We start from the raw sequence: 47231 nt of genomic DNA on the forward strand, positions 1-47231 counted from the left end.
TGGAAAAATAGTCAACTGGACCAACTGCTGCCCCTGCCCGGTAACACCTTCTCCTCATCCACCTAATCTGCCGCTCACCTTAACCACTTAATATAAACTCGCAAGGTGAGATCGCCGGATGTTTACATTGGAAACAGCAATGCAACCTGAAATATCGCGAGTATGCGCAAAGCGTAGTGAAAACGGCTATCAACATACGTGTTTTGTATTTACCTTCCCCCATGCCTAGTTAGCTTCAACTCATTGAGGTATCAATACCTTCAACCCAAGGAATGAAGTTTCCCTCGCTGAGGGAAAAACCTGGAGTGAACCTATGTCCGACAAGAAATCAACTGCATCATCATCGATAGGTATCAGTCGTCGTACGTTAGTCAAATCAACCACCGCAACTGGATTGGCATTGGCAGCCAGTGGGCTGGTGCTACCCTTCAGCCAGGCGACACCACGAGCACCATTGGGGGGAACGGAGACAGGCAATAGCACCACAACGGATAAGGTGGTATGGGGGGCCTGCTCAGTCAATTGTGGTAGTCGATGTGCATTGCGGCTACATGTGCGTGATGATGAAGTTTATTGGGTTGAGACAGATAACACCGGTGTAGATGCTTATGGTGATCATCAGGTGAGAGCCTGTTTACGAGGTCGTTCGATTCGCCGTCGTATCAACCACCCAGAGCGATTGAACTACCCGATGAAACGGGTTGGCAAACGGGGTGAGGGCAAATTTAAGCGCATCAGTTGGCAGGAAGCCTACGATGAGATTGCGAACAACCTAAAGCGCATTGTTGAAAAATATGGTAATGAGGCGGTTTATATCAACTACGCCACTGGCATTGTTGGCGGCAATATCACCCGCTCATCACCGTTTGCTTCATTGGTTGCAAGATTGATGAACTGCTATGGCGGCTTTTTAAGTTTCTATGGCTCATACAGCACCGCACAGATCTCCTGTGCGATGCCATACACCTACGGCAGCAACGATGGCAATAGCACCTCTGATATTGAAAACAGCAAACTGGTGGTGTTATTTGGCAATAATCCAGCGGAAACACGCATGAGTGGCGGAGGCATCACCTATTTCCTGGAACAGGCACGTGAACGCTCAAATGCACGCCTCGTGGTGATCGACCCACGTTATAGCGATACCGCTGCCGGACGAGAAGATCAGTGGCTGCCGATCCGGCCGGGTACAGATGCTGCGTTAGTCGCTGGCTTAGCGCATGTATTAATCAGCGAGAATTTAGTCGACCAACCCTTTCTAGATAAATATTGCGTGGGCTACGACGAAAAGACGCTACCTGCGGGTGCCCCTGCTAACGGCCACTATAAAGCCTATATTCTCGGCAATGGTGAAGATGGCATTGAAAAAACGCCAGCATGGGCTGCCAAGATCACCGGTATTCCTGCTGATCAGATCATTAAACTGGCACGTGAGATTGGCAGCACCAAACCGGTTTATATTGCTCAGGGCTGGGGGCCACAGCGCCACGCGAACGGTGAATTAACGTCGCGTGCGATTGCCATGTTACCGATCCTGACCGGCAATGTTGGCATTCATGGTGGCAACAGTGGCGCGCGTGAATCGACCTACACAATCACCATCGAACGAATGCCAGTATTAAAGAATCCGGTCACCGCACAGATTTCTTGCTTTAGTTGGACGGATGCCATTGCACGCGGAGCTGAAATGACGGCGACCCGTGACGGTGTTCGCGGTGTGGAACAGTTACCGGTACCGATTAAATTTCTCTGGAACTACGCGGGTAACACCCTTATTAACCAGCACTCCGATATCAATAAAACCCATGAAATTTTGCAGGATGATGCGTTATGCGAAATGATTGTGGTAGTGGAAAACTTTATGACCTCATCGGCGAAGTATGCCGACATCTTGTTACCCGATTTAATGACGGTGGAACAGCAGGACATTATTCCGAACGATTTTGCTGGCAATATGGGTTACTTGATCTTTAGTCAGCCAGCCACCTCAGCCAAATTTGAACGCAAGCCGATTTATGAAATATTGAGCGAGGTTGCACGCAGGCTAGGAGAGGATGTCTATCAAAAATTCACCGAAGGGCGCACCCAAGAGCAGTGGCTGCAATACCTGTATGCCAAAATGCGCGCACGGGATGCTGATCTTCCCAGTTACGAAGCACTGCGCGCCATCGGTATCTATAAACGCAAAGATCCGCAACAACATTTTGTCGCCTATAAAAAATTCCGTGAAGATCCAGAGGCAAACCCACTAAAAACACCGTCGGGTAAAATTGAGATCTACTCCAGCAGATTGGCGCAGATAGCCAGTAGTTGGCAACTGGCTGCTGATGAAACAATCAGCCCGTTACCGATCTATGCCTCAACCTTTGAAGGTTGGGATGATCCACTACGTAGTCGATATCCGTTACAGATGTTCGGTTTTCATTATAAATCAAGAACACACTCCAGCTACGGCAACATTGATCTGCTAGAGAGGTCTTGCCAGCAAGAGGTGTGGATCAATCCGGTCGATGCACAACAGCGCGGTATTCTCAGTGGTGATTTGGTCAGAGTATTTAATCAGCGCGGTGAAGTCAGGGTTGCCGCTAAGGTGACGCCACGGATTATGCCAGGTGTGGTGGCGATGGGACAGGGTGCTTGGCACCAGGCCAATATGAGTGGTGATCGTATCGATCATGGTGCCTGCATGAATACCTTAACCACCCATCGTCCTTCACCATTAGCAAAAGGAAATCCGCAACATACCAACTTGATTGAGATTGAAAAGGTGTGAGATGGGTTCTAACTGCGGTGGTGCCATTGGCTTAATGAATCAGAGCGAAAACATATGAGCGAATCTGAAAAAAAATCACTCTCTGACCTGGCGTGTTCCAGAAGAGCCTTAGTGAAAACTAGCGCAATAGGGGGATTGGCCTTGGCTGTCGGTGGTGTAGCGCTACCGTTTAGCCGTCAATCAGATGCCAAAATACCCACCACAGCTATGCCAGAACGGCAGCAGAACGAAAAGGTAGTTTGGAGTGCCTGTACCGTGAACTGTGGCAGCCGTTGCCCATTACGTATGCATGTGGTTGATGGCGAAATTAAATACGTTGAAACGGATAATACCGGTATTGATCGGTATGGTGACCGGCATCAGGTCCGAGCCTGCCTGCGAGGGCGCTCAATGCGCCGCCGTATCTATCATCCTGATCGCTTGAAATACCCGATGCTACGGGTAGGCAAACGGGGAGAGGGTAAATTTAAACGTATCAGTTGGCAGGAAGCATTTGATCTGATCGCGATGAATTTACAGCGAATTATCAAGCAGTATGGTAATGAAGCCATCTACTTGAATTATGGCACCGGTACGTTGGGTGGAACGGTTGCACGCTCTTGGCCTCCGGCTAATTCGCCGATTGCGCGGTTGATGAATTGCGTAGGGGGATATCTCAACCATTATGGTACCTACAGCACCGCACAAATCAGTTGTGCCATGCCTTATACCTACGGCGGCAGTGACGGTAACAGCATCTCCGACATCGAAAACAGCCGGCTGGTGGTGATGTTTGGTAACAATCCGGCAGAAACACGCATGAGTGGCGGCGGCATTGTCTACCAACTGGAAAAGGCGCGTGAGCGCTCGCAAGCAAAAATGATTGTGATCGACCCGCGCTACACCGATACCGCCGCCGGTCGAGAGGATGAGTGGATACCGATCCGCCCTGGAACTGACGCTGCATTGGTGGCTGGGTTGGCACATGTGCTGATCAGTGAGAACTTGGTTGACCAGCCATTTCTGGACAAATACTGCATCGGCTACGATGAAAAAACGCTACCTGCGGACGCACCGGCAAATGGGCATTACAAAGCCTACATCCTTGGTCTGGGGCGTGATGGTATTGAAAAAACACCGCAGTGGGCAGCGGAGATCACCGGTATTCCGGCAGCGCGGATTATTAAGTTGGCCCGTGAAATTGGCAGCATTAAGCCAGCCTATATCTGCCAAGGGTGGGGGCCGCAACGCCATGCCAATGGTGAGTTAACGGCACGCGCGATCGCTATGTTAGCGATTTTAACCGGCAATGTTGGCATTGCGGGTGGCAATACCGGCTCACGAGAGAGCAACTACGCACTGCCATTTGAACGAATGCCAACACTGGAAAATCCAGTGAAGAGCAGTATCTCGGTCTTTTTATGGACCGATGCGATTGAGCGAGGTGCGGAGATGACCGCAATCGCAGACGGTGTACGCGGCAAGGAGAAGTTGGACGTGCCGATTAAGTTCATCTGGAATTATGCCGGTAATGCATTGATCAACCAACATTCTGATATTAATAGAACGCACACTATTTTGCAGGATGAGGGCAAATGCGAAATGATCGTGGTGATTGATAATCATATGACTTCATCGGCAAAGTACGCTGATCTGCTGTTGCCGGATTGCACCGCCGCTGAGCAGATGGATTTCTGCCTAGATGGCTACGCCAGTAATCTTGGCTATGCCATTTTTGCCAGCCAAGTGATTGAACCACGCTTTGAGTGCAAAACAGTGTATGAGATGTGTCGTGAAATTGCCTGTCGTCTGGGGGTGGAACAGCGCTTTACCGAAGGGAGAACACAGCAGCAGTGGTTGCGTCATCTTTATGACAAATCAAGAGAAAAATTACCGGATTTACCCTCCTATGAGCAGTTTCAGCAGCAAGGGATTTTCAAGAAAATGGATCCGCGTGGACACTTTATCGCCTATCAGGCTTTTCGTGCTGATCCGGTAAAAAATCCGCTGAAGACCCCGTCAGGGAAAATTGAGATCTACTCGTCACGGTTGGCAGAGATTGCGCAAAGCTGGCAACTGGATGAGCAAGATATCATTGATCCACTTCCAATTTATGCTGATGGGTTTGAAAGTTATGATGATCTGCAATGCAATAAATATCCATTACAGATGACCGGGTTTCACTATAAATCGCGTGTTCACTCCACCTATGGCAACGTTGATGTGCTGAAAGCTGCCTGTCCGCAGGAGGTATGGATTAATCCAGTTGATGCCCAGAAACGTCAAATCAATCATGGTGATCTGGTGCGTATTTTTAATGATCGCGGCGAAGTGCGTATTAGCGCCAAAGTCACGCCGCGCATTATGCCAGGCGTGATTGCTGTTGGCGAAGGGGCTTGGTACGCCCCTGATGAAAACAAAATTGATCATGGGGGCAGCATGAACGTCCTCACGACCCAACGCCCTTCACCATTGGCGAAAGGGAATCCTCAACACAGCAATTTGGTTGAAGTCACTAAGGCCAAAGGGAACCGCTAATGACAAAACAGTATGGTTTTTACATTAATTCAGCGCGTTGTACCGGTTGTAAAACCTGTGAGCTTGCTTGTAAAGATTACAAAAACCTCACCCCGGAGGTCAGTTTCCGACGTATTTATGAGTATGCCGGTGGTGAGTGGCAGCAGGAAGGGGATGTCTGGCATCAGAACGTCTTTGCCTACTACCTGTCGATTGCCTGTAACCACTGTGCTGATCCGGCCTGTAGCAAAGTCTGTCCAACCGGGGCAATGCACAAACGGGAGGATGGCTTCGTGGTGGTGAACGAAGAGGTTTGCATCGGTTGCCGTAACTGTCACTTGGCTTGCCCGTATGGTGCACCACAGTATGATTCGGTGAAGCGTCATATGACCAAGTGCGACGGTTGCTATAGCCGAGTTGCAGAGGGTAAAAAACCGATCTGTGTTGAATCCTGTCCACTGCGTGCACTTGATTTTGGCCCGATCGACGAGCTACGTATCAAACATGGCACGCTGGCGGCAGTGGCACCGCTGCCTGCAGCACGCTTTACTCAGCCGAGCATTGTGATCAAACCCAATGCCAATAGCCGCCCTAGCGGCGACAGAACTGGCCATTTGGCCAATCCGAAGGAGGTTTAACATGGGTGCAGGATGGCATGAGTGGCCGTTGATGCTGTTCACGGTGACGGGGCAGTTTGTTGTGGGTGGCATGATCGTGATCGGGCTGGCATTGATCAGCGGTAAATTGACTGAGCGCGAGGCGAGAGCAGTACATGGCAGTATGTTGTTTTTATGGCTGCTGATCGGAGCTGCATTTGCTGCTTCTCTGATGCACTTAGGAACACCATTAAGAGCGTTTAACTCCTTAAATCGTATTGGGGAATCTGCACTGAGTAATGAAGTTGCGGCTGGGCTGTTGTTCTCTATTGTCGGTGGGCTTTACTGGCTGTTAGCGATGGTAAAAAAAATGCCACAGGCACTGGGGCGGGTGTGGCTGGTGGTGACCATGCTACTGGGGCTGCTATTTGTCTATGCGATGACGCGTGTTTACCAAGTTGAAACCGTGCCGACTTGGCACAGTGGCTATACCACGATCAATTTCTTGTTATCGATGTTGATTGGTGGCCCACTGTTGGGGGCATTACTGCTGCGTGCAGCGGGATTGGAGGTTGGAGCTCGTAACCAGCTTATTCTAGTGAGTGTTTTTGCTGTGTTACTCAGCCTCGCTGTTGCTTTGTTGCAAACGAGCGAATTGGCGATGATCAGTAGCTCTGTGCAACAGGCATCGGCGTTGATCCCGGCCTATGGACAACTGATGGTGTGGCGGCTGGTGCTGCTGGTGCTGGGGCTCAGTTGCTGGATTTTCCCACAGCTTCACTACGGTAATGTCAGCGTATTGGGGCTGTTGCTGGGGCTGATACTGCTCTTTGCCGGTGAATTGCTAGGACGTGCGCTGTTTTATGGCTTGCACATGACGGTCGGTGTCAGTGTCGGCAGTTAACTGGTTGCTGCTTACCCCTGCTGGAAATAGCGATACCAATCGACTATCTCGCTCAATACAGTAGGGATAGCGGGCAACCTGGGTACAAATGCGCTTTTCATTGGGCGATTGGGAATACTAAATTATGCGAGTGGATAACATTGCGTTACCGGGACGTGTACTGGGAATGTTACTCGCCCATGCACCTGAGAGTGAAGCCATCCAGCCGCTGTTGGTTTCGCTGGCTGATCCACACTGGGTCAGCCAGTGGCCCTATCCGGTGATGCCAGCAACCAGCACGCTGATTGCTAGCGGGTTGGTCTATCAGGCAGAACCGTTAGCGGCGGCGTATCAGCGGCTGTTTATCGGCCCCGATGCACTGGTCGCTCCGCCTTGGGGATCGGTCTATCTGGATCGTGAGAGTGTGCTGTTTGGTGACTCAACACTCCGATTGCGCCAGTGGCTACGCCAACATCACCTGCAGATACAGCAGGCAACAGGTGAACCGGAAGATCACATTGGAACTTTGTTGATGCTGGCCGCTTGGCTAGCCGAACAGCAGCAACAGCAGTTAGTCACGCAGTTATTCAGTGATCATCTGTTGCCGTGGGCGGCGCGTTACTTCCAGTTGCTAGCACAAGGCGCATATCACCCTTTTTACCAAGGTGTTGCACAATTGGCACAACGCACCTTTGCTGGCTGGAAAACTGATGGAGTTTTTGGTACCGATAACCAACCAGTGGTACGGCTCTATTTCTGATTAAGCGCTGGTATCAATGACAATCACCGAGAGCGGTATCAAGCAGAACCACAGCCGTTCTCGGTTGCCGATTGGCTGTTGTCTTTTGATCGTGAACGATACGGCAGGGTGAAAATATTGACAGCGCCGCAAACGGGGAGCACGGTAGAAACGAAAAAGCCCACACAGAGGCGGGCTTTTTGTTACAGCTAATACTAATTAGATAGCTGTAACATTAACTGCTGATGGGCCTTTTTGGCCATCTTGGATTTCGAATTCAACGTTCTGGCCTTCGGCGAGGGTTTTGAAACCATTACCCTGAATGGCAGAGAAGTGTACAAACACATCTTTGCTACCGTCAGCCGGGGTGATGAAACCGAAACCTTTAGACTCGTTGAACCACTTAACTTGACCTTTGATCTTCGCCATCTTGAGTATTTCCTTTGGATTGTTTAAACCGCCCGTAGGCGTCACACAGACAAACTAGAGTCGTTACTGATTGAGGCACTAAGATAAGGATCGGCAGAGAAGCGGTATACAACGTTAACGTCTTTACTCTGAACTTCTTTACTGAAAATGCCACACATATACAGAACTGTACCTCGTTTTACCCAAGTGCGTTATCACATACTCTGTAAATTATCGCAAGCCATTTTTAATCAGTGATAGAGGTGTCGCACATATTTGGAATTGTCTGGCAAAAAAATAGTGCAAATAGTCTCAAATAGGTTGAACTCAGCGTTGTTTTCTGCTTGGCAATGTGAGTATCTACTATGGGATGCTGTTTCAATTTGCAACAAAGTTTTCCTGGTTAACCGGGTTGGTTTGACAATAAATAATTGATGCTATCCGGTGATACGACAAAAAAAATATCGACGCTCAGATCGGTTTGAACGGCATGTTGCATACTACTGAATGATGGAAAAGTGAACGGTTAACCGGCTTTATCAGCTACAAGCTACGTCATTAGAGGAAAAGCTGGTTGTGATAGGCTAAATGTCGGCAGGTTAACATAGCGTTTTCAGTGATGGGTTTTGCATAAATATGCAATAAGGAAAATGCTGTAAATTGAGTTGGTTATTATGATAAATAGTTAAAAAATTAATGCTGCCATTATGGATAATAAGGCTGAAAATATTCCTCACACTGTAATCAGCCATTTTTATCGAATAAAGCCGGAGAGCAAGGTATTTGTTCCGGCTTGTATTCAAAGGCATATGCTGCGCCCAGAAAAGCAATAGATGACAATTTAACATCAGCAGTTAAAATGGCATAAAGTGTGCTTGTTAAATATTGACATGAGAGCCGATTTTGATCGGTTGAAATTGATGTTGCAACAAGCCCGCATCATTTAACGCGCGTGCCAATTCTTGTGGCGGCTCGTCCAGCGCTTCGTCAGCCAATTCAAACACTCCCCAATGAATAGGGATCACTTTGGGTTGATTTAATTGCTGATACAATCGCACCGCTTGTTGAGGATCCATATGTTGTTCACGCATAAACCATCTTGGGGCATAGGCACCGATCGGCAGAGCTGCGAAATCAAAAGGCCCAAGGCGTGAACCTACCTCGGCTAAACGTTCGCTGTAACTGCTATCACCAGTGAAATAGAAACGCAGCGCAGGATGGTGGATCACCCAACCACACCAGAGTGATTGATTGCGATCCCACGGGGTACGCATCGACCAGTGTTTGGCCGTGGTAGCATGGATCGTCATTGCATCGATCTGGTAGCTTTGCCACCAGTCAAGTTCGATCACACGTTTGGCTGGATAGCCACGGAACCAGCGTTTTAATCCCAGGGGCACGATAAATATCACTTCACGCTGCTGGTGGGTCAGTTCACGAATGGTGTCCCGATCAAGGTGATCATAGTGATTGTGCGAGATTAACACCAGGTCGATAGGCGGCAGTTGTTTTACCTTGATCGGTGGTGGTGTTTTACGTATCGGGCCATAAAAGTTGACCGGAGAGGCGCGCGGTGACAGTACGGGATCGATCAGAATATATTTACCGGCAAGGCGGAGCAGCAGCGAAGCATGACCGAGCCACCAGATTGCATCTTGATTTCCACTTAAATCAACAGGTTGCCACCAGTCCTGAATGAATTGTGCATAGCCATTTTGCGGCGGTGGCGGCAATGCCAATTTTTTGCGCTCTGCGCGCCAGCGTTGCAGATCCTGAAGTTGGTGCGCGACGGCTTCCGGATCACGGAAGCCAAATCGGGTATGGTGCGCTTTAGTGGCATCATAATATTTATTGACCATAACTATTCATCTCTTTAGGTTGTTCCCTGTGCCAAGCTATCCGCTAATGATAATACCTGAATGTTGATGACGCCCAGTGATAGTGGGATAAGTGGGGTCCTGCTCACGGCGTTGGCTGGTGCGGCGATAGCTGGTGTAGTTAAACTTGTCTAACGCGTTAGGGTCTGGATCCAGGCTACAAATGGTGCAACCACCAGCACGATCAACCGCATGGAAACCTAATGCACGCAGTTTGTGTTCAGCAATCGCGGCCAAATCGAGCTGACGGTAGCTGGGGCTAATTACCGTAGCAGGGAAAGGTAGTGCCTGGGTAAAATCTGCGATCAGCGCTTCTGTAACCTGGTAGCAACAGGCGCGCGCCGCTGGGCCAATAGCAGCGATCCAGTTTTCAGTCTGATCCTGTTGGCAGATCTGTTCGGCCATTTGCTCCAGAATCCCAGCCAGTAAACCACGCCAGCCAGCATGAACCACACCGACCGCCTGACCATCTAGGCGACTGAACATCACGGGCAGGCAGTCAGCAGTTAATACACTAATTAAAATACCAGGGGTGCGGGTAAAGAAGCCATCAGCTTCACCACACTGTTGCATGGGCTGACGCACTTCAACAATCCGGGTGCCATGCACCTGTTTTTTTTCAGGCGAAGTATCGGAATAAGGTGCCAATAGCGGTGGTAACAGCGCACTTTTATCGCCAAAGCCATGGATAATTCCAGGGATGCGAGCAAGCAGTGAAGAGTGGTCGGGCATAACAGTCTCCATTCTGTAGTATTAAGAGCAATCGCATAGCTCAGTTAACTCAGTATGCGGGAGTTTTACCGCTATGATTTTATCATAGCGGTGTTGCTTGCATTCTTAGATTTGGCTTGATTGTTAAATCAGGTCAGCCATTCTCTGTGGAGAACGGATTTAAGCTAACAGCCCTAGATGGTCGAATAAAATATTTATCCCGATGCCGATCAACACCACGCCACCTAACAGTTCAGCGCGTTTGCCAAGCAGTGGGCCAATATAGCGCCCTAACATAATGCCCAAGGTGGTCATTATCATCGTTGCCAGACCGATCGCCATTGCAGTATGCATAATATTGACTTGAAGGAATGCTAAACCGACACCGACCGCCATGGCATCAAGACTGGTGGCAATCGCAGTGGTCACCAGCAGCCAGAAACCGTGACGACGGATTTTCTGTTCTTCTTCTGCTTCCGGTTTATTTTTCAGTCCTTCGCTAATCATGCGTGCACCGAGGATAAACAGTAAGGTAAAAGCGATCCAGTGATCCCAATCCATAATATATTGGCTGGCCAGTAATCCAGCGCTCCAACCAATCAGCGGTGTGATCGCTTCAATAACACCAAAAATAACACCGGTACGCAGTGCTTCACGCAAGCGAGGTTGATGTAATGCGGCACCTTTACCAATTGAGGCAGCGAAGGCGTCCATGGACATGCCAAAAGCCAGGATAACAGTAGCAGAAAGGTTCATTTAGTGAATAGCCTCGGTTGGGTAGTTTCCATATACACGCAACCCACCCCCAACCATGCGATGAGATTACGTGCCTATGGTCTCGCCAAGCTATCGGCCGCCCGCACCACGTTCAGTAGATAAACGAGTATGTTGATACGGGCGTTTCTTGCTTACGAACAGGCAAGAAACCGGCTACTCCCCAAATGACGGCGCAACAATACCATATTGTTATTAGGGTAACCAAATGAAAAATCATCACCGCCGCTAAACAAAAGCGTGCTGGCTGATGGCAATTGAGAGGCGCTACATCGGTTGCACGAGATCTTAAGTTGTTGTGCTAATCGATAGATGATGGCAGCAGTGAGTCCCCAAATTAACTGTTGTTGTTGCCAGAAAAAGTAGATACGTCGTTGCTGATTGCCTGCCGGGATATCTAACCGATGATAACGCGATAGCATCAGTGCTTGCTGTAGCGGAATTTCAAATATTGTCGCCACTTCCTGTTGATTAGCGATCGGTTGAATATTGCTCGGTAATAAACCGACTATCGGTATGACGTGAATACCGCTATGGCTAGTGATAGACGGCAATTGCCCAAGTATACGTACCTGTTCAGATGGAATGGCTACTTCTTCTGCTGCTTCACGCAATGCGGTGATAATTGGCGAACCATCCTGTGGATCCGCTTTTCCACCGGGAAAGGCGACCTGTCCAGCATGCTGGCGTAGAAAATCAGCGCGGCGGGTAAGCAATAGCGTCGGTGTAGGGCGGCAGATAATTGGGATCAGCACCGCTGCGTGATGAGTCTGTACTGCAGGCGTCGCTTCCAGCGGTTGTAACAACTGAAAGCGGTGAATAAATGTGGCTAATGAGGATATTGACGGTTGCTGGTTGATCAATGGGTTAACTCCTGGAGTTGTGCCAAGATACGACCGACCTTATCAAAAGTCTCCTGATATTCGGCCTGCTCCTCGCTGTCGGCGACAATCCCTCCGCCAGCGGCGCAGTAGAGTGTGTGCTGATCAGTAAATAGGGTGCGGATAGTGATGCTGCTGTCCATGGTACCGCAAAAGCTCAGATAACCGATACTGCCACAGTAAGCACTGCGACGTTGTGGTTCTAGCTGTTCAATAATCTCCATTGCGCGTACTTTGGGTGCTCCAGTAATAGAGCCGCCAGGGAAACAGGCGCGTAACAGTTCACATGCACTGCGGTTGGCAGGTAATAGCGCGCTGACGGTGCTGACCAAGTGATGTACCGCTGCGAAAGGCTCGACGACAAACAGTTCCGGCACTCGGACACTGCCGGGTTCTGCGACGCGACCAATGTCATTACGGAGTAGATCGACGATCATTAAATTCTCGGCGCGATTCTTTACTGAGCTGATCAACTTCTCTGCTTGTAGCGCATCTTGTTGTGGATCGGCTAAGCGTGGCAGGGTGCCTTTGATCGGTCGAGTCTGGATCCGTTGTTCGGCCAAGTGGAGAAAGCGTTCAGGTGAGAAGCTTAATACTGAATGTTCAGGCAGACGCAGAAAAGCAGAAAAAGGGGCGCGATTAGCTTGGCTGAGTTGGCAAAATGCCTGCCACTCATCGCCTTGGTAACGGCAGGAAAAACGTTGAGCAAGATTAATTTGGTAGCAGTCACCAGCACGTAAGTAACGTTGGATTTGACGAAATTTTTCTCCATACTCTGCGCGAGTCATGTTGGCCTGCCAATCGCTGGTTAAACGAAATGGTGTGCTTGGCTGTGGTTGTTGCTGTGTCAGCCATCGCCAACGCTGCTCAAGATCACCGTGGCTGAGCAGCGTCAGTTTCTGTTGCTGATGATCGGCAATCAATGCCCAGTCATAAATGCCGATCGCCATTTCAGGCAGTGTGACATCCGCTTGTGCCAAGTTAGGCAGTGATTCGACTTGGCGTGCCAGATCATAGCCAAACAGTCCCAGCGCACCACCTTGAAATGGCAAATCAGGCTCTGGGCTTGCCTGTAGTCCAATCGCATCAAGTTGCTGTTGCAACAAAAGGAAGGCATCGGCAGTTGAGAGATGGCATTTTTGCTGTTGTCGGATCTCGGTACAACCAGCGGTGGTCGTTAAAGTCACTCGTGGATCAGCAACCAGAATATCAAAGCGATTGTGTGTATGTTCAGCAAATCCGGAGTGTAACAGCATCGCCCAAGGTTGTTGTGCTAATGGAGCAAACAGTGTGAGCAGTGTGTGGCGATCATAAGGCAGAGATTTTAGCTTGGGTTTAGCACTCATGGATTTTGATTAACCTGATTGATATCTAACGATACTGAAGATAAATAATTGTCGTTGATTATAACCCGCTTAGGCTGGATGAGGGAAAACAGTTGAGCGGTACTACCGTTTATGACGACAACGGTTATACTGGGCGACCCCATTTAATTAACGAGTCATTTATGTTTTCCAGGATGCCATCATTAACCCATCAGCAGCAACAGGAAGCGGTGGAACAGATCCAGCAACTGATGCAGCAGGGATGGAGCAGTGCCGAAGCGATTGCCCATGTAGCAGAAGAGCTGCGAAAAAAACGCCGTATTGAATCGTTAAATCTGCCAGCGAGTGATGATTACAGCAATGATAGTGATGGCGGAGATGCTGGCGGCGGTGGTGATTAACGATAGGTAACGGCAAAGTAGCAGATCAGCATCTCTGCCGTATTGTCTGACGATCAGGCTAACACATCAACGGCCAGCGCGGCCTGTTTAGCGCTGGCGATCGCATGTTCAATCTGTGTGGCATAGGCGAGCGCTACCCCAAGTCGGCGTTTGCCATCAATATCTGGTTTGGCAAATAACCGCACTTGTGTCTGTGCAGTCAGTGCGTTTTCCAGGCCAGTGAAACGCAGATCGTTGCTGTGTAGTTCGGGCAAGATCACCGCTGAGGCCGCAGGGCCGAACTGACGAATTGTGTTAATCGGTAAACCAAGAAAGGCACGGACGTGCAGAGCAAATTCAGAGAGATCTTGTGAGATAAGCGTCACTAGCCCAGTGTCATGCGGACGAGGTGAGACTTCACTGAAAATCACTTCGTCACCACAGATGAACAGTTCGACGCCAAACAGCCCATAACCACCTAATGCCGTCACTACTTTTTCAGCGATCGATTGTGCACGTTGTAGCGCCAGTGCAGACATTTGCTGCGGCTGCCAGGACTCACGGTAATCCCCGTCCTCCTGACGGTGGCCAATCGGCGCACAGAAGTGTACGCCATCGATGGCATGGATAGTCAGTAGCGTGATCTCGAAATCGAATGCCACTACGCCTTCAACAATCACCTTGCCTCCCCCTGCACGTCCCCCCTGCTGAGCATACAGCCAGGCATCCTTTAATTGTTGTGGTGTGCGAATAAAGCTCTGACCTTTACCGGACGAGCTCATCACCGGTTTGACAATACAGGGGTAACCTATTTCTGCCACAGCCTGTTGAAAACTCTCTTCACTGGTAGCGAAACGGTAGCGTGACGTGGGCAGTTGCAAAGTTTCAGCGGCAAGACGGCGGATACCTTCGCGATCCATCGTTAACTTTGTTGCTTTGGCACAAGGCACAACACGTTGCCCCTGTTGCTCTAGCGTAACTAGCATATCGGTGGCGATCGCTTCAATTTCCGGCACAATATAATCGGGTTGCTCTTGTTTCACTAACTGCTGCAACGCATCACCATCCAGCATATTGATCACATAACTGCGATGGGCAACATGCATCGCTGGCGCATCGGCATAACGATCTACTGCAATGACCTCTAGCCCCAAACGCTGGCATTCAATGGCAACTTCTTTACCTAACTCGCCGGAGCCGAGCAGCATGATACGGGTGGCGGATGGGCGTAGGGCTGTGCCGATAGTTAACATAGTCTGGTACCTGAAATGGATCGAAGTGGAAGAGTGGAAATAATCGAGCGGCAGTATATACGAAAACGATTGCTTTCTTGTAGTCACTCAACATAACCAGCAAATACCATGCGTCAGAACACCGTGGATGAGAGTGGTTTAACACAGCTTAAAGCATCTGTTATGTGCTTGCTTAAACACATGCTGGCTGCCTGGCACAGTCGCAGTTGCTTAAGATAGTTAACTGGCTTTGCGTTGCTTATCACAGCGTGATTGCAACATAAGTTGTTTAGCCCAGTCAGATTGCACACTGCTTTGCGATGAACAAATTTACTGCTGGTGATGTTGTACCTGTACTTTAACATCGGTTGAAAATGGATCGCGCGGCAGGAGAACGAAAATCAGGATCTCAATCGACAGTCTAGCGCTCGCCTGGTTGTTGGGAATGTTACCACTGCTTTGGTTACCTCGATTACCGACACTGTCGTTATGGTTACTTGGTGGACTATTGCTGGTCGTATTGTGTTGGCGAGGGTCTCGCTATGGTTGCCAGCTCAGCCAACTATTGGCAGCGCTACTGTTCGGATTTATTTTTGCCACTGGCAGTGCCCAGTGGTTAATGCACCAAATTGCTAGCTTGGTGGAAGGGGGCGATAAACAGGTTATTGCTTCGGTAGAAAGCGTCAGATTTGTGGCACAACAGCAGACACTGGTGAAATTTCGTATTGAGCAGGTGGATCAGCGTTGGCTAATGCCGGCATTCAGTTTCAGTGCGGTGGCACCGGTGGTGGAAGTGTGTGCTGGCCAGCGCTGGCGAATGAAAGTCAACTTCCGTCGCCTGCACAGTAGCCTAAATGAAGGAGGATTTGATAGCGAGCGTTGGGCGATGGCTAATCGACAGCCATTGCGTGGCAGTATTCGTTCTGCTGAACTACTGGATACCAGTTGTGATTTACGTCAGCAGTTTATTCGCCATATTGATGCTCAAATCGAGAAATTAGCACAGCGACCCCTGTTGTTGGCACTGGCGTTTGGTGAACGGGGATTGATTGACAAATCGCTTCGCGAGCAGCTAGTAAAAACCGGGATCGCGCACCTGGTTGCGATCTCAGGCTTGCACATTGCACTGGCTGCAGCTTTTGCCTGGTGGTTGGCTCGCGCGGTACAGTTTTTTCTCCCAGCACACTATATTGGTTATCGAATGCCATTGTTAATGGGTTGGTGCGTCGCATTGTGTTACGTCTGGTTAGCAGGTGAACAGCTACCAGCGATGCGAGCGATGATTTCATTGTCGCTCTGGCTGTTGTTGCGGTTAAAAGGTCTCTGTTGTTCTGCTTGGCAGATTTGGCTGTGGTGTGTCTGTTTATTGTTACTGTTTGAACCGATGTCACTGCTTTCTGACAGTTTTTGGCTTTCGGTATTGGCTGTGGCGGCACTGATTTTCTGGTTTGAGTGGGCTCCACTACCGCGCCGTTTGCGTGCATCGTGGATTTGGGCACCGTTAGGTTGGCTACACATGCAGTTAGGGATGACGTTGTTGTTGTTGCCGCTACAGTTTACTCTCTTTCACGGTGTGAGTTGGAGTTCACTGTTAGCGAATCTGTGGGCAGTGCCGATTGTTTCGTTATTGACAGTACCATTGATTTTATCCTCACTGCTACTCAGTTTTGTACCGTGGCTCAGTGGGTTCGGTTGGCAGTTGGCTGATGTTAGTATTAGCTTGGCATTATGGCCACTGGATTGGCTACAGCAGGGGTGGTTACCGCTAGGTCGAGTAGCTTGGTTGTGGAGTCTTGTTGGCTGGTTGTTGGTACTTTGTTTGCGTTTACGCTGGTGGTATTCACATCCGATCGGTTGTTTCACGTTGTTACTCTGTTGCTGGTTCTGGCGCGAACCGCCGGTCGAGTATCGCTGGCGGGTAGATATGCTGGATGTCGGTCATGGCTTGGCAGTGCTTATTGAGCGCGATGGTAAAGGCGTTATCTATGACACCGGCGATCGCTGGCAAAATGGCAGTGCAGCAGAGCGCTTTATTTTGCCATTTTTACATTGGCGACAAATTTCATTGCAACATATCTTCATTAGCCATAGTCATCAAGATCACATCGGGGGACTGCAACTATTATCACGGGCATTTCCACTGGCTCAGATACACAGTCCACTGAGTAATTCAGGCCATCAACCCTGTATCCAAGGGCAACATTGGGTTTGGCAGGGATTAGATTTTGATATTTTATGGCCGCCCAAGTTGGTCGCTGAGGCCGGTAATGCACATTCTTGTGTGTTACGGATTAATGATGGCAACTTTAGTCTGTTACTCACCGGTGATATTGAAGCAGAAACCGAAAGAGCATTGTTAAAACAGCGAAAACTACTGCCGACAACGGTGTTGCAGGTTCCCCATCATGGCAGCCGAACCTCATCTTCAGCGCCTTTTTTAAGAGCTGTAGCACCTAAAGCTGCGGTGGCTTCTGTTGCACGCTATAACCGTTGGCGATTACCAGCAGATAGAGTTGTCAGTTTATATCGTCAAAATAAAATAACTTGGTATGATACTTCACTAATGGGGCAGTTAAGTCTATTTTTCTTTGCGAGCCATTGGGAGATTAAGCGATTGCGTAGTGAGATCACGGTACGCTGGTGGCATATATGAGAAGAGATAAATGGCTTTAATTTTTGATTGATGGCAGGTGAAGCTATTTTAAATCCGAATTTAATCGAAAATATAACACATGACTGATAAATGAAAATCACCGCTGATGTTTTTATCTGTTTTACCAAGAGAAAATATATTGGCAAGTCACAAAAAGACCATTCGATGATAGAGAAGATCCAGTAACAAGTTAAAGATTATTGCTTACATTACGGGTGCTGTTCTTGAACCGAGCGCCAATAAAGAAGGTGTGGTGAAGCAGACAGCATAATGCTAGCCGAGGCTGTTATTGATAGCCAGGCAATCTCTTTACAATACAGTAAGCTGCTGCTGAAGTCGGCAAAGTGTCTGGCGATAGAAAAAGTATTGTTAGTGTGGTTTATCGGGCTTTTTTGTTAGTTAATGAACGCATTATAAAGCAAATAGCTTGTTTTTATATTATTGATATTTATGGGTCTTTTGTTTCTCTTGCACTGTGGCAGCATTATCATCAACACTGCCAACAGCGCTGGGGCAATATAAGAGCATACAAGAAATGCGTGTTACTGGTGTAAAATTAACATGCTCTCTATGTTGTCATAAAATAAAACATTTCTGCTGCTGGCGATAACCTGATAGTCATCAGACAGAATGAGAAGCAAGTAAAGGTAACAAACAAAAGTGAGTTACGAGCAAACAAAACTAGCTATGGTCATTTTTGTTAAAAATATGATTAAAAACAGATTGATGTAAATTTATATGTCATTGAATGCGGGAATTAAAAAACCTGTGCCCAAAGCGACTTAGGAACTTTACCGAGATCAAACAGTTTGCCAGAAACTAACTCTGCACGTCGATGGTCTGCTGCACGATACATATTGCTGATTTCATGATCATCAGTCAGTGAATATTGCAGCTTTTCATAGAGTTTTTCTAAACTGTCCAAGTTGGAACACTTACGAAATGTCATAAGATAATCAATGGTGCTTGTCATGGTTAAAATATAGCCTACAAAAGATACATGGTTTACAAAAAGCATCCTCTGCATAGCGCTTGCGCCTGTGCAAAGATATGCCATCACGTAAAAAAGAACACGAATAAACTACACATAAGGACAATAAAACAGCCAGTGCGCTAGTCGCTATATGAATGATAATCTCTAGAGTCCATTTCAGCAATATTTCTGACCATATAAACTGATAATAAAATCGTTCAAACGGTGTTGATATAACCTCGCCCAGGATCAAAATAAATAAATTTAATTTAAAAGCAGCAGGTTAGGGTTGTTATGTAAGCGTTTTTGTAGATATGTGTTCATTTCTGTATGCTGCTATTTAGCATGCTCGCAGTGCCTGTAGTGGCTTTGTTATCCTTATCGCGCTAACTATCTAATTATAATGGATGATGTTGAGCACTATTTTCATAGTGCAATATGTTAGGAAAAAATAGCTTTTAGACTATTATTTTTTTGTTTTTGCTAAACTCAGTATTATTCAATTGGTTTTCTTGGGTATTGCTTAAAATGTATCGCTTTTTCTGCTGAGATTTGTAATCGGTTAGATTCTGTTTCAGTCGTGGGGATGTGAGTCGTTTGAACATAGACAGTGTGCAGGCAGTACACCCTACAGACAATGGGCGTAAATGAGGTGTTGTGGCTTAGCGGAGGATAGCGTAGTGACAAAAAAGCTTGTGATCGGGGAGAACGGTTAGTGATGTTGGGCTGATGAGCAATGTACCACACCAAGGTGACGAAGAGATGTTCGTAGCAAGGCGCGATGATCAACTTGCAAAGAGTCTCACACTAGGTGGCGATCCGGTGGTGGGGTTATGGCATAATGCCGCAGAAAATAACATCACTGAAAGAGTAAATCCTTTGTTATCAACAAATAATGTAACAATGCAGTTTGGCAGTAAGCCACTGTTTGAAAATATCTCGGTTAAATTTGGTAGCGGTAATCGTTATGGATTGATTGGTGCTAACGGTTGCGGTAAGTCAACACTCATGAAAATTCTGGGTGGTGACTTAGTGCCGAGTGCCGGTAATGTCAGCCTTGATCCGAATGAACGGTTGGGGAAACTACGCCAGGATCAATTCGCTTTTGAACAGTTTAGCGTATTAGACACCGTGATTATGGGGCATCATCAGTTGTGGCAGGTAAAAGAGCAGCGAGATCGACTGTATGCATTGCCCGAAATGAGCGAGGAGGATGGTTACCGAGTCGCTGATCTTGAAGTCGCTTATGGTGAAATGGAGGGTTACAGCGCTGAAGCACGTGCGGGTGAATTGTTGATCGGCGTAGGGATCCCGGTTGAGCAACATTACGGCTTGATGAGCGAGATCGCGCCCGGTTTTAAGTTACGGGTGCTGTTGGCACAAGCGCTGTTCTCGGAGCCAGATATTCTGTTGCTTGATGAGCCAACCAATAACTTGGATATTGATACCATCCGCTGGTTGGAACAGGTACTCAACGAACGTAACAGCACCATGATTATCATCTCGCATGATCGTCACTTTCTGAATATGGTCTGTACCCACATGGCTGATTTAGACTACGGCGAATTGCGTATCTATCCAGGCAATTACGATGAGTATATGACTGCGGCGACCCAGGCGCGTGAGCGTCTGCTAGCGGATAATGCCAAGAAAAAAGCACAAATTAGTGAGCTACAGTCATTTGTCAGCCGCTTCAGTGCTAATGCTTCGAAATCTAAACAAGCGACCTCTCGCGCACGCCAGATTGAAAAAATCCAGTTGGAAGAAGTTAAAGCATCGAGTCGACAGAATCCGTTTATCCGTTTTGAGCAGAATAAAAAACTGTTCCGTAATGCGCTGGAAGTTGAAGCACTCAGCAAAGGTTTCGATGGACATCTGTTGTTCCGTCAACTCAACCTGATGCTTGAGGTGGGCGAAAAAGTCGCCATTTTAGGTACCAATGGTATCGGTAAGTCCACGTTATTGAAGACATTGATCGGTGAACTTAACGCCGACTCAGGCAGCGTAAAGTGGTCGGAGAATGCCAATATTGGCTACTATGCCCAAGATCATGAATATGAGTTCGATGATACGCTGACGGTATTTGAATGGATGAGTCAGTGGAAGCAGGAGAGAGATGATGAACAGGCTGTACGTAGTGTACTCGGACGGCTGCTGTTTAGTCAGGATGATATCAAGAAGCGTGTCAAGGTGTTATCGGGTGGTGAAAAGGGGCGGATGCTGTTTGGTAAACTGATGATGCAACGGCCGAATATTCTGATTATGGATGAGCCGACCAACCATATGGATATGGAATCGATTGAATCACTGAATATGGCTTTGGAACTGTATGAGGGCACGTTGATTTTTGTTTCACATGATCGCCAGTTTGTCAGTTCACTGGCAACGCGTGTTCTCGAAATGACACCAAGTAAAATAATCGACTTTACTGGCAGTTATGAGGATTACCTGCGTAGCAAGGGCATTGTTTAATAAGGGCATTGTCTAATAGAACGGTTTGTACAACCATAGCGGTTGACAGCAAACAGGGCATTCAGGTATGCCCTGTTTGTTAGTCGGTTTTATCACTCAGTAAAGTGGCAGATGCATTCTGCGAATAGCAGAAGCGGTCGATAGGTTACAACGCTGAGCTAGCGCTTTCGCAACAGACTTCACATCCACGGTTTTTCGGCAATTTGATGGTACGAAACTGCATATTCATGGCATCAAATATCAATAATTTACTCAGTAGCGGTTGACCATAATCGGTAACTAGTTTGATTGCTTCAATGGCTTGTAGGTTGCCGATCACTCCCACCAGTGGTGCCATAACGCCGGCCTCAACACAGCTCAGTACATTGTCGCCAAACAGGCGGCTAAGGCAACGGTAGCAAGGCTCATCCTGCTGATAGGTAAAGACACTCAATTGCCCCTCCATGCGGATGGCTGCACCAGAAACCAGCGGTTTGCGTAACTGGTAGCAGAGACGGTTGAGTAAGTTACGTGTTTCAACATTATCGGTGCAATCGAGTACCACATTGCAAGCAGCAATTTGCTCCCTCATCTCAGATTCGGAGAGTTGTTTTGCAATGGTGTCGATTACAATATGGGGATTGATCGCGTGGAGTGCAGCGCGCGCTGAGATCACTTTATCGCTACCGATATCAACATCATGATGCAATATTTGCCGCTGTAAGTTAGAGAGCGTAACGGTATCAAAATCGACCAATGTCAGATGTCCTACGCCAGCAGCGGCTAAATAGGGAGCCGCTGCACAGCCTAATCCTCCCAGCCCGACAATCAGTAGCCGTGCTGCCTTGAGCCGCTCCTGTTTTTCAAAGTCGAAACCACGCAGCACAATTTGGCGGTTGTAACGTAGTGCTTCTGCATCGCTCAACGCTGGCAACATGGTTAGCTCCTCAGCAGGTTATTGAACGGCTCAATAGTGACCGTTTCGCCAGCGGCAACCGCACCTCGCTCACGCTCAAGCACGATAAAGCAGTTTCCTTGGCTGTAGGAGCTAAATATGTGTGAACCTTGGTGGCCTGTAGAAGTCACTTCTAACTCGCCCGCCGCATTGTGGCGGAAGATGCCGCGCTGGAAATCGAGGCGGCCTGGTGTTTTCTTCAGTGCGGTCAAACTGCGTGCAGTAAGACGCATCGGGGGTTGCCAATGGCTATGGCCGGCTAGCTTTGCCAATAGCGGTTGAACTAACTGGTAGAAGGTGAGCGTTGCCGAGACTGGGTTTCCCGGTAGTCCACAGAACCAGGCATGTTGCAGTTTACCAAAAGCAAACGGTTTGCCTGGTTTGATCGCCAGTTTCCAGAAACTGACTTGACCCAGTTCATCTAACATCTGTTTGGTATAATCCGCTTCCCCGACTGAGACACCACCGCTGCTGATCACTACATCAGCTTCATTGTCGGCACGGAGAAATGCTGCACGCAGTGTGGCGGGATCGTCAGGAATAATCCCCAGATCGATAATACGGCAGCCCAGTTGTTGCAGCATTAAGCGCACATTAAAGCGGTTTGTGTCATAAATCTGTCCGGGTTGTAATGGCTGCCCGATTGATTGCAGTTCATCACCGGTTGAGAACAGTGCCACGGTGAGTGGCTGTAGCACTTGCACTTCAGCAATACCGAGTGAGGCTAACAGCGGTAGTTCAGCCGGGCCGAGTTTGACGCCAGCAGCCAGTACACTGCTGCCTAGCTGGATATCTTCACCAGCTAGGCGAATATTTTCTCCGACAACTGCTGGGCGGGTAAAACGGATACCTGATGCGGTAACTTCGGCAAGCTCCTGCATGATAACGGCATCCGCCCCAGCTGGAATAGGCGCGCCGGTCATGATACGGATGCAGCTATTGGCTGGCCATTCACCGTCAAAGGGGGATCCGGCAAAAGCTTTACCCGCAATTGGCAGAGGTTTGTTGTCTGCCAATTCTGCGACACGCACGGCGTAGCCATCCATCGCAGAGTTAGCAAAAGGGGGAACATTGAGTGGTGAGATGACCGGTAATGCGGTAATGCGCCCACTCGCACATGCTAGCGCAACAGTTTCACTCTGTTGCAGCGGTGTAATTTGCGCCATCATTTTTTCTAGCGCCTGCTCAAGTGTGATAAGCCCAGAACTATCGCTATGATCCATAAAACAAGCCCTCATCATCAGTGTCCGTTAAACAGTGCAACAAATTGGCGTTATTATGGCAGATAAGCACAGCTTAGAGAATCCAGAGTGCAGTTTGCTCCAGAGGGCTGACAGTGAATTGACGATAGTGTCTGCCGGTGATTGTTATACGATTAAAGATCGAAACTGCACAAAATGTTATAAACAAGATACCTTTAATGCTTTCTTGGATACTTTATGCTTTACACCGTGTTACAGGCTAAATATAGTCTCAACAGATCAGATAATTGCTGTCCAGATAGTGGCAGAGCAGATAAAAGTAACCGCTCTTCTAAATCAGATTGTGAACACAATGAGTGTGCAGAAGGTTTCAGCATGTTGAGATGTTATTCAGTGCGATAACGGGCGGGGTTCAGGAGAGAATATGTCAGACAGTGTCTTGCCACACTCAGCAGAATTATTGCTACCAGCACAGCGTGTGTTGGCCGTTTCTGGGCTTAACGTGCAGTTTCAGCGTGAAAATAGCGTGATTGACGCTGTGCATCAGCTCTCTTTTACGGTTGATCGAGGTGAGACACTAGCGATTGTCGGGGCTTCCGGCAGTGGCAAATCGGTCACTTCGCTCGCGTTGATGCGTTTGGTCGAACAGGGCGGTGGGAAGATCACTCACGGTGAGATGCTGTTTCGCCAGCGTAATGGTCAAGTGGTGGATCTGGCTACGGCTCGAACAAAAACAGTGCGCGCATTACGCGGTGCTGATATTGCAATGATCTTCCAGGAGCCAATGACCTCGCTCAATCCGGTGTTTACCGTTGGGGAGCAGATTGCTGAATCCCTACGCCTGCACCAGGCAATGGATCGTCGTTCGGCACTCAGTGAAGCGTTACGAATGCTTGATCTGGTGCGTATTCCCGATGCTAAAAGTGTGTTAGGCCGTTATCCACATCAGCTTTCTGGCGGAATGCGTCAGCGGGTAATGATTGCTATGGCACTGTCGTGCAAACCGGCTTTGTTGATTGCTGATGAACCAACCACCGCACTTGATGTCACCATCCAGGCGCAAATTTTACAGTTGATCCGCCTATTGCAGCAGGAAATGCAGATGGCGGTGATTTTTATCACTCACGACATGGGGGTGGTTGCCGAGGTGGCCGATCGTGTCTTGGTGATGCAGCAGGGTGTCGCGGTCGAACAGGGTGAGGTGCATACACTTTTTAGTCAGCCACAACATGTTTATACCAAAGCATTGTTGGCAGCGGTGCCACAATTGGGCGCAATGAGCGGCAAAGCGCTGCCAGAAAAATTCCCACTGGCCGATGATGCAGAGCCTTCACGACCACAAGATACGGTAGAGGTAGGTCGACAGCCAGTATTACGGGTGGAAAATTTGGTCACGCGCTTTGAGATACGCAGTGGGCTGTTGAACCGCGTGACACACCGAGTTCACGCAGTGGAGAACATCAGCTTTGACCTCTATTCTGGCGAGACGTTAGGTTTGGTCGGCGAGTCGGGCTGTGGTAAGTCAACTACTGGGCGCTCACTGTTGCGTCTGGTGGCGAGTCAGCAAGGGAGCATTACTCTGGCAGGAAGAAAGATCAACCAGTTAACGGTTACTGAGTTACAGCAGTTGCGACGCGATATTCAGTTTATTTTCCAAGATCCCTATGCTTCGCTTGATCCACGGCTAACGGTCGGTTTTTCCATTATGGAGCCGCTGCTTGTTCACCGTGTGCTGGATCGGGCACAGGCGGAGCAACGTGTGGCCTGGCTGTTAGAGCGTGTCGGGTTAACGCCTGCAGACGCGCGGCGTTATCCTCACCAGTTTTCCGGTGGACAGCGTCAGCGGATCTGCATTGCGCGGGCATTGGCACTGAACCCTAAAGTGATCATTGCCGATGAGGCTGTTTCAGCGCTCGATGTGGCGATACAGGCACAAATCGTTAATCTGCTGCTTGATCTGCAACGTGAATTTGGCATGGCACTGCTGTTTATTTCCCACGATATGGCAATTGTCGAGCGGATTTGCCATCGGGTTGCGGTGATGTATCTTGGGCAGATTGTCGAAATCGGCCCTCGGCGTGCGGTGTTCGAACAGCCGCAACACCCTTATACGCGTAAGTTGATGTCAGCAGTACCGGTTGCGGATCCTGATCGGCGTAAGCCACCACAACTGTTATTGACCGATGAGATCCCAAGTCCGGTACGAGCACTAGGTGATGAACCAGTTAGTGCTCCACTAGTACAGGTCGGTGAAGGCCATTTTGTTGCACGTCACCTTGTTGGCGGCGCCTTTTAGTTTAACTTCAGGAGAGAAGCGTGATGATCACCAAGCAGAGATTAAAACAGAGCCGATTAGCGACACTGCTGTTGCTGGCGGCAGTTAGCCCAAGTTGGGCGGCAAAAGACATTGTTGTTGCGGTTGCGTCAAACTTTACCACTCTCGATCCTTACAATGCTAACGACACGCTGTCACAAACCATCGCCAAGTCCTTTTATCAAGGGTTGTTTGGATTCGACCGTGATCTGAAAGTGGTCAATGTGCTTGCTGAGAGTTACCAAACCAGCAGCGATGGATTGCGCTATACCATCAAGTTGCGTCCTGGTGTGAAGTTTCATGATGGAACGGTATTTGATGCCCAGGCGGTGAAAGCCAATCTGGATCGTGCCAGTGATGCTGATAACCATCTCAAACGCTATAACTTGTTTAAAATGATCGAACGTACCGAGGTGCTGGAACCGAACACGGTTCGTATTGTGTTAAAAGCACCATTCTCGGCATTTATCTATAGTCTCGCCCACCCGGCTGCGGTGATGATCTCACCTGCAGCACTGCAACAATACGGTAAACAGATTGGCTTCCATCCGGTTGGCACTGGGCCTTACCAGTTTGTTGATTGGAATCAGACTGAGTATGTCAAGGTTAAGCGCTTTGAGGGGTATTGGCAGCCAGGGTTACCGAAACTTGACAGTATTACTTGGCGACCGGTAGTCGATAACAATACCCGTTCGGCGATGTTGCAAACTGGAGAGGCGCATTTCGCTTTTCCAATCCCATATGAGCAGGCTAAGTTACTGGAGAAAAATAGCCAGTTGCACTTGGTGGCTGCACCATCAATTTTGCACCGTTATATCAGTATCAATGTCACACAGAAACCGTTCGATAATCTGAAGGTGCGTCAGGCACTGAACTATGCAATTAACAAAGAGGCGTTGATCAAAGTCGCTTTTTCTGGTTATGCGGTCCCAGCACAAGGGCCACTGCCGGCAGCGATTGATTTCTCTGCCCGTTATCAGCCCTGGCCGTACGATCCTGCTAAAGCGCGTGCATTATTGAAAGAGGCGGGGTATCCCAACGGCTTCACGACTACGCTCTGGTCTTCTCATAATCACAGTACGGCACAGAAAGTATTGCAGTTTACCCAACAGCAATTGGCTCAAGTGGGCATTAAAGTCGCTGTGCAGGCTATGGATGCAGGCCAGCGTGCTGCCAAGGTGGAGAGCGTAGGTGTTGAAGAGACAGGTGTTCGGCTGTTCTATACCGGGTGGGCGGCATCAACCGGTGAGGCTGATTGGGCACTTGCACCGCTGTTTGCCACTCAGGCGGCACCACCCAAGCAGTTCAATACCGCGTTCTACAGTAACCCTGTGGTTGACAGCAATTTGAGTGCCGCATTGGCGACTCATGACCGTGCTCAAAAACAGGCACTATACCAACAGGCACAAGATCGCATCTGGGCTGATGCACCGTGGATTTTTCTGGTCACTGAGAGACTGTTATCGGCAAATAGTAAACGGTTGAGTGGTTTTTATGTGATGCCAGACACTTCATTCAGTTTTGAACAGGCTGATTTACAGTAACCAGCTGATCTCTCGGTTAGATGTAAAAATTGCCGGAAGTGTTATTGATTGGTGATGCTGTTGTAGGGTGAGGAAGTCAGTATGCGGGGACGTTGTCAGTAATGTTGAACTATTTTCTCAAACGGTTGTTAGGGCTGGTGCCAACATTGCTGATTGTTGCGGTGTTAGTGTTTCTTTTTGTTCACTTGTTGCCGGGTGATCCGGCTCGCTTATTAGCCGGTGCGGATGCTGACGAGACAGTAGTGCAACTGGTACGTCAGGATTTGGGCTTGGACAAGCCGCTGCTACAGCAGTTTTTCCAGTTTTTTATCAATATGCTACATGGCGATTTTGGTGTTTCGCTGGTCTCTAAGCGACCGGTTAGTGAGGAGATCGCCACCCGTTTTCTGCCGACGCTGTGGCTGACAGTGAGCAGCATGGCTTGGGCGATGCTGTTTGGTATGACAGTGGGTTTAATCTCAGCAGTGTGGCGTAACCGTTGGCCAGATCGTCTTGGCATGACACTGGCGATCTCTGGGCTCTCATTTCCTTCATTTGCCTTAGGCATGTTGTTGATGCAGATCTTCTCGGTCAACCTTGGCTGGCTGCCAACAGTGGGCGCGGATAGCTGGCAGCACTACATTTTGCCTTCGTTGACATTGGGGGCAGCAGTGGCAGCGGTGATGGCACGTTTTACGCGGTCGTCATTTGTCGACGTGATGCAGGAAGAGTATATGCGCACGGCACGGGCAAAAGGTGTGGCTGAATTTTGGGTGATAGTGAAGCATGGATTGCGCAATGCGTTGATCCCACTAGTGACTATGATGGGGCTACAGTTTGGTTTTTTGCTTGGTGGCTCGATTGTGGTTGAGAAGGTGTTCAATTGGCCTGGGCTGGGTCGGTTACTGGTCGATTCTGTTGAAATGCGTGATTATCCGGTGATCCAGGCAGAAGTGCTGTTGTTTTCGCTGGAATTTATCTTAATCAATCTCTTGGTGGATATGCTCTATGCAGCAATCAACCCAACCATTCGCTATCAATAGGTAGGCGGTATGTTGAAGTATTGGCGGCGAGTCGCTGCACTTAAAGCAATGCCTGTGCTGAATCAACATCGGGTGGCAACACCTTGGCGTGAGTTTTGGCGACGATTCCGGCAGCAGCCGATTGCGATGTTGTCAGCGGCGTTCATTCTATTGCTGGTGATGGCAGCGCTGTTTGCACCCTATTTATCCCCTTATGATGCAGAGAACTACTTTAACTACGACCGACTCAATGAGGGACCTTCGCTTGAACACTGGTTGGGCGTTGATGCCTTGGGACGGGATATTTTTAGCCGCATCCTGTTTGGGGCGCGTATCTCGTTGACCGCAGGTGTCGGCTCGGTTCTGGTTGGTGGGGCGATTGGTACCCTACTGGGGTTGTTAGCCGGTTATTACCAGGGATGGTGGGATCGTATTGTTATGCGCATCAGCGATGTGTTGTTCGCTTTTCCAGGCATTTTGCTGGCAATAGCAATTGTCGCGGTGATGGGAAACGGCATGGCGAATGTGATTATCGCGGTAGCAATCTTTAGCATACCGGCATTTGCCCGCTTGGTGCGCGCTAATACGTTAGTATTGAAACAGTTAACTTATATTGAATCTGCCCGTAGCATTGGTGCGAGTGATGGGCTGATTATTTGGCGGCATATTTTGCCAGGAACGCTATCATCGATTGTAGTCTATTTCACCATGCGGATTGGTACCTCGATTATCACCGCAGCCAGCCTCTCTTTTCTTGGCTTGGGGGCTCAGCCACCGACCCCAGAGTGGGGGGCGATGCTGAATGAGGCGCGAGCAGATATGGTAATCGCGCCTCATATTGCCATTTTCCCGAGTTTGGCGATTTTCCTCACCGTTTTGGCATTTAATCTGTTGGGTGATAGTCTACGCGACGCACTGGATGCAAAGTTGCAACGGTAATTGCGTTGGGGTGTGTGCTGTCTGACACTGGTTTTGGTCACAAAAGATGGGAGATAACATGTTAACTAATGAGGCAGTACAGGTACATGCCGCACTGCAGGCACGCGGTTTGGAAACCCCTCTGCGCGGGGAGGTACTGGATCGGGAACAGCGTAAACAGCGTATTGCGCAGCATATGCAACAGATCATGCTGTTACTTGACCTTGATCTCTCTGATGATAGCCTGGCAGAGACGCCACATCGTATCGCTAAAATGTATGTTGATGAGATCTTCTCGGGGCTTGATTATGCTAACTTTCCCAAAATCACCGTCATTGAGAATAAAATGAAGGTAGATGAGATGGTTACTGTGCGTGATATCACCTTTACCAGTACTTGTGAGCACCACTTTGTCACCATCGATGGTAAGGCTACGGTTGCCTATATCCCTAAACAGACAGTGATTGGCTTATCAAAAATCAACCGTATTGTGCAGTTTTTCGCGCAGCGTCCGCAAGTACAGGAGCGTTTGACGCAACAGATCCTGGTAGCGCTGCAAACGTTGTTGGGAACGAACAATGTGGCGGTCTCCATTGATGCGGTTCACTACTGTGTCAAAGCCCGTGGTGTACGCGATGCAACCAGTGCGACAACCACCACCGCACTCGGTGGGTTGTTTAAATCGAGTCAGAATACGCGCCAAGAATTTCTGCGTGCTGTACGTCATTATGGCTAATCCCAGCTTATTGTTATCGACCCAGGTAATATGGCTATCGGTTCGGCTCAGTGGTATTCAATGAATCATCACTGCTTGCCAATCTCGTCGCGTATTGCCGTATTGGATTGTGCACGGGGCATTGCGGTTCTTGCTATTTTATTGCTGAATATCAGTGCATTCGGTTTGCCGAGGTCAGCCTACCTTAATCCGGCTTTTCAAGGTACGCCGACGCTACTGGATAGTAGCGTCTGGGCGCTACTCGAGCTGTTTGTACAGGCCAAGTTTCTGGCTATGTTTGCTCTGCTATTTGGTGCAGGACTACAGTTATTGCAGCCACGAGGCCAGCGTTGGATCACTTTCCGGTTGTTGTGGCTGATGGTTTTTGGCTGGTTACACGCCATTTTTATTTGGGATGGTGATATTTTATTTGTTTATGGTTTGTTGGGTTTACTGTGCTGGCGTGTGGTGCGCGATGCAGAGAGTGCCAGTACGCTGCTGAGAAGTGGATTGTTGCTCTATCTGTTCGGCGTGGCACTGTTACTGTTGCTTGCACTGTTACCTCAGCACGAAGTAAGCAACTTTTGGCTGCCAACGGCTGAACAGTTAGCGTATGAAGCAAGATGGAAGTTACAAGGCGGTTGGGTAGCTTGGCAACAGCGCTGGGAGATTTTTGTGTCTGGTTTATTTGTCTTGGCTGCACAGTATGGTTGGCAACTGGCTGGATTAATGCTATTCGGTGCGGGTTTGTTACGCAGCGGTTGGTTAACTGCTCGCTATCCAGCCAGTACCTATTTACGCCAAGCGATCGGGCTGCTGCCAATTTCATTTCTGATCCAACTACTGGGCACGGTGTCACAGTGGCAGCTTAATTGGGATTTTCGCTGGAGTAGCCTACTGTTACAGATCCCTAGAGAATTGGCCTCGCCATTGCAGGCGATGGGTTATCTGGCACTGCTGTATGGTTGTTGGCCAAAAATTTCTGCTTGGCGGATTAGCTACTTTCTGAGTCTGATAGGTCGCATGGCGCTTAGTAACTATCTGCTGCAATCGTTACTTTGTACTACGCTGTTTTATCGCTTGGGATTTTATCAACAGTTCAACCGGTTAGAATTGCTGCTGGTGGTGTTGTTGGTATGGCTGGTTAATTTTTCTTTTTCTTATTTGTGGCTACGCCATTTCAAACAAGGGCCAATCGAGTGGTTATGGGCGAAGTTAACAACAGCACTGTCGGAAAATTTTGTACAACCAGCTAGGTAGTTCTGTTCTGCCATTTCAGCGGTAACGAAATCTACCACCGCACCATAGGGTGACCGGTTAGCAAATAAGCCAGTCTATCTGACTATTGTTCAGTCACGACAGGTTGATTCAATTCCAACAGCTGCTTTAACGATACTGCTGGGTAGTCTTGTGCATCAGCGGGGACGTTATGCATTGAAGATATCGGTAGCAGGGGGCCAAGAAAACGTGGTTCGCGCTTAAGTAAGTAAAGATCAACGATAGCACCTAGTCGGGCGAAAATTTCGCGAGCGCGTATGGTCATCATGTTTTTAGGTGAAGGAACGGCATAGCATTGTGCCCGAATGCCGAGATGTAACGCGATAAACAGAGCGCGCTCGCAATGGAATCGTTGAGTGATAATGGTGAAGTCGTTGGTATCAAAAACTTTCTGTGTGCGAACAATCGAGTCCAAAGTGCGGAAACCTGCATAGTCAAGTACGATATTGGCGGGAGGAACGCCTGCTGTGAGCAAATCTCGTCGCATGGTGATGGGCTCGTTGTAGTTTTGCTGCCGATTATCACCACTGAGCAGTAGGTATTTTACTCTGTCACTGTTATAGGCATTAAGTGCACCTTGGATGCGATAGTGGTAGTAGTGGTTGATGACACCATTACGATAGTATTTCGCAGTGCCGAGTACTACGCCAACTTGGCGTGCAGGAAGTTGAGGTAAGTTATCGTAAATATAGGGTGCTGTTTTCCAGCTAACCCAGCGGTCGAGCAGTAATACAGCCAGAAGCAGGAGCGAGGTTACTAGGCAGAGATTAATAATTAATCGATTTGGCATATTGATGTTTCATCAGCTCCATTGCTAACAAGAATTTTGATGCTACTGCACCTGCCAGATAAACGCAAGCAACCGCTTTTGCAACTGTCTGCGATGAAAATTGAATTTAAATTCCATCGGTTAACTAAATAGGCTCAACAATAATGGGAATAGCACCGGTGCAGTGAGTGAGGTGATGATGCCGCAAATCACCAGTGCCAGTGAGCTGAAAGCCCCTTCTTGGTAATCGACTTCGGCACAGCGTGCAGTACCCAGAGCATGTGAGGCTGCTCCCATTGCTAACCCACGGGCTGGTTTGCTCTGTATCCGTAACAGGTTAAGCCAGGCGTGACCAAATACTGCACCGAATACTCCAGCAAAAATAACACAGGCGGCGCTGATGGCTGGGATGCCACCTATCGATTCAGCCACCGCCATAGCAATCGGTGTGGTGACAGATTTAGGTAAGATCGAGGCGACAATTTCTGGTTGTGCGCCCAATAGGACAGCGATTGCCACCCCACTTAACATCGCGACAATGCAACCAATTAGGCAGACTAGCAACATTGAGCGCCAGCGGGCACGGATCTGCGGTAGTTGCTCATAGAGCGGGAATGCTAGCGCAACGATGGCCGGTTGCAGTAAATCACTGAGTAGCTGACTACCTTGAAAATAGTCTTGGTAACTGATGCCGGTGAGCAGTAACAACGGGATAATCAGTGCTACCGCCAACAATAGTGGGTTGAGTAGTGGCATCCGTAGTAACTGCGACAGTTTACGTGCAGCGAAGAAAACTGCCATTGTCAGTGGCAACGACCACCAGATTGGATGATTCATCGCTGTTGTTCCATATTGTCCGGTTTGTTGTTGTCAGTTCTGGAACGTTGCAGATAGCTGCTTGAATAGCCAACGACCACAAATACCAGTAGGGTACTGAGCAGACAGGAGAGCAGTAATGGCAACAGGTCAGCGATGATCTGTGGGTAATATTGCATGATGCCAACGCCGATGGGTACAAACAACAGTACCATGTATCGAATGAATAACTGGCAACCCGGTTTGATCCATGCAACGGGTACCAGTTGCCAACTAAGCAGAGCAAACAGGATCAACATGCCGATGATGCTACCAGGAATAGCGATCGGGAGTAGCGAGGCTACACTGTTACCCAACCACAGGCTCAGGTAGATAAGAGCAAATGCTCTGATATATCTCAAAAAGGGTTTCACTGGCGTGTCCGTCTATTATCTGTTTCAACTGACCATTTCAACCATCCACGCAGGTATTGCATCTACAACTATGCTGGAAGATTAGCTGTGTGTTTCGGTTAGAGTTTGGGCGATGCTGTAAACCGGGTTAATTGCCATGCCGACTAAGTAAGAGAGATGTTAATTGATGACATTTTTACCTCATGAGCGCAGTAATCAGTGGTGTCCCGGTGACATGACGATAGCCACCGGGACACCATCATGGTTACTTAACTTGCATTCCGGGTTCGGCACCACTGTCTGGGCTGAGCAGGTAAATTTGATCTCCACCAGGGCCGGCTGCCATTACCATTCCCTCGGATAGTCCAAAGCGCATTTTACGCGCGGCCAGATTCGCGACCATGATCGTCAACCTGCCGACCAGTAAAGTCGGATCTGGGTAGGCAGCGCGGATGCCAGAGAATACCTGACGTGATTCGCCACCGAGGTCAAGCTGCAATTTTAACAGCTTATCTGATCCTTCCACCAATTCAGCACCAGTAATGCGGGCTACACGCAGATCAATTTTAGCGAAATCATCAAAGTTGATCGGTGCTTGCAGTGGCGCATCGGCCAGCGGCCCGGTTATTGCGGGTTTGGCGCTGCTCTCTTCTTTCGATGCACTGATCATCTGTTGAACTTTTTCCAGCTCAATGCGGTTAAATAAAGCCTTAAATGGCGTGATGGTGTGAGCTAACAGTGGCTGCTCAATATTATGCCAGTGCAGTTCATCATTCAGGAACGCCTCGGCGCGTGTTGTCAGCGCCGGTAGTACCGGTTTGAGATAGATCATCAACAGACGGAACAGGTTGATCCCCATTGAACAGATTGCCTGTAGTTCAGCCTCTCGCTCTGGCTGTTTGGCGATCACCCAAGGTGCCTGTTCATCAACATAACGGTTGGCTAAATCGGCCAATGCCATGATTTCACGAATAGCACGCCCAGTTTCGCGACTTTGGTAAGCTTGGGCGATATTGTCGGCGGCAGCAATGAAGGTTTGGTAGAGCTCAGGTGCCGCTAAGTGATTGGCTAACTGTCCGGCGAAGCGTTTAGTAATAAAACCAGCATTGCGTGATGCGAGGTTGACTACCTTGTTAACGATATCGGCATTCACGCGCTGAACAAAATCCTCTAGATTTAAGTCAATATCATCGATACGTGCTGACAGTTTGGCTGCATAGTAGTAGCGCAGACAGTCGGCATCCAAATGTTGCAGATAGGTACTGGCTTTGATGAAGGTACCTCGCGACTTTGACATCTTCGCCCCATTGACGGTGACATAACCGTGGACGAACAGATTGGTCGGTTTACGAAAACCACTGCCTTCTAGCATGGCAGGCCAAAACAGGCTATGGAAATAGACGATATCTTTACCGATAAAGTGATACAGCTCAGCAGAGCTATCTTTTTGCCAGAATTGGTCAAAATCGATATCACCACGCTGATTGCAGAGATTTTTGAATGAGCCCATGTATCCGATAGGGGCATCTAACCAGACGTAAAAGTATTTGCCTGGTGCATCGGGGATTTCAAAACCAAAATAGGGGGCATCACGTGAGATGTCCCACTGTTGCAGACCGGCGTCGAACCACTCCTGCATCTTGTTTGCCACTTGCTCTTGTAGAGCCCCTGAGCGGGTCCAGCTCTGTAACATTTCACTGAATGCGGGGAGATCGAAAAAGAAATGTTCCGAGTCGCGCAGGATGGGTGTTGCACCAGAAACGACAGATTTAGGGTTAATCAGTTCGGTGGGGCTGTAGGTTGCACTGCACACTTCACAGTTATCACCATACTGGTCAGCCGCCTGACATTTGGGGCAAGTACCCTTAACAAAGCGGTCAGGCAGAAACATTCCCTTTTCTGGATCGTAAAGTTGGGAGATAGTGCGCTGTTTTATATGTCCATTTTCTTTCAGGCGGCGATAAATCAGGGTGGCTAGTTCACGGTTCTCTTCTGAATGTGTGGAGTGATAATTATCGTAACTAATAGCAAACCCAGCAAAATCCTGCTGGTGTTCAAGTTGCATCTGCGCAATCATCTGTTCTGGCTGGATGCCCAGTTGCTGTGCTTTCAGCATAATGGGTGTGCCGTGGGCGTCATCAGCACAGATGAAATAGACTTGATGGCCGCGCATTCGCTGGTAACGCACCCAGATATCTGCCTGGATGTGCTCGAGCATGTGACCAAGATGAATAGAACCATTTGCATAAGGTAGTGCACACGTCACCAACAATTTTTTTGCGACTTGAGCCATAGTGATAACTTGCTTTCTGTGATGAATAAAAGAGTGCCCTGATGTTACCCGATTGTGCCGTTGGCTGCTAGGGTGCTTTCTCTCTGGGCTTTGCGTTGCAGGGGGCAAGGATGAGAGAATAGCGGATCTGGTTTGATAAGTTGACACATTTATATAAATTCAAGGAGTTGGGATGAGCATGAAATCCCCGATACAGAACAGCCCTGAAGTTTTACACGCGCTAGTGAATGGCGTCTTGGCAAACTTTGAACACCCAACATTAAAAAATAATCTCACTGCGCTGAAGGCGCTGCATCACTGTGTAGTGCTGGATAATGTGCTCCATATTGAACTGTTGCTACCGTTTGCTTGGCAGAGCGGTTTTGATGTTATGCGACAACAACTCAGCGGTCAGTTACAGCAGATGACCGGGACGATTGCTGTTGAATGGAAGTTAAAGCATGATATTGCTACCTTAAAGCGCGCTAATGACCAGCCCGCAGTTAAAGGTGTGCGCAATATCATTGCCGTCAGTTCTGGCAAAGGTGGCGTTGGTAAATCATGCACAGCAGTGAATCTTGCGTTAGCCTTGGCTGCTGAGGGGGCGAAGGTCGGCATATTGGACGCGGATATTTATGGGCCGTCACTGCCTACGATGCTTGGTACCGAACAGCAGCGGCCAAATTCTCCTGATGGTCAGCATATGACACCAGTTATGGCACATGGGCTGGCGAGTAATTCAATTGGTTACCTGGTAGCTGAGGGTAACGCTATGGTGTGGCGCGGCCCGATGGCCAGTAAGGCGCTGTTGCAACTGTTACGTGATACAGAGTGGCCAGATGTTGACTATTTAGTGCTCGATATGCCACCAGGAACCGGTGATATTCAACTAACCTTATCGCAAAACATTCCTGTGACTGCTGCAGTGGTAGTGACCACACCGCAAGATATTGCATTGCTGGATGCAGCAAAGGGCATCATGATGTTTGAAAAGGTACAGGTACCAGTATTGGGCATCATTGAAAATATGAGTGGGCATGTTTGTAGCCAGTGTGGTCACCATGAGCCGATTTTTGGCAGTGGTGGCGCTGACAAGCTGGTAGCGAAGTATCACAGCCAACTGCTTGCCAAGTTGCCGCTGCATATTTCGCTGCGTGAAGATCTCGATCGTGGCCAACCGACTGTAGTCAGCCGACCAGAGAGCGAATTTACCGATCTATTCCGCCAGTTAGCAGGCCGAGTTGCGGCACAAATGTATTGGCAAGGAGAAGTGATCCCTACAGAGATAGCATTTCGTGCGCTGTAGATTAGCTAGCACCTACGGTGTCGAAACCCTATAATTGAGTCACTTTGTACTCGTTGAGTATCAGTTTTCTGTTGATTGTAAGCTGATGTAGTCCGAGTATGACTCGTTTGTCTCATATAACATCAGGCCTTGATTTATGACTGAAAAGTTACATTCCTGCGTGATCATCGGTATCACAGGTGCTTCTGCTTCGGGAAAAAGCCTTATCGCGAGTACGTTGTATCGCGAATTTTGTGAGCAGGTTGGTGACCAACAGATTGGTGTGATACCTGAGGACAGTTATTACAAAGATCAGGCCCACTTGACGATGGAAGAGCGGGTCAAAACTAACTATGACCACCCTAATGCGATCGACCATGAATTGTTGCTGCAACATATGCAGATGTTGAAAGCTGGTCAAGCGATTGATCTACCGCTCTACAGTTACACTGAACATACACGTAAAAAAGAGACGCTCTACTTTGCTCCGAAGAAGGTGATCATTCTGGAAGGGATTTTGCTGCTGACAGATATCCGTTTGCGTCAGGAGATGAACTTCTCGATCTTTGTCGACACCCCACTTGATATTTGTCTGATGCGTCGAATGAAGCGTGATGTACATGAGCGGGGGCGCTCAATGGATTCGGTGATGGAGCAGTATCAGCAGACAGTACGGCCAATGTTTTTACAGTTTATTGAGCCATCTCGACAATATGCCGATATTATTGTGCCACGAGGTGGGAAAAACCACGTCGCGATTGATATCTTAAAGGCTAAAATTAGTCAATTTTTTCAATAGGTTATTTTTTCTCATAAAGTAATTTAGATGACGCAGACAGAATGACAGTTGTCTGCGCAGTGGGGATAGCAGCATGAGATTGTGTGACCGTGATATTGAACGTTACTTGGATAGTGGCAAACTGGTGATTTCACCACGTCCACCCACAGCGCGTATCAATGGTGCGACAGTGGATGTCTGTTTGGGCGATCGCTTTCGTGTGTTTCGCGGTCATACCGCACCTTTTATTGATCTAAGTGGGCCGAAAGATGAAGTCAGTGCGGCGCTGGACCGAGTAATGAGTGATGAAATTGTGCTAACCGCAGGTGAAGCCTTTTTTTTACATCCCGGTGAGTTGGCGCTGGCAGTGACACTAGAGTCAGTCACGTTGCCTGATGATCTGGTCGGTTGGTTGGATGGTCGCTCTTCCCTGGCTCGTTTGGGATTAATGGTGCATGTCACGGCTCACCGGATCGATCCGGGCTGGCAGGGGAAGATTGTCCTTGAGTTCTATAATTCAGGCAAACTTCCGTTGGCTTTACGACCGGGTATGCAAATTGGTGCCTTGAGCTTTGAACCACTTTCAGGACCGGCTGCACGCCCTTATAACTCTCGACAAGATGCAAAGTATAGAGATCAGCAAGGCGCTGTAGCAAGTCGTATTGATAAGGATTAGCTGCTGTGGTTTTATGAAGTTGGTGTTTATTAACAAGCAATCGCGCACAGATGACAAATATCAGTCAAATGCACGGCTAAGAGAGAGGCATGAAAAGAGTATTGACAACCCTGGCAATTTTGCTCTCTGTTCTGGTGGCAGGAATGGCGGCATTAGTACTGTTGGTCAATCCAAATGATTTTCGTGCCTATCTTATTGATAGAGTTGAGCAGCGTAGTGGCTATCAGTTAACGCTAGACGGTGATTTACGTTGGCATGTCTGGCCACAATTAAGCATTATCGCCGGTCGTATGACTTTGACAGCTCCAGGGGCAGAAGAGGCGCTGGTGAGCGCCGAGAACTTGCGTTTAGATATCAAGTTATGGCCTCTGCTTTCTCATCAGCTTGATATAAGACAGGTGATGCTGAAGGATGCGGTGATTCGCATCACACCAGCGAGTAAACCACAACGCAAGCAGGGTGTACCGATCGCACCAGAAGGGGGCCCAGTAATCGATGATGACGGCACACAGTGGCAGTTCGATATTGCCCGTTTACAGCTAGTTGATAGCTTGTTGATTTGGCAGCGTGCAGATAATGAGCAAATTAATCTGCGTGACATTAATTTAACCTTGGACAAGCAGCAGCAACAGCAGGCGCAATTAGTGCTTTCTAGTCGTATCAATCGTGATCAACGTGATTTGACATTTTCGCTTGTCATGGCGCTTGGATTGCAGCACCTACCACAGAAAATTACAGCCAAGATCACACAGTTTAGTTATCAACTGGAAGGTGCCGGTATTCCTGCTCATGGGATCATGGGAGAGGGGAGTGTTGAGGCAGTTTATCAAGTGGCGCCCGCCCAGCTCGATTTCGATAAATTACAGCTTAGCGCAAATAATAATCGAATTATTGGGGAAGGTACTCTGCATTTTGCCGATGTTCCAAGCTATTTATTAGCACTCAGTGCCGCAGAGCTGGATTTAGATCAGTTGGTTGGTCACAGTCGCGCGCTGTCATCATCGACTGATGTACCCGTGACGGTCACTGCTGCGCCAGTTATTGCTAATCAGGCAGAAGATCCACTCTATAATCTGCAGGTATTGCGCTATTTCAATGCACAGCTTGGTGTGAAAATTGATCATTTGACTTTTCGGGGGAGGAAAATCACTCAATTGTGGTTGAGTGCAGAGAATAAGCGGGGGCTGGTAACGCTAAACAAATTCTCCGGCAGTGTAGGCAACGGTAGTTTTGCATTGCCTGCTGTCATCGATGTGCGAGGGAAAAAACTGTTGCTGGCTATCTCTCCGCAATTACAGAAGTTAGAGTTAGCTGAGGTGCTCAACATGTTTGAGCTCTCTTCACCACTCACTGGTGCTTTCAGTATGTCTGGTCAATTGAGCGGTGAACGAGGTTTTTCTACCGATAGCGATTGGCAGGGCGAACTGCAATTTGAGATGGAAAAAGCGAGATTGCAGAACATTAATCTCCAACAGTTGATCCAACAGGGTGTGGCTCGTTATGACAACCGTGTGCGCGGTCGGGATAGTTATCAGCGTTATACTGAAATTGAGCAGATGAGTAGTCAACTCAATGTAAACAATGGCAAGATCACCTTCAACCTGAAGCAAGCAAGTTCACCCTTGTTGCAGGTGAGTGGCAATGGATTGATTGATGTTAGTGAAAGAACGTGTGATATGTCACTCAATATCAGGGTGGTTGAGGGCTGGCGTGGTAATGGCGAGCTAGTTGATCAACTCATACAGACTGCAATTCCACTGCGTATTTATGGCCCTTGGCAACAGTTAAGTTATCAATTGCAGATAGAATCAACACTACGTAAAAAACTCCAAGATCGAGTCAGACAGATGCTAAATAAAATAGCAGAAAAAAATCGTGTTTTTGATGACTCATCCAGTTTGAAGCGGCCGATTAATAAGCCTTAGCGAAGCCAGTTTGGCACTAACTTGCTGTTAACTGTAATGAGCATTATCAAGGTGATTAGTTGTTTGTAAATCAGCGCTGTTTAGATTAAGATGCGGCGCTAATTATTGCCTCTGTTTTGGCTGAGCTAGAGTATCGTTATCTCGCGCGGCAACTGCATAAGGGTTATTTAGCCCCAAAATGCTTAAATCAGATAGAACACGTGATGTGCATCCTAACAACTGCTCTCAGGTGGCTTTATTTGTGTTCAGCCTGAGTGGATAGCGCTAGCACACAAAAGGTACTAAATTGTAGTTCTGGAATATGTTAGGTGAAAACCCAGGAAAAATAGCAAGTTAATCGCCTTGGCGAGGTGAAATCTAGTGGTCAGTACATTGGTAGCTGTAAGCCAAGGGCGGTAGCGTGTCAAGCAATTGTTAATTGACACTGCATGATTTTTTGATCTAATTCGCCATTAGTTAAGTTTATATAAAAAGAGTGTTAAACGGCGTGATAGTCAATACTGATTACGGTGTGTTTGTACAATTACAAAAGTAACTGCTCGAACGATCTCGATAGCTGATGGAAAAAAATTATGCACAAAAGGTTAAAAGCCGTGATTCCTGTTGCGGGCTTGGGAACGCGAATGTTGCCAGCAACCAAAGCGATCCCGAAGGAGATGTTGCCGATAGTCGATAAGCCACTGATCCAGTATATCGTTAATGAGTGTGTTGCCGCAGGTATTAGGGATATTGTACTGGTCACGCACTCATCAAAAAATGCTATTGAAAATCATTTTGATACCTCTTTTGAACTGGAAGCTTTGCTTGAAAAGCGAGTCAAGCGGCAATTACTGGCGGAAGTGCAAGATATCTGCCCTAAAGACGTCACCATCATGCATGTACGTCAAGGCAATGCAAAAGGGTTGGGACATGCGGTACTCTGTGCTAAATCATTAGTCGGTGATGAGCCATTTGCAGTAGTGCTGCCGGATGTGTTACTTGATGAGTCAGCCGCTGACGCAAGGCGTGATAATTTAACTAAAATGTTACAGCGCTTTGAAAAAACTGGATTTAGTCAAGTCATGGTTGAGCCAGTGCCAGTGCAGGAAGTAGCAAAGTATGGCATTGTTGACTGTGCTGGCGCAGAGTTGGAAGCCGGTTCTAGTGTGGCAATGACAGCGGTAGTTGAGAAACCGTCGCCAGAGCAGGCTCCTTCTAATTTAGCAATTGTTGGGCGTTATGTTTTTTCGGCTGATATTTGGCCACTATTGGAAAAAACCCCTCTTGGTGCAGGTGATGAAATTCAACTGACCGATGCGATTGCGTTGTTAATGGAAAAAAAACGTGTAGAAGCGTTCCATATGAGTGGCTATTCGCATGATTGTGGAGATAAATTGGGTTATATGAAGGCATTTGTAGAATACAGTTTGCGTCATCCAGCCGAAGGGGCAGTTTTTAGTCAATGGTTAAAACAGCGAATGACTGATACATCATCAACCCTTAAGTAACAGCAGGCTAATAAAAATAGGTTGACAAATTTAATGAAGTATCTTGTTACTGGCGCAGCAGGTTTTATTGGTTACCATGTTGCAGCTAGATTATTGGCGCAAGGTCACTCGGTTGTTGGTGTCGACAACCTTAATGATTACTATGACGTTGAGCTAAAAAAATGCCGATTAACTAATCTGCTTGCATTTGAACAGTTTGATTTTAGAAAGTTAGATATTGCTGATGATGTAGCATTGGCTGCGTTGTTTGCCAGTGAACAGTTTACGCGCGTAATTCATTTGGCTGCTCAGGCAGGGGTGCGGTATTCAATCGATAACCCAGAGGCATATGTCAGTGCTAATCTAGTTGGCTACTTTAATATTCTGCAAGGGTGTAGACAGGCTAAAGTGGAGCATCTGATTTATGCTTCCTCTAGTTCGGTATATGGTGCTAATAAATCGTTGCCATTCAAGACCACCGATTCGGTTGATCATCCGGTGTCATTTTATGCAGCAACCAAAAAAGCCAATGAGTTAATGGCTCACGCTTACTCTCATCTTTATGATATTCCGACTACCGGATTGCGCTTTTTCACCGTATATGGCCCTTGGGGTAGGCCGGATATGGCATTGTTCAAATTTACTGATGCCATCTATAAAGATAAGCCGATTGATATCTATAACCATGGGGTAATGTCGCGCGATTTTACTTATATTGACGATGTGGTAGAAGCGCTAGTGAGAGTGGCTGATTTAGTACCACAAAAAGATAACGATATTACTGCTGCTCCTTATAAAATATATAACATCGGTAATAGCTCACCAGTCAAGTTAATGGACTGCATTAGTGCATTAGAAAACAGTATCGGTAAGGTGGCAATTAAAAATTATTTACCGATGCAAGCTGGTGATGTTACGGATACTTATTCTGACAATACTCAACTTTATCAAGATATAAATTACACGCCAAAGATCGGTATCACTGAGGGTGTGGCTAAGTTTGTTGCTTGGTATCAAGCTTATTATCAACGATAAAATTCTTACTGGGAAGTCACATGACGGTTTTGGTTACTGGTGGGGCTGGCTATATCGGTTCCCATACTGTTCTAGCCCTGCTGGAACAGGGTGAACAGGTAGTTGTACTTGATAATCTATCGAATTCAGTTGTTGAATCACTTCGTCGTGTGGAACAGCTTACTGGTAGAAGTGTCACCTTTTATCATGGGGATATCCGTAATGCAGCCTGTTTGGACGAGATATTTACCCAATATCACATCAGCACGGTGATCCATTTTGCTGGATTAAAGGCAGTGGGTGAATCAGTCAGTAACCCATTGGAGTATTATCAAAATAATGTTGCTGGTACGCTGACACTGTTGCAGCAGATGCAACAGGCTAAAGTCTATCGGTTGATATTCAGCTCCTCAGCGACGGTGTACGGTACTAATGCTACGGTACCGTATACCGAAAGCGCCCCAGTTGGGGCTACGACTAATCCTTATGGCACATCTAAATTGATGGTAGAACAGGTGCTTCAGGATTTAGCAAGGGCAGAGCCACATTTTTCGATTATTGCATTGCGTTACTTTAACCCGGTTGGCGCCCATGAGTCTGGATTAATTGGTGAAGATCCGAATGGAATTCCTAACAATTTGCTGCCCTATATTTCACAGGTTGCGGTTGGTAAGTTGGCTAGACTAGGAATTTTTGGTGATGATTATCCAACTAAAGATGGTACTGGAGTACGTGATTATATCCATGTAATGGATCTTGCTGAAGGGCATCTGGCTGCGATGAGATCTCTGCCAAGGGTTAATGGTTTCAAAGCTTATAATCTTGGTACTGGTGTCGGCTATTCAGTGTTTGAAATGCTGCGTGCTTTTGAAAAAGCATCAGGTATCACAATACCTTACCAAGTTTTACCGCGTCGTGCGGGTGATTTAGCAGCCTGTTGGGCTGATACTACACTGGCTAAACAGGAGTTGGGCTGGAAAGCGGTACGTGGTATTGACGTAATGATGCGTGACACTTGGAATTGGCAACGGCAAAATCCACAAGGTTATCAAAGCTAGTGCTTACAGTAGAGAAACCTCGCTTGCTAGGTTTTTTAAGCTGTGTTTGTTTTAGCTTTTGAGGATAGCATGAAAATAATTATTACCGGTGGTGCCGGTTTTATTGGTTCGGCGGTGGCTCGCTATATTATCAATCAAACTTCAGATCAGGTTTTGATTATCGACAGTCTAACGTATGCCGGTAACCTTGAGTCACTGCATTCAATTGCCACCAATCAACGCTATCAGTTTGAGCAGGTGGACATTTGTGATCGTCTGGAATTGGATCGTATCTTTGCACAGTTCCAACCTGATGCGGTAATGCACCTCGCTGCTGAAAGTCACGTTGATCGTTCGATTGATGGTCCAGCAGCATTTATCCAAACCAATATTGTGGGTACATATACTCTGCTAGAAGCTGCTCGCTATTATTGGCAATCATTAACTGAAACAGCACGAAAAGCGTTTCGCTTCCACCATATCTCTACTGATGAGGTATATGGCGATTTAGGTGGTACCACTGATTTATTCGCTGAAACAACCGCTTACGCACCAAGTAGCCCTTATTCAGCTTCAAAAGCAGCCAGTGACCATTTAGTACAAGCGTGGTTTCGTACTTATGGTCTACCGACAATTATTACTAACTGCTCTAACAACTACGGTCCATACCATTTTCCAGAAAAATTGATCCCACTGACTATCATCAATGCGTTAGCGGGCAAATCATTACCGGTATATGGCAGTGGAACGCAAATCCGCGATTGGTTATATGTTGAGGATCATGCACGGGCTTTGTATTTGGTGGTGTGTAAAGGCGTAGTAGGTGAGACTTATAATATTGGTGGTCATAACGAGCGAAAAAATATTGAGGTAGTACGTACTATCTGTCGATTATTGGATGAATTGGTAGTTGATAAACCGCTAAATATTAAACACTATGAACAGTTGATCACTTTTGTTGCCGATCGCCCAGGGCATGATGTTCGTTACGCCATCGATGCCAGTAAAATTGAACAGCAGCTAGGTTGGAAACCACAAGAAACCTTTGAAAGCGGTATCAGAAAAACTGTGGAGTGGTATTTGGCTAATTCGAACTGGTGGCAAAGGGTGCAGGATGGCTCTTATGCTGGTGAGCGTCTTGGGTTAACCTGCTAATTTTATTGAGGTAGTATGAAAGGTATTGTCCTTGCGGGTGGTTCTGGTAGTCGTCTTTACCCCATAACTCGTGGTGTTTCAAAACAGCTATTGCCAATTTATGATAAGCCGATGATCTATTACCCGCTGTCAGTGCTAATGTTGGCCGGGATCCGTGATGTATTAATTATTACTACTCCGGATGATCTGATTTCGTTTCAACGGTTACTCGGAAACGGTGAGCGTTTTGGTATATCACTGAGTTATGCCATTCAACCAAAACCTGATGGCTTGGCACAGGCATTTTTAATTGGTGAGGAATTTATTAATGGTGAATGTTGCGCCTTAGTGTTGGGTGACAATATTTTCTTTGGTCAGAGTTTTGGGCAAAAATTAACATCGGTGGTCGATCGTAATTGTGGTGCTACGATATTTGGCTATCAGGTAATGGATCCAGAACGTTTTGGTGTGGTTGAGTTTGATGAGCGCTTACGTGCAATCTCACTCGAAGAAAAGTCTAGATCACCAAAATCAAATTGGGCTGTTACTGGTCTCTATTTCTACGACCATAATGTAGTCGAAATGGCTAGACAGGTTAAACCATCTTCACGTGGTGAGTTAGAAATCACTACATTAAATCAAATGTATTTAGATTTGGGTACACTCAGTGTTGAATTACTTGGACGTGGTTTTGCTTGGCTAGATACAGGAACCCATGACAGTTTAGTCGAGGCTTCTCAGTTTATCCACACGATTGAACGTCGCCAAGGGTTTAAGATTGCTTGTTTGGAGGAGATTGCCTATCGAAAAGGATGGTTGAGTCGTGACCAGATTATTGAGCAAGCGGTTTCACTTGCAAATTCGCAATATGGAGAATATTTGTCACAGATTATTATGGAATATTAGATGAAGTGTGAAGGCACTAGAATAAATGGTATGAAAATAATTCAGCCAAGAGTATTTGAGGATGCTCGGGGATTTTTTCTGGAAACTTTCGAGAAAAAACGTTATCAGGATATTTTAGGTATAGATATTGAATTTGTCCAAGATAACTACTCTCGTTCTTCATATGGAGTCTTACGTGGATTACATTTTCAAAAGATTAATCCACAAGGAAAATTAGTCAGAGTGGTGCGTGGTGAGGTATTTGATGTGGCTGTGGATATTCGTCCTGGCTCATCAACCTATGGCCAGTGGGAAGGTGTCGTACTTTCCGAGATGAATAAAACCCAACTCTGGCTTCCACCTGGTTTGGCGCATGGTTTTGTTGTGCTTTCTGATATCGCTGACTTCGAGTATAAGTGTACTGATTATTATAATCCTATGGCTGAAGAGTGTTTGATATGGAACGATCCTACAGTTGACATTCAATGGCCAATAAAAAAGCCACAGTTATCTGACAAAGATAAGTTAGGTAAATTGTTGAAGAATCTATTGTGATGAAAGTGTTGCTTACGGGGGGAAACGGACAACTAGGGCGTTGTTTTAGTGATCGTACTCCTATCGGTTGGAACGTTCTAGCTACTGATGCAAAAACATTGGATATCACTGATTTAATTCAGGTTAAGAATGTTGTGAAATCATACCGGCCTAATGTCATTGTCAATGCTGCGGCTTATACTGCGGTAGATAGGGCAGAGTTAGAACCAGAGCTTGCTGCATTGATTAATGAGACTGGTCCCAGAAATCTCGCATTAGTTGCTAATGAGGTTGGTGCACGGTTGGTTCATATTTCTACTGACTATGTTTTTGATGGTGAGGCAGGCACTCCGTATATTGAAACGGCAGTAACAAACCCTTTAAATGTTTATGGAAAAACCAAGCGTGATGGTGAAGTGGCAGTGAAGCAAATTCAGCCTGATGCTTTGATTATTCGTACAGCATGGGTATTTAGTGAGTATGGTAATAATTTTGTAAAAACCATGCTAAGTCTAGCAAGACAACATAATCAAGTAAATGTTGTTTCCGACCAGTTTGGTTGCCCTACTTATGCGGGTGATATTGCACAGGTAATCATCGAGTTGCTGATTAGTAATACTTCTGGTGGAGTGTATCATTATTGTGGTGATTCGTCCGTGAGTTGGAGTCATTTTGCTAAAGTTATTTTTTCTTCAGCTGTACAGCAAGGTGTTCTCAAATATGCACCATCAGTGAATGATATTACCACAGAGTTGTATCCAACCTTAGCGATAAGACCTAAATATTCAGTCTTGAATTGTGGCAAAATAGAAGAAAAGGGTATCCATTTGTCGAAGTGGAGAAGACAAGTTGCATTTATTATTACTAGTATTTAATAATCCATAATTATTCATGGCGCCAATGACTCATCACTTTAAAATCCACTGTATAAATATGCGTTTTAGTTTAGTGACTGTGCTTGTTATTATTTGACATGGAAGAAGTATTGAAGTATTTCTGTGACACACAACTTCAATGATTACAGAAAAGCAGGGGCATCAATCAGGGCAAGATCACGAATGTTTTTTAACCAACGCAATGGCAGTATTGACGTAAATTGTAGAGCATGATCTTATACTCTCTTTGGGGAGACAATCATGTACCTTGATGCATTTATTCAACATTTTTCA

General features: G+C 47.4%; 39 protein-coding genes, 1 pseudogene and 1 riboswitch. Of the genes and pseudogenes, 25 read left to right on the forward strand and 15 right to left on the reverse strand.

Annotated features, from left to right (window positions below):
- Nucleotides 1-313 precede the first annotated feature (313 nt).
- The 5 genes from ynfE (at nt 314) to dmsD (ending at nt 7508) form a co-directional block, all read left to right on the forward strand.
- Complete coding sequence (ynfE, locus tag EOJ37_RS09890; protein WP_127959762.1) at nt 314-2773, forward strand: selenate/tellurate reductase subunit YnfE; 2460 nt, start codon at nt 314-316, stop codon at nt 2771-2773.
- A gap of 54 nt (nt 2774-2827) precedes the next feature.
- Entirely contained in the window at nt 2828-5290 is a 2463-nt protein-coding gene (locus EOJ37_RS09895) for a DmsA/YnfE/YnfF family dimethyl sulfoxide reductase (RefSeq protein WP_127959763.1), read from the forward strand.
- Nucleotides 5290-5907 (forward strand): DMSO/selenate family reductase complex B subunit, encoded by a 618-nt coding sequence (locus EOJ37_RS09900; RefSeq protein ID WP_127959764.1) that lies wholly within the window; start codon nt 5290-5292, stop codon nt 5905-5907. The genes EOJ37_RS09895 and EOJ37_RS09900 overlap by 1 nt, the downstream gene beginning before the upstream one ends.
- A gap of 1 nt (nt 5908) precedes the next feature.
- The gene (locus EOJ37_RS09905) at nt 5909-6769 is read left to right on the forward strand and encodes a DmsC/YnfH family molybdoenzyme membrane anchor subunit (RefSeq protein ID WP_127959765.1); all 861 of its coding nucleotides are present in this window, start codon (nt 5909-5911) and stop codon (nt 6767-6769) included.
- Nucleotides 6770-6893: 124 nt separating this feature from the next.
- The gene (gene dmsD / locus EOJ37_RS09910) at nt 6894-7508 is read left to right on the forward strand and encodes a Tat proofreading chaperone DmsD (RefSeq protein ID WP_127959766.1); all 615 of its coding nucleotides are present in this window, start codon (nt 6894-6896) and stop codon (nt 7506-7508) included.
- Between the two features lie 198 nt (nt 7509-7706).
- Here the strand turns inward: dmsD and cspE are convergent, their stop codons facing one another.
- The 7 genes and pseudogenes from cspE to pabB all read right to left on the reverse strand — a co-directional run bounded on the left by cspE (nt 7707) and on the right by pabB (nt 13484).
- Nucleotides 7707-7916, reverse strand: coding sequence for a transcription antiterminator/RNA stability regulator CspE (gene cspE / locus EOJ37_RS09915; RefSeq protein ID WP_002221949.1), 210 nt, complete (start codon nt 7914-7916; stop codon nt 7707-7709).
- 41 nt (nt 7917-7957) lie between these two features.
- On the reverse strand, nt 7958-8074 hold the full coding sequence (locus tag EOJ37_RS09920) for a DUF2627 domain-containing protein (RefSeq protein ID WP_127959767.1): 117 nt from the start codon (nt 8072-8074) through the stop codon (nt 7958-7960).
- 699 nt (nt 8075-8773) lie between these two features.
- Nucleotides 8774-9754, reverse strand: a complete 981-nt coding sequence (locus tag EOJ37_RS09925; protein WP_420820630.1) for an MBL fold metallo-hydrolase — start codon at nt 9752-9754, stop codon at nt 8774-8776.
- 36 nt (nt 9755-9790) lie between these two features.
- Nucleotides 9791-10504 carry a purine nucleoside phosphorylase YfiH/LACC1 family protein gene (locus tag EOJ37_RS09930; RefSeq protein ID WP_127959769.1) on the reverse strand — a complete coding sequence of 238 codons (714 nt, stop codon included), beginning with the start codon at nt 10502-10504 and terminating at the stop codon, nt 9791-9793.
- Nucleotides 10505-10663: 159 nt separating this feature from the next.
- Nucleotides 10664-11239, reverse strand: coding sequence for a manganese efflux pump MntP (gene mntP, locus EOJ37_RS09935; RefSeq protein ID WP_127959770.1), 576 nt, complete (start codon nt 11237-11239; stop codon nt 10664-10666).
- Between the two features lie 14 nt (nt 11240-11253).
- Nucleotides 11254-11435, reverse strand: a riboswitch (yybP-ykoY riboswitch).
- A 106-nt stretch (nt 11436-11541) separates the two neighbouring features.
- Nucleotides 11542-12117: pseudogene (locus EOJ37_RS09940) on the reverse strand (CoA pyrophosphatase); the annotation flags it as partial.
- The gene (gene pabB, locus EOJ37_RS09945) at nt 12117-13484 is read right to left on the reverse strand and encodes an aminodeoxychorismate synthase component 1 (protein WP_127959772.1); all 1368 of its coding nucleotides are present in this window, start codon (nt 13482-13484) and stop codon (nt 12117-12119) included. The pseudogene EOJ37_RS09940 and the gene pabB, both read right to left, overlap by 1 nt.
- Before the next feature lie 92 nt (nt 13485-13576).
- Between pabB and EOJ37_RS09950 the strand changes: the two genes are divergently transcribed.
- A complete protein-coding gene (locus EOJ37_RS09950) occupies nt 13577-13864 on the forward strand; it encodes a YoaH family protein (RefSeq protein WP_240651696.1) in 288 nt (95 codons plus the stop codon).
- A 53-nt stretch (nt 13865-13917) separates the two neighbouring features.
- On the opposite strand, the gene purT is transcribed toward EOJ37_RS09950, so the two are convergent.
- The gene (gene purT, locus EOJ37_RS09955) at nt 13918-15096 is read right to left on the reverse strand and encodes a formate-dependent phosphoribosylglycinamide formyltransferase (RefSeq protein WP_127959773.1); all 1179 of its coding nucleotides are present in this window, start codon (nt 15094-15096) and stop codon (nt 13918-13920) included.
- A gap of 424 nt (nt 15097-15520) precedes the next feature.
- On the opposite strand from purT, the gene EOJ37_RS09960 reads away from it, so the two are divergent.
- Nucleotides 15521-17728 carry a DNA internalization-related competence protein ComEC/Rec2 gene (locus EOJ37_RS09960; RefSeq protein ID WP_127959774.1) on the forward strand — a complete coding sequence of 736 codons (2208 nt, stop codon included), beginning with the start codon at nt 15521-15523 and terminating at the stop codon, nt 17726-17728.
- A 757-nt stretch (nt 17729-18485) separates the two neighbouring features.
- Here EOJ37_RS09960 and ydgT read toward each other — a convergent pair.
- Nucleotides 18486-18701: a transcription modulator YdgT gene (gene ydgT, locus EOJ37_RS09965; RefSeq protein WP_127959775.1), complete on the reverse strand. Its 216-nt coding sequence runs from the start codon at nt 18699-18701 to the stop codon at nt 18486-18488.
- A gap of 879 nt (nt 18702-19580) precedes the next feature.
- Here ydgT and EOJ37_RS09970 point away from each other — a divergent pair.
- On the forward strand, nt 19581-21173 hold the full coding sequence (locus EOJ37_RS09970) for an ABC-F family ATPase (protein WP_127959798.1): 1593 nt from the start codon (nt 19581-19583) through the stop codon (nt 21171-21173).
- A gap of 145 nt (nt 21174-21318) precedes the next feature.
- Here EOJ37_RS09970 and moeB read toward each other — a convergent pair whose 3' ends face one another.
- Both moeB and moeA read right to left on the reverse strand, forming a co-directional pair.
- A complete protein-coding gene (gene moeB / locus EOJ37_RS09975) occupies nt 21319-22089 on the reverse strand; it encodes a molybdopterin-synthase adenylyltransferase MoeB (RefSeq protein ID WP_127959776.1) in 771 nt (256 codons plus the stop codon).
- Nucleotides 22090-22091: 2 nt separating this feature from the next.
- Nucleotides 22092-23330 (reverse strand): molybdopterin molybdotransferase MoeA, encoded by a 1239-nt coding sequence (moeA, locus tag EOJ37_RS09980; protein WP_127959777.1) that lies wholly within the window; start codon nt 23328-23330, stop codon nt 22092-22094.
- 403 nt (nt 23331-23733) lie between these two features.
- Between moeA and EOJ37_RS09985 the strand changes: the two genes are divergently transcribed.
- The 6 genes from EOJ37_RS09985 (at nt 23734) to yeiB (ending at nt 31061) form a co-directional block, all read left to right on the forward strand.
- Nucleotides 23734-25605, forward strand: a complete 1872-nt coding sequence (locus EOJ37_RS09985; RefSeq protein ID WP_127959778.1) for a dipeptide ABC transporter ATP-binding protein — start codon at nt 23734-23736, stop codon at nt 25603-25605.
- 23 nt (nt 25606-25628) lie between these two features.
- Nucleotides 25629-27167, forward strand: coding sequence for a glutathione ABC transporter substrate-binding protein GsiB (gene gsiB / locus EOJ37_RS09990; RefSeq protein ID WP_127959779.1), 1539 nt, complete (start codon nt 25629-25631; stop codon nt 27165-27167).
- 101 nt (nt 27168-27268) lie between these two features.
- Complete coding sequence (gene gsiC / locus EOJ37_RS09995) at nt 27269-28189, forward strand: glutathione ABC transporter permease GsiC (RefSeq protein WP_127959780.1); 921 nt, start codon at nt 27269-27271, stop codon at nt 28187-28189.
- 9 nt (nt 28190-28198) lie between these two features.
- Complete coding sequence (gsiD, locus tag EOJ37_RS10000) at nt 28199-29107, forward strand: glutathione ABC transporter permease GsiD (protein WP_206194045.1); 909 nt, start codon at nt 28199-28201, stop codon at nt 29105-29107.
- A 58-nt stretch (nt 29108-29165) separates the two neighbouring features.
- Nucleotides 29166-29822 (forward strand): GTP cyclohydrolase I FolE, encoded by a 657-nt coding sequence (folE, locus tag EOJ37_RS10005; RefSeq protein ID WP_420820631.1) that lies wholly within the window; start codon nt 29166-29168, stop codon nt 29820-29822.
- A gap of 60 nt (nt 29823-29882) precedes the next feature.
- Complete coding sequence (gene yeiB / locus EOJ37_RS10010; protein ID WP_127959782.1) at nt 29883-31061, forward strand: DUF418 domain-containing protein YeiB; 1179 nt, start codon at nt 29883-29885, stop codon at nt 31059-31061.
- An 82-nt stretch (nt 31062-31143) separates the two neighbouring features.
- Here yeiB and sanA read toward each other — a convergent pair whose 3' ends face one another.
- The 4 genes from sanA to metG form a co-directional block, all read right to left on the reverse strand.
- The gene (sanA, locus tag EOJ37_RS10015) at nt 31144-31869 is read right to left on the reverse strand and encodes an outer membrane permeability protein SanA (RefSeq protein ID WP_127959783.1); all 726 of its coding nucleotides are present in this window, start codon (nt 31867-31869) and stop codon (nt 31144-31146) included.
- 120 nt (nt 31870-31989) lie between these two features.
- The gene (locus EOJ37_RS10020; protein WP_127959784.1) at nt 31990-32685 is read right to left on the reverse strand and encodes a CidB/LrgB family autolysis modulator; all 696 of its coding nucleotides are present in this window, start codon (nt 32683-32685) and stop codon (nt 31990-31992) included.
- Complete coding sequence (locus EOJ37_RS10025) at nt 32682-33065, reverse strand: CidA/LrgA family protein (protein WP_240651697.1); 384 nt, start codon at nt 33063-33065, stop codon at nt 32682-32684. The genes EOJ37_RS10020 and EOJ37_RS10025 overlap by 4 nt, the downstream gene beginning before the upstream one ends.
- 256 nt (nt 33066-33321) lie before the next feature.
- Entirely contained in the window at nt 33322-35349 is a 2028-nt protein-coding gene (metG, locus tag EOJ37_RS10030; protein WP_127959786.1) for a methionine--tRNA ligase, read from the reverse strand.
- Between the two features lie 172 nt (nt 35350-35521).
- Here metG and apbC point away from each other — a divergent pair, with 172 nt between their 5' ends.
- The 11 genes from apbC to rfbD all read left to right on the forward strand — a co-directional run bounded on the left by apbC (nt 35522) and on the right by rfbD (nt 46937).
- Entirely contained in the window at nt 35522-36634 is a 1113-nt protein-coding gene (apbC, locus tag EOJ37_RS10035; protein ID WP_127959787.1) for an iron-sulfur cluster carrier protein ApbC, read from the forward strand.
- Nucleotides 36635-36770: 136 nt separating this feature from the next.
- Entirely contained in the window at nt 36771-37412 is a 642-nt protein-coding gene (gene udk / locus EOJ37_RS10040; RefSeq protein ID WP_127959788.1) for a uridine kinase, read from the forward strand.
- A gap of 73 nt (nt 37413-37485) precedes the next feature.
- On the forward strand, nt 37486-38067 hold the full coding sequence (dcd, locus tag EOJ37_RS10045) for a dCTP deaminase (protein WP_127959789.1): 582 nt from the start codon (nt 37486-37488) through the stop codon (nt 38065-38067).
- 89 nt (nt 38068-38156) lie between these two features.
- The gene (gene asmA / locus EOJ37_RS10050; RefSeq protein ID WP_127959790.1) at nt 38157-39992 is read left to right on the forward strand and encodes an outer membrane assembly protein AsmA; all 1836 of its coding nucleotides are present in this window, start codon (nt 38157-38159) and stop codon (nt 39990-39992) included.
- A gap of 572 nt (nt 39993-40564) precedes the next feature.
- Nucleotides 40565-41479, forward strand: coding sequence for a UTP--glucose-1-phosphate uridylyltransferase GalU (gene galU, locus EOJ37_RS10055; protein ID WP_127959791.1), 915 nt, complete (start codon nt 40565-40567; stop codon nt 41477-41479).
- A 33-nt stretch (nt 41480-41512) separates the two neighbouring features.
- Nucleotides 41513-42493 (forward strand): NAD-dependent epimerase, encoded by a 981-nt coding sequence (locus tag EOJ37_RS10060; protein ID WP_127959792.1) that lies wholly within the window; start codon nt 41513-41515, stop codon nt 42491-42493.
- Nucleotides 42494-42513: 20 nt separating this feature from the next.
- Complete coding sequence (galE, locus tag EOJ37_RS10065; RefSeq protein WP_127959793.1) at nt 42514-43530, forward strand: UDP-glucose 4-epimerase GalE; 1017 nt, start codon at nt 42514-42516, stop codon at nt 43528-43530.
- A 69-nt stretch (nt 43531-43599) separates the two neighbouring features.
- Nucleotides 43600-44664, forward strand: coding sequence for a dTDP-glucose 4,6-dehydratase (gene rfbB / locus EOJ37_RS10070; protein WP_127959794.1), 1065 nt, complete (start codon nt 43600-43602; stop codon nt 44662-44664).
- Between the two features lie 15 nt (nt 44665-44679).
- Nucleotides 44680-45549 carry a glucose-1-phosphate thymidylyltransferase RfbA gene (gene rfbA / locus EOJ37_RS10075; RefSeq protein WP_127959795.1) on the forward strand — a complete coding sequence of 290 codons (870 nt, stop codon included), beginning with the start codon at nt 44680-44682 and terminating at the stop codon, nt 45547-45549.
- Nucleotides 45550-46083, forward strand: a complete 534-nt coding sequence (gene rfbC, locus EOJ37_RS10080) for a dTDP-4-dehydrorhamnose 3,5-epimerase (protein WP_127959796.1) — start codon at nt 45550-45552, stop codon at nt 46081-46083.
- A complete protein-coding gene (rfbD, locus tag EOJ37_RS10085) occupies nt 46083-46937 on the forward strand; it encodes a dTDP-4-dehydrorhamnose reductase (RefSeq protein WP_127959800.1) in 855 nt (284 codons plus the stop codon). The genes rfbC and rfbD overlap by 1 nt, the downstream gene beginning before the upstream one ends.
- Nucleotides 46938-47231: the final 294 nt, after the last annotated feature.

It is taken from the genome of Serratia microhaemolytica (assembly GCF_004011885.1).
In the GTDB taxonomy this organism is placed as follows: Bacteria; Pseudomonadota; Gammaproteobacteria; order Enterobacterales; family Enterobacteriaceae; genus Serratia_G; species Serratia_G microhaemolytica.

Coding starts and splice junctions, on each gene's coding strand:
- EOJ37_RS10020 (WP_127959784.1), bottom strand. CDS start 32,685: ATGAATCATCCAATCTGGTGGTCGTTGCCACTGACAATGGCAGTTTTC.
- gsiD (WP_206194045.1), top strand. CDS start 28,199: ATGTTGAAGTATTGGCGGCGAGTCGCTGCACTTAAAGCAATGCCTGTG.
- rfbD (WP_127959800.1), top strand. CDS start 46,083: ATGAAAGTGTTGCTTACGGGGGGAAACGGACAACTAGGGCGTTGTTTT.
- EOJ37_RS09905 (WP_127959765.1), top strand. CDS start 5,909: ATGGGTGCAGGATGGCATGAGTGGCCGTTGATGCTGTTCACGGTGACG.
- pabB (WP_127959772.1), bottom strand. CDS start 13,484: ATGAGTGCTAAACCCAAGCTAAAATCTCTGCCTTATGATCGCCACACA.
- EOJ37_RS10060 (WP_127959792.1), top strand. CDS start 41,513: ATGAAGTATCTTGTTACTGGCGCAGCAGGTTTTATTGGTTACCATGTT.
- moeB (WP_127959776.1), bottom strand. CDS start 22,089: ATGTTGCCAGCGTTGAGCGATGCAGAAGCACTACGTTACAACCGCCAA.
- cspE (WP_002221949.1), bottom strand. CDS start 7,916: ATGGCGAAGATCAAAGGTCAAGTTAAGTGGTTCAACGAGTCTAAAGGT.
- metG (WP_127959786.1), bottom strand. CDS start 35,349: ATGGCTCAAGTCGCAAAAAAATTGTTGGTGACGTGTGCACTACCTTAT.
- rfbC (WP_127959796.1), top strand. CDS start 45,550: ATGAAGTGTGAAGGCACTAGAATAAATGGTATGAAAATAATTCAGCCA.
- galE (WP_127959793.1), top strand. CDS start 42,514: ATGACGGTTTTGGTTACTGGTGGGGCTGGCTATATCGGTTCCCATACT.
- yeiB (WP_127959782.1), top strand. CDS start 29,883: ATGAATCATCACTGCTTGCCAATCTCGTCGCGTATTGCCGTATTGGAT.
- EOJ37_RS09925 (WP_420820630.1), bottom strand. CDS start 9,754: ATGGTCAATAAATATTATGATGCCACTAAAGCGCACCATACCCGATTT.
- udk (WP_127959788.1), top strand. CDS start 36,771: ATGACTGAAAAGTTACATTCCTGCGTGATCATCGGTATCACAGGTGCT.
- EOJ37_RS09960 (WP_127959774.1), top strand. CDS start 15,521: ATGTTACCACTGCTTTGGTTACCTCGATTACCGACACTGTCGTTATGG.
- sanA (WP_127959783.1), bottom strand. CDS start 31,869: ATGCCAAATCGATTAATTATTAATCTCTGCCTAGTAACCTCGCTCCTG.
- EOJ37_RS09900 (WP_127959764.1), top strand. CDS start 5,290: ATGACAAAACAGTATGGTTTTTACATTAATTCAGCGCGTTGTACCGGT.
- rfbA (WP_127959795.1), top strand. CDS start 44,680: ATGAAAGGTATTGTCCTTGCGGGTGGTTCTGGTAGTCGTCTTTACCCC.
- galU (WP_127959791.1), top strand. CDS start 40,565: ATGCACAAAAGGTTAAAAGCCGTGATTCCTGTTGCGGGCTTGGGAACG.
- EOJ37_RS09920 (WP_127959767.1), bottom strand. CDS start 8,074: ATGTGTGGCATTTTCAGTAAAGAAGTTCAGAGTAAAGACGTTAACGTT.
- rfbB (WP_127959794.1), top strand. CDS start 43,600: ATGAAAATAATTATTACCGGTGGTGCCGGTTTTATTGGTTCGGCGGTG.
- dcd (WP_127959789.1), top strand. CDS start 37,486: ATGAGATTGTGTGACCGTGATATTGAACGTTACTTGGATAGTGGCAAA.
- mntP (WP_127959770.1), bottom strand. CDS start 11,239: ATGAACCTTTCTGCTACTGTTATCCTGGCTTTTGGCATGTCCATGGAC.
- moeA (WP_127959777.1), bottom strand. CDS start 23,330: ATGGATCATAGCGATAGTTCTGGGCTTATCACACTTGAGCAGGCGCTA.
- EOJ37_RS09930 (WP_127959769.1), bottom strand. CDS start 10,504: ATGCCCGACCACTCTTCACTGCTTGCTCGCATCCCTGGAATTATCCAT.
- asmA (WP_127959790.1), top strand. CDS start 38,157: ATGAAAAGAGTATTGACAACCCTGGCAATTTTGCTCTCTGTTCTGGTG.
- gsiB (WP_127959779.1), top strand. CDS start 25,629: ATGATCACCAAGCAGAGATTAAAACAGAGCCGATTAGCGACACTGCTG.
- EOJ37_RS09985 (WP_127959778.1), top strand. CDS start 23,734: ATGTCAGACAGTGTCTTGCCACACTCAGCAGAATTATTGCTACCAGCA.
- ynfE (WP_127959762.1), top strand. CDS start 314: ATGTCCGACAAGAAATCAACTGCATCATCATCGATAGGTATCAGTCGT.
- dmsD (WP_127959766.1), top strand. CDS start 6,894: ATGCGAGTGGATAACATTGCGTTACCGGGACGTGTACTGGGAATGTTA.
- ydgT (WP_127959775.1), bottom strand. CDS start 18,701: ATGACAAGCACCATTGATTATCTTATGACATTTCGTAAGTGTTCCAAC.
- folE (WP_420820631.1), top strand. CDS start 29,166: ATGTTAACTAATGAGGCAGTACAGGTACATGCCGCACTGCAGGCACGC.
- apbC (WP_127959787.1), top strand. CDS start 35,522: ATGAGCATGAAATCCCCGATACAGAACAGCCCTGAAGTTTTACACGCG.
- EOJ37_RS09895 (WP_127959763.1), top strand. CDS start 2,828: ATGAGCGAATCTGAAAAAAAATCACTCTCTGACCTGGCGTGTTCCAGA.
- gsiC (WP_127959780.1), top strand. CDS start 27,269: ATGTTGAACTATTTTCTCAAACGGTTGTTAGGGCTGGTGCCAACATTG.
- purT (WP_127959773.1), bottom strand. CDS start 15,096: ATGTTAACTATCGGCACAGCCCTACGCCCATCCGCCACCCGTATCATG.